The organism is Sphingomonas silueang (assembly GCF_040049155.1).
In the GTDB taxonomy this organism is placed as follows: domain Bacteria; phylum Pseudomonadota; class Alphaproteobacteria; order Sphingomonadales; family Sphingomonadaceae; genus Sphingomonas; species Sphingomonas silueang.
In genome coordinates this window covers 1-40,406 of sequence record NZ_JBDZDK010000033.1, presented here as the reverse complement: position 1 = coordinate 40,406, position 40,406 = coordinate 1, and the positions used below count along the sequence as shown (strand labels likewise).

Sequence of the window (40,406 nt, the reverse complement as noted above, 5' to 3'; positions counted from 1 at the left end):
CACGACCCGAAGATCAGCGAGGCAACCGAACGAAGAAGCAAAGAGCGTCTCCCCGTCCGGTGAAACGCCATATACGGACCACGCTCAGAGGCGTCAATAACTTTCTGCAGGTTTTTTCGTTCCAACCAGCTTTCCACCCCGCAACAAGCCATGACCACACGCCACGAACCTTGGCGGCGACGCCCGCGGCAGCGATCCGCGTGCGGCGGACCGGCATGGTCGCAGCGTTGCAACCCTTCGCAGATCGACCTATGTCCGAGGTGCGGGCCGGGCCCCTCTGGCGATCCTCCTTCGGACGATCGTGATGTCGGACCGCATCGGGTTGTCTCGATCTGGCCTGGCTTTCCGCGCTGCGCATCGCTGTCGACCCGATCTTCCGGTTGCAGACTTGGAGAGGGGCATTGCGCACCATCGTCTTCCGAATGACCCGCTTGCATCAGCGACTGGACGACCACATCCGCCGAGCGACGGATCGCGGCGTCCCGCGTCCGCTCGACCTGTTCCGGCTCCGGCGGTTGCGCCAGCGCGTCAAGGCGCGGCTGCGGGCGCTGACGCCGCCGATGGCCGGAGGGCCGGACCGCATCGCTTCCCGGCCGAACGCCGAATGATCCCGAACGCGCCCGGATCGTTGCGTCGTGACGATCCGGGGTGCCCGACCCCGCAATTCCTCTGGGAAACCCGATGATGGAAATGTTCACCTCGCTGTTCCTCGGCACGCCGGTCTGGATGTGGCTGGCGTTCCTCGGCGTCGTCGCGACGCTGCTCGTCCTCGACCTCGGCGTGCTGCATCGCGGGCAGCGCGAGATCGGCGTGCGCGAAAGCCTTGCCCTGTCGGCGGGCTATATCACCCTCGGCCTCGCCTTCGGGGCATGGATATGGTGGTATGTCGGCCCGACGGCGGGCCTGAACTATGTCACCGGCTTCGTGATCGAGAAGAGCCTGGCGATGGACAATGTCTTCGTCATCGCGATGATCTTCGGCTATTTCGCGATCCCGCGCGTGTACCAGCACCGGGTGCTGTTCTGGGGCATCCTCGGCGTGATCGTGCTGCGGGCGATCATGATCGGCTTCGGTGCGGCGCTGGTCGATCGGTTCGAGTGGGTGCTCTATGTCTTCGCCGCCTTCCTGATCTTCACCGGCATCAAGATGTGGCGCACCGCCGAGACCGAGCAGGACGTGGCCGATTCGCCGGTCCTGCGCTGGATCCGCAGGCGCATGGCCGTGACCGACAGGCTGCACGGCGAGAAATTCTGGGTCCGCGAGGCCGATCCGGCGACCGGCCGGATGCGCCGGATCGCGACGCCGCTGCTGCTGGCGCTGGTGATGATCGAGTGCGCCGACGTGATCTTCGCGGTGGATTCGGTGCCTGCGATCTTCGCGATCACGACCGATCCGTTCATCGTCTATACCTCGAACATCTTCGCGATCCTCGGCCTGCGCGCCCTGTATTTTGCGCTGGCGGCGATGGTCGACCGGTTCCATTACCTGAAGTATGCGCTGGCCGCGCTGCTGGTGTTCATCGGCTCCAAGGTCTTCGTCGCCGACCTGCTGGGTCTGGCCAAGTTCCCGCCCGCCGCGTCGCTCGGCATCACCTTCGCGATCCTCGGCACCGGCGTGGCGTGGTCGTTGTGGAAGACGCGGAAAAGGGTGCCGGCGGCTACCCGGACGGGCGGGTGACGGGTCGCTATCGCAGCCGGAAGCGGTCGCAGCGCACGCTGCGCCCGCCGTCGCCCATCCGCGCCTTCGCCGGGCTGTCGCAGATCACCGCCACGTCGCGTCCACCGTCGGCCCGGTCGAGCAGCAGCAGCCCTTCGGGATGATCGTCGCCGCGCCCGAACGGCAGGTCGATGATCCGTTCGGGCCGGTGCAGCCGGACGATTTCCGCGTCGCGCGGCGGATCGCCCGCCCAGCCCTGCCAGCGATAGATGTGGCACGGCCCGTCGAGCCCGGTGGTCGGTCCCGCCAGTATCAGCAGGTCGTCGCCGTCGCGCTTCAGGTCGCGTATGCCGAGGCCGTCGAGCGCCAGCAGCCGCTTGGAGAGCGGCGACACGATCACCAGCCGTCCCTTGGGCTTGGCGGCAAGGGTGCATTCCAGCAGCACGGCATGGGTGCGGATCACCGGCCCGCGCATGCCGATCGCGATCCGGTCCCCGGCGACCGCGATGCCTTCCAGATCGACGCCGCCTTCCTTGACGGCGACGCGGGTGAAGGGGCCGAGCAGCGGATCGAGCGCCATCAGCCGCGCCAGCCGGTTGCCGCGCTCGCCCAGCCGCAGCATCCCCGCCCGCCGGTCGCCGTCGCGCGGCACCGGCAGCATCGCGCCGGGCAGCGCCGGATCGGGGGCCAGCGGCACCCGCGCCAGCAGGCAGCGCGGGCGGGTGTCCTTCAGCTTGGCGAAGTCGGCGAGGTCGATCCGCTCGTCGTCGCGGGTCGCGATCCTGGGCCGGGTGCGGGCATGCGATCCCAGCACCCACAGCCAGCCGCTGTCCTCGGCCAGCCCCTCGATATCCGCCTCGCCCGCCGGATCGAAGGGCAACAGGCTGTCGAGCGGGATGCGGGCATGCCGGTCCCAGCCGCCTTCGGTGCGCAACAGCCGTTCGATGCACACCCCCTCGTCGCTGCCGAGGAACAGCGTGCTCCCGTGGCGCGCGGCGGCGGAGAGGTCGGCGATCGGATCGTCGTCGCCCGGGACGGCGTCGAGCAGCAGCCGCTCCTCGCCCACCGGCTTCGTCGGTTTGCGCCAGCCGTGCATCAGCGTGCGCCGACGCTGCCGTCGAGCATCGCCGGGGCGCTCGCCGGATAGGTGGGCGCGACGCGGGCACGGGCGGCGGCTTCATAGGCGTAACCGGCGCGCAACAGCGTGCCCTCGCTGTCGGCGGTGCCGATGAACGACAGCCCGACCGGCTGCCCACGCGCCAGCCCCATCGGGACGGTCAGGTGCGGATAGCCCGATACCGCGGGCAGCTGGCTGGCCGACGGGCCGGAGAACTGGTCGCCGTTCGCAGGATCGGACAGCCACGGCAGGCCATAGGTCGGGGATACGATCGCCGCCGCCTGCGCCTGTCGCAGCACGCCGTCGATCGCCGCCGCCGCCTGACGCTGGCTGTCAGCACGGGCGCGCTGGTAGGCGGGATCGTCCAGCCCCGGCATCGCCTGCGCCGCGACGAACAGTTCCTGGCCGAAGAACGGCATCTCGCGCGCCGCCTCGCGTTCGTTGAACGCGATCACCTCCGCCAGCGTGCGCGGCTGGCCGTTGGCGGGGACGCTCGCGAGATAGGCGTTCAGGTCGGCCTTCAACTCGGCCTTGAGCACCGTCAGTTCGTTCGCGCCCAGTCCGGGCAGGTCGGGCAGCTTCGCCTCGACCAGCACCGCCCCTGCCGCGCGCAGCCGGTCGAGCGCGGCGGCATAGCGTTCGGCCAGCGCAGGCGGCATCGTGGGACGCAGGACGGCGAGCCGCACGCCCTTCAGCGCATCGGCGGATAGCCCGGCGGCATAGTCGCGCCGCTTGCCGTCCGCCTCGGCGGTCACGGGATCGGCAGGATCGCTGCCGACCATCGCGGTCAGCAGCAGCGCGACGTCGCGCACGCTGCGCCCCATCGGGCCGGGCGTGTCCTGGCTGTGGCTGATCGGCACGACATGGGTGCGGCTGACGAGGCCGATGCCGGGTTTCAACCCGACCAGCCCGTTCATCGCCGAAGGGCAGACGACCGACCCGTCCGTCTCCGTCCCCACCCCGATCGCGGCGAGGCTGGCGGCGATCGCCGCGCCGGTGCCCGACGACGATCCGCACGACGTGCGATCGAGCGCATAGGGGTTGCGCACCAGCCCGCCGACCGCGCTCCACCCGCTCATCGAGGAATCGGAGCGGATATTGGCCCATTCGGACAGGTTGGTCTTGCCGAGGATCACCGCCCCCGCCGCGCGCAGCCGCGCCACCACCGGCGCGTCGCGCCCGGTGCGGTTGTCGGCGAGCGCGAGGCTGCCCGCCGTCGTCGCATTCTCGCGCGTCTCGATATTGTCCTTGATGAGCACCGGCAGCCCGTGGAGCGGCCCGCGCACCCGCCCGGCGCGCCGTTCGGCATCCAGCGCGCGCGCCTGCGCGACTGCATCAGGGTTGATCGCGATCACCGAACGCAGCGTCGGTCCGGTCCGGTCGATCTCGGCAATGCGGGCAAGATAGGCGCGGGTCAGCGCCTCGGCGGTGGTGCGCCCGCTCGCCAGCGCGTCGGCGAGCGTGGCGGCGCTGCGTTCCTCGACGGGTACGGATTGCGCCGCCGCCGGGGCCGCCGCCGCCAGCCCGATCGCCCATGCCAGTGTCCGCATTCCCGTGTCCCCGTTTCGCTGTCGGGAATAATCTTCCCGAAAGCGGGGACGCTGTCACGGGGAAAGCGGCGCGGGCGTCACACCTTGGCGGTGCCGCTGCCCTCCGTCGCGTACAGTTCGGCATAGCGGCGCGTCACCAGCGGCAGCGATTCGTCGATCCACTGCGCCATCGACAGCTCTTCCTCCAGCGACCGGGTGAGCAGCAGCGTGGCGTCGGTAAAGCCGCCGTCCTCGGCCAGCACCAGCAGCGACTTGTAGCTGGCGATCTCGAAATGCTCGAAGGCATAGTTGGCGAAGCTGTTCTTGACGATCTCGTCGCCCGCCACGCTGTGGCCGATCGCCGCCATGCCGCCCGACATGCTGAGCGCGGTGTCCTTCAGGAACGAACCCGACGTGTCGAACCCGGCAAGCAGTTCGTCGATGCGCGCGATCTGCGCATTCGTCTCGTCGACGTGCAGCCGCAGCCGGTCGGCGACTTCGGGATAGTTGGTGATGCGCTCGATCTGCGGCGTCATGATCGACAGTGCCTGCTTCTCCACCGCATGGGCGTTCTTCAGGCCGGTGACGAACAGGTCGCGCAGGGTGTCGTGGTCGGCGGGCATCGGCAGTTCCTCCGGTGGGTTCGGGACATTCGCCCAATCAACCCGATCCGGAGAACAGCGTTCCAAAAAAGATGTTTTTGTTGAATAACTTAAGTTATTGAGGCGGTAGCGGGCGCATCCTGATCCCCGGCGGCCAGCAGGCCTGACCGCCTGGCGACGATCCATGGCACCAGCGTCTGTCCCGCGACGTTCACCGCGGTGCGACCCATGTCGAGGATCGGATCGATCGCCAGCAGCAGCCCGACGCCCTCCAGCGGCAGCTTGAGCGTGGACAGGGTGAGCGTCAGCATCACCGTCGCCCCGGTCAGCCCGGCGGTCGCCGCCGATCCCAGCACCGACACCAGCACGATCAGCACATAGTCGCCGAAGTGCAGCGGCAGGCCATAGAATTGCGCGACGAAGATCGCCGAGATCGCCGGATAGATGGCGGCGCATCCGTCCATCTTGGTCGTCGCGCCGAGCGGCACGGCGAACGCGGCATAGGCGCGCGGCACGCCGAACGCGCGCTCGGTCACGTCCTGCGTCACCGGCAGCGTGCCGATCGACGAGCGCGACACGAAGCCGAGCTGGATCGCGGGCCACGCCCCGGCGAAGAACTTGCGCGGCGACAGGCCGTTGGCGAGCAGCAGCAGCGGATAGACCACGAACAGCACCAGCCCGAGCCCGGCATAGACCGCGCCGGTAAACGCCCCCAGCGCCGACAGCGTGTGCCAGCCATAGCGGAACACCGCGTCGCCGATCAGCCCGGCGGTGCCGATCGGGGTCAGCGCGATGACCCAGCGCAGCAGCTGGCGAAAAACCTTGAGTGCCGATTCGTTGAAGGCGAGGAACGCCGCCCCCGCCTCCCCCACGCGCACCGCCGCCGCGCCGACCGCGATGGCGACGACGATGATCTGGAGCACGTTGAACGCGATGCTGGTCTTGAGCACGCCGTCGGTCTCGGTCGTCGCTGCGCTGAGGCCGAGGAAATTGACCGGCACCAGCCCGGTCAGGAAATCGAGCCACGACCCGGTCGTCTGCGGCAGTTTGGCGGCGGTGGCGGAAACGCCCGCGCCGATCCCCGGCTGGACCGCGAGGCCCAGCGCGATGCCGATCGACACCGCGATCCCCGCCGTGATCGCGAACCACAGCAGCGTGCGCACCACCAGCCGGGTCGCGTCCTGCAACTCGCGCAGCGACGCGACCGAGGCGACGATCGCGGTGAACACCAGCGGCGGCACCAGCGCCTTGAGCAGCTGCACGAACACCTGCCCCACGGTGCGCAGCCCCTGCCCCAGCGCCGCGCCGCCGTCCGCCCCAAGCTGCTGCGCGAGGAAGCCCAGCGCCAGTCCGGCGATCATGCCGAACAGCACCTGGATGCCGAAGCCGGGTAGTCGTAGCCGCATGCCAGTGATCCCACGTCCGTCGATGGCGCACGCCGCCGGACGACCGGCCCGGCGGCGAGATTTATCCCACATACCGAGTAGGATAATGCTGCGATGCGGCAAACTCGATTCCGGTTTGTCGCAGCGTAGCTTTTCTTGGGGCCGCATCCCGGCCCGGCTAAAGATAAACATTATCCTACCAAAAGAATAGGAATGGTGCACCGCAGCCGCATCCGGCTAGGATGACCGCACCGCCAACGGGGGCGGCTCGCGACGCCGTCGGCGAACGCGACCGGCGATATTCGGGAGACGAATTTTGAAGACTGTACTTGCGGCATTCGGGCTGGTGCTGGCGGCGGGCGTCGCCGGTTGTTCGGGATCGAACGCGGTCGACAACGGCGCGACCGCCGAGGCGAACCTGAGCAACGTCGAGGAACTGCCCGCCAACGATACGCTGCTGGCCAACGATGCCACCTATGCGGACGAGGCGTTCGGCAATGACGCGGGCACGCTGAACGGCGCGGACCTGCCCGCGCCCGAACCGCTCGGCAACGCCATCGGCAATTCCGCCCTCTGACCTTCGCGGGCGGCACCCGCCGCCCGTGTCCTGCGACGCTCGGTGTAGCTCCCTAAGCGACCAGCGTAGCCTTGCGGCCGGGCGATCCGTCGTCCGGCCGCCTTTTTGTCTGGAAGGACCGCGCATGACCCTCGACCCCGAACGCGATCGTGCCGTGACGCACGCGACCCGCGCGCTGGCGGCGGCGCGGGCGGCATGGCGCCATGCCCAGCCCAGCCGCCCGGCACCCGAACGCTTCCCCGCGCGCGATCCGCTCGACCGCGCGGTGCGGCTGCTGGCCGAGGCACTGTTCCCGGCGCGGCTCGGGCGGTTCCGGGGCGATGCGGCGGCGGAGGACGGCTTCGTCGCCGATCGCATCGCCACCGCGCTGGACCTGATCGCGGGCGAGGTCGAGCAGGAACTCGCCTATTGGCACGATGTGCAGGGGCTGGTTGCCGAACCGGGCCGCGCGGGCGAGGTGGTGCGGCTGTTCGCGGGCACGCTGTCGCGCATCCGCTCGCTGCTCGACACCGATGTCGCGGCGATCTTTCGCGGCGATCCGGCGGCGCGCAGCGTGGACGAGATCCTGATCTGCTATCCCGGCGCGACCGCGATCCTGCATCACCGCATCGCGCATGAACTCGATTCGCTCGGCGCGCCGATCGTGGCGCGGATCGTGTCCGAACTGGCCAACGAACGCACCGGGATCGACATCCATCCGGGTGCCACCATCGGCCCCAGCTTCTTCATCGACCACGGCACCGGCGTGGTGATCGGCGAGACGGCGGTGATCGGCGCGCGGGTGCGGCTGTACCAGCATGTCACGCTCGGCGGGCGCGGGCGGCGACCGAACGGCCACGAACCCCCGCGCGGTCCGCTGGCCGAGCGCGAGGCGCGGCATCCGATCATCGGCGACGACGTGCTGATCTATGCCGGGGCGACGATCCTCGGCCGGGTGCGGATCGGCGACCGCACGGTGATCGGCGGCAACGTCTGGCTGCTGAGCGACGTGGCGCCGGGCAGTCTGGTGCTGCAACCCGAAGCGGTGGTGACCAAGCGATAGCGCGTCGTTCGACCACACCACCGTTCGTGTCGAGCGCAGTCGAGACACCCTGCGCAGCGCTTGCGGCACGTCCCCCGACTCCACTCCGGACAGGCGGTAGCGCTCAGGCGAGCGCAGGATAGCCCGCCGCTGCCGCCGCCGCATCCTGTCGGGCGACATGCGCGCGCAGGTCGGCGCGGCTCGGCACGATCCCGGTCAGGCCCAGTACCGCGCGCGCCTCGGCCAGCACGGGATCGGCGAGCACCCGGTCGAGGCCGGAGCGCAGACGGGCGACGACCTCGGGCGGCGTCGTGGCCGCCGTGACGAACGCCGGGGTCGCGGCAGGCGCGCTCCAGTCGAGCGTGCGCAGCGCGCCGGTCACGTCGGGCGCGAAGCGGGCGAGCGCGGCGAAGGTCACTTCGTCGATCGCGGCCACGTCCGCCCGCCCCCCGGCCACCACCTCCGCGCTGCGGGCATGCGCGCCGGTTTCGATCACCGGGGCGAAGAACGGCGCGCCGCCTGCCAGCGGTGCGATCCGGTCGCGCAGCAGCGCCATGCCGGTGTTCGATCCCGCGTCGTTGATCGCCACCCGCCGTCCCCGCAGGTCGGCAAGGGCGCGCGCGGGATCGTCGCGCCGCACCACGATCCGGCTGCGATGCGTGCCCGGCGTCGCCGTCCCGGCATAGACCGGATGGCCGAGCAGCCGCAGCCGGTCATGCGCCAAGGCCCATGGCCGGGTGCAGATCATGCCGAGCAGCAGGCCGGGATGCGACCACACCTCCCCGGTCCCCACGCCGCGCGTCAGCCGGGCGGGCACCCCCCGCACGCCGCGCAACCGCAGGTCTTCGGCGATCCCCGCCCAGAGCGCGTCATTCGCGGCATGCTGGCCGGGGTGGTCGTACATGCCGAGCCATGCGATCTCAGCCATGGTCGCCCGCCGCCAGCGCCGGATGCAGCACCCGGTCGTGCGGGCGCAGCGCGAAGCGGCGCACCACCTCGCGATACCCCCGATAGCGCGGCTCCGCCCGATCGGTCCGCATCCGCTCCAGCAACGGCAGGCGATACCACGGCGCGGCGGGAAAGGCATGGTGTGCGGCATGCAGGTTGTTGTTGAGGAACAGCAGCGCCAGCGGCCCGTGCGAGGTGACGGTGGCCGCGCGCGACGGCCCGGCGGCGTCGGCGCGATGCTCGGCGAACCCGCGCAGCAGCGACGCCGCCTGCCCCGGCAGCACGAAGCACAGCAGATAGGTCGCGATCGGCAGCGCCACCGCGTCCAGCCAGACGAGCACCAGCGCGACCCCGATCAGGTGCGGCCCCCATTCGCGCGCGAAGGCGGCGGGTTCGCGCCATGCGCGGCGCACCTCGCCGGACAGGAACAGCAGGATCGCCGCCGCAGGCCCCAGCAGCATCTGCCCGAGCAGCGTCGCGCGCATCCGGGCGAGGCGCGCGGTCAGTCCGTCACCCGCGACGTAGCGCGACTCCGGATCATGATGCGGATGGGTCGGTTCGGGCGAGCGGTGATGCGCGATATGCGTCCGGCGATACACGCCGTACGGCAACCACAGCGACAGCGGCACGCCGCCGATCGCATCGTTGATCCAGCGCACCCGCGTCGGGTGTCCATGGATCGTCTCATGCTGCAACGACCCGTGCCAGCCGAGGAACCAGCCGCCCAGCACCACCAGCAGCGGGACCGGCAGCACCGCCCACCACAGCGTCACCGCCGCCCAGCCGCCATAGACCGCCGTCGCCAGCAGCAGCGTGGGCCACTCGACCCGCCTGATCGCCTTGCTCATAATCCCACTATACTGATAGGATATGCGCAAAGGCAAGCGCGTCCGGCGCTACAGCCCCTCGCCGCCGACCCAATGGGCGTTGGAGAGCGCGCGGGCGAGCGTCGCGCACTGGACGCGGATGTCGGGCACCGCGACCACTTCCCACCACATGCCGCGCGTCATCGGGCCGATCGCGTGGAGCCGGGGGTGCGCCTGCCCGTCCGCCGCCACCACGCGGGTGGCGGCATCGACGTCGATCCCCAGCCGACAGGCATCGGGCCGGACGATGCCCGCCGCCGTCAGCTGGCGCAGCAGCGGCTCGGGACTGCGCAGCAGATTGCCCTGCGGACCGGTGCAGTTGACGATGCGGGCGAAGGCTTCGGTCCGCCGCGCGTCCGACCCGCGCGGTCGCCACGTCACGGTCGCGCACCGGCCGTCGGCGGCGACCGCCTGCACCTTCCCGCCGAGGAAGCGCAGCCGCCCGGCGGCGACCAGCGCGTCGATCGCCGCGCCGATCTCCGGCGCGAGGCGGTGGCGATGCACGTCCCAGAAGGGGCGGAGATGGCGCAGGAACCGCCGCCGCTGGCCCGCGTCCGCCCCGGCCCACAGCAGTTGCGTGACCGGTCGCAGCGCGTCGACCGCACCGCGCCAGCCGCTGCGCGCCGCCTCGCCGCGCACCTCGCGGACCAGCGCCGACAGGGTGCGCGCAGGCTTCTCGCGCGCCGGATCGACCGGCGGCTGTTCGGGATCATGGACCCGCGGGCGCAACCCCCGGCGCGACAGCGCGGTGACGGTTCCGCGGAACCCCCGCCGGTCGAGCAGCAGCGCGGCATCGACTGCGGTCAGCCCCGATCCGAGCAGCAGCACCGCATCGCCGGGGGCAAGGCCCTCGGCGATATCCCCCGCCCAGGGATCGTCGCGATAGACGCCGGGCGGCAGCGCCGACAGGTCGATCCCCTCGGGCGCATGCGGCGGGAGGTTGCCGAGCGCGAGGACCGCCCGATCGAACGTCGCGTGCGTTCCGTCGGCGAAACGCGCCGTCACCGTATCCGCACCGTCGTCCAGCGCGACGACCTCGCCCGTCACCAGCATCAGCCGGTCGGGTGCCTGCGCCCGCGCCCCGGCCAGCAGGTCGGCGAGATAGGCGCCGTAGACCGTGCGCCGCACGAAGCTGGTCGGACCGCCTAGCCCGCGCGCGCCCAGCCAGCGGACGAAATGGTCGCGATCGTCGGGAAAGGCGCTCATGTTGGCGGCGCGGACGTTGAGCAGATGGCTGTCGTCCGCCGCGCTATAGGCGACGCCGCGCGCGAGCTGCGCCGTCCGCCGCTCGACCAGCGTGACGCGCGGCCCCTCCTGCCGCAGCAGGTTGAGCGCGAGCAGCGTGCCCGACGCCCCGCCGCCGACGATCAATATATGCGGGTCGGGCAACGACATGCGGCTGGCCTTTCAAACCGGTTGTGCCGAGGGGGTATAGGAACGCCGCCCCCCGCGCGATAGGGATGCGGGGTTCGCACCACCACCACAGGACTATCGCGATGCCCCATGTCGCCCCCCGGGGCATCCACCGGCTGCTGCGCGGCGAGGCGACCGGCGGCATCCTGTTGCTGCTGTCGGCGGTGCTGGCGCTGGCGGTCGCCAATTCGCCGCTCGCACCGCTCTATGCCGCGATGCTGGAGCAGCATGTCGGGCCGCTGACCGCCCGCCACTGGATCGACGACGGGCTGATGGCGCTGTTCTTTCTGCTCATCGGGCTGGAAGTGAAGCGCGAACTGCTGCTCGGCCAGCTCGCCACCTGGTCGCAGCGCATCCTGCCGGGGGCGGCGGCGGTGGCGGGGATGGTGGTTCCCGCCTTGCTCTACACCGCGTTCAACGGCGGCATGCCGACCGCGCGCGGCTGGGCGATACCGGCGGCGACCGATATCGCCTTCGCGCTCGGCATCGTCGCGCTGCTGGGATCGCGCGTGCCGCTGTCGCTGAAGATCCTGCTGACCGCGATCGCGGTGATCGACGATCTGCTGGCGATCGTGGTGATCGCGATCTTCTATACCGGTTCGATCGCGCTGGTCCCGCTCGGGCTGGCGGTGGCCGGGCTGGCGCTGCTGGTGGCGCTCAACCGTGCAGGCGTGCGGTCGCTGTGGCCATGGGCGGTGATCGGGACCGGGATATGGGTCGCGGTGCTGCTGTCGGGGGTGCATGCGACGCTGGCCGGGGTCGCGGTGGCGCTGACCGTGCCGCTGCGGACGCCCGGCGCCGTGCCGCCGCTCGAACGGCTGGAGCACGGGCTTCAGCCATGGGTCACCTTCCTCGTGCTGCCGCTGTTCGGCTTCGCCAATGCCGGGGTGTCGTTCGCCGGACTGACGCCCGCGATCCTGATCGCGCCGGTGCCGATCGGGATCATCGCCGGGCTGTTCCTCGGCAAGCAGGCCGGGATATTCGCGACCGTGCAGCTGCTGACGCGGCTCGGCTTCGCTCCGCCGCCCGCGGGGGCGAACGTCCGCCAGCTCTGGGGCATGACGGTGCTGTGCGGGATCGGCTTCACGATGAGCCTGTTCATCGGCGGCCTGGCGTTCGGCGAGGGACCGGTGATGGATTCGGTGCGGATCGGGGTGCTCGGCGGGTCGCTGCTGTCGGGCGTGCTCGGCTGGGCGATCCTGCGGCGCAGTACGCGCGAACGCCATTTTACGATATAACGAAGTCTTTATATCCTGATTGACGATCCGGTCGCGATCGTGGATATCGCCGCTGTCGAAGGTTCTTCGCCGATCCGCACCGGACCGGCGGAGCTAAGACGGGAAGCCGGTGCGGCCCTTGCAGGGCCAAGGCCGGCGCTGCCCCCGCAACTGTAAGCGGCGAGCGGCGGTCATCATGCGTCACTGGCGGAGCGATCCGCCGGGAAGGCCCGACCGTGCGCGACGACCCGCGAGCCAGGAGACCTGCCCTCGACGCGATAACGTCCACCGGCGGGGATGTCGGATCGGTCGCCTGCATCCCCGCGGCCGGTCGTCACCGTCCGCGCGGTCGCGCGCGTGCCCGTCCTGCTCGCCCGCCCTTCACACGGGGTATGAAGCAATGACCGTCACCATCGCCACGCTGGGATTCCCCCGCATCGGCGCACGCCGCGAGCTTAAATTCGCGCTCGAAAGCCACTGGTCGGGCAAGACGACCGCCACCGAACTCGCCTATGCTGCCGCCGACCTGCGGCGCACCCATTGGACGCGGCAGCGCGACCTCGGCGTCGACTGGGTGCCGTCGGGCGATTTCTCGCTCTACGACCATGTGCTCGACACCAGCGTCATGCTCGGCGCGATCCCGGCGCGCTACCGCGACGCGGGCGACGGCCTCGCCACCTACTTCGCGATGGCGCGCGGCACCGGCAACGGCGGCACCTGCGCGCACGGCGACGTGACCGCGTGCGAGATGACCAAATGGTTCGACACCAACTATCACTATATGGTCCCCGAACTGACCGCGGACCAGCGCTTCGTGCTCGACCCCGCCAAGCCGCTCGGCGATTTCCGCGAGGCGCAAGGACAGGGGATCGCGACCCGTCCGGTGCTGCTCGGGCCGGTGACGTGGCTGGCGCTGGCCAAGGGGCGCGGGGTCGATCCGCTCGACCATCTCGACGCGGTGCTCGCCTGCTATGTCGACCTGCTGGCCGCACTGGCGCAGGCGGGCGCGGAGTGGGTGCAGATCGACGAGCCGCTGCTGGTGCTGGACCTGACCGAACGGCAACGCGCCGCCTTCACCCGCGCCTATGCCCGGCTGTCGCGCGCCGGGCCGAAGCTGATGCTGGCCACCTATTTCGGCGGGCTGGAGGATAATCTGTCGCTCGCCGCCGCGCTGCCGGTGGCGGGGCTGCACGTCGATCTGGTGCGCGCGCCCGAACAGCTCGACGCGGTGCTGGCCGCAGCACCGCGCGACCTGCTGCTGTCGCTCGGCGTCATCGACGGGCGCAACGTGTGGCGCGCCGATCTCGACGCGGTGCTGGAACGGATCGAGGCCGTAGCCGCCGCGCGCGACGTGATCCTCGCCCCCTCCTGCTCGCTGCTGCATGTCCCGGTGGACCTGACGGCGGAACCGAAGCTCGACGACGAACTGCGCCAGTGGCTGGCGTTCGCGGTGCAGAAGATCGAGGCGCTGGCGATCCTGAAGGAGGCGCTGAACGAAGGGCGCGAGAGCGTCGCCGACGCGCTGGCCGATGCCGCCCGCGCCGCCGCCGCCCGCCGCGTGTCGCCGCGCATCCATGACGCAGCGGTCGCCGCCCGTACCGCCGCCGTCACCCCGGCGATGTACGCCCGCGCATCCGACCACCCGGCGCGGATCGCGGCGCAGGCGGCGGTGCTCGACCTGCCCCCCTTCCCCACCACCACCATCGGATCCTTCCCGCAGACGGCGGCGGTGCGCCACGCCCGCGCCGAACATGGTCGCGGACGGATCGACGATGCCGCCTATGCAGCGTTCCTGCGCGAAGAAACCGAACGCGCCGTGCGCTGGCAGGAGGAGGTCGGGCTCGACATGCTCGTCCATGGCGAGTTCGAGCGCAACGACATGGTGCAATATTTCGGCGAGCGGCTGTCGGGCTTCGCCTTCACCGTCCATGGCTGGGTCCAGAGCTACGGCTCGCGCTGCGTCCGCCCGCCGATCCTGTACGGCGACGTCGCCCGGCCCGAACCGATGACCGTCGCCTGGTGGCGCTATGCGCAGGGGCTGACCGACCGGCCGATGAAGGGCATGCTGACCGGCCCCGTCACCATCCTCAACTGGTCGTTCGTGCGCGATGACCAGCCGCGCGCGGACAGCTGCCGCCAGATCGCGCTGGCGATCCGCGACGAGGTGCTCGACCTCGAGGCGGCGGGCGCGAAGGCGATCCAGATCGACGAGGCGGCGCTGCGCGAAGGGCTTCCCTTACGCCGCCGCGACCGGGGAACGTATCTCGGCTGGGCGGTCGACTGTTTCCGGCTGAGCGCGGCGGGTGTGGCGGATGCGACGCAGATCCACACCCATATGTGCTATGCGGAGTTCAACGACATCCTGCCCGCGATCGGCGCGATGGACGCCGACGTGCTGTCGATCGAGACGGCGCGATCGCAGATGGAACTGCTCGAAGGCTTCGCCGCCTATCGCTATCCCGGCGCGATCGGGCCGGGCGTCTATGACATCCACGCCCCGCGCGTGCCGGGCGAGGGCGAGATGGTCGAGTTGATCCGGCTGGCCCAGGCGCATCTGTCGGTCGAACAGCTGTGGGTGAACCCCGATTGCGGCCTCAAGACCCGCCGCTGGGAAGAGGTCAAGCCGGCGATCGAGGCGATGGTCGCGGCGGCGCGGACGCTGCGCGCCGATCTGCGCGTGCCTGCCTGAGCGCAGGAGGATCGGCCGGGGCGACCCGGCCGGTCCTCACCGCTGGCGGCGATGATAGGGATCGTCGATCTGCGCCAGCCACCCCGCGACCGTGGGCGACAGGGTGGCGATGGTACCCCGCGGGCGGCGCGCGGAGTCGATGTCGATCCGCCCCCCGTCGATCCGCACGCCCGCGAAGCGATCGTCGGTCCACATCACCTCGCCCCGCATCCGGTGGTGCAACCCCATCGACACCAGCACCCGTGCACCCGGCGCCAGGGCGGCGTCGTTGTCGATGCAGACGCCCGACGCCGACAGGTTGCGCACCCGACATTCGACCGCATCCGTACCGGTTTCGACCAGCGCACGGAGGATGACACTGCTGCGACGTTCGCGCGCCGGCACGGAATCGGGCATGGACTCGGTCATCGACGAAGAGGGTCGCACGCCGGATTTTAACGCGGCGTTAAACCGGGCGGGTAGGTGGTGCCCCTGGCCGGGCTCGAACCAGCACTCCTTGCGGAATCCGATTTCGAGCTTCGGAATCGGTGATACCACCGCTTACGCCAGGTCGCGCTGTAGTTGGAATAGTGCCTCTATAACAGGTACTTATCCGGCATTATGATGCTCCTGGCCGAAACCTGGTGCGCCCTGCGTCACTTTTCCGTGGCTCCGATGTGGCACCTCGAAAATGGGCAGTCCGGAGACTGCAATGCCCACCCTCAAGCTCACCAAAACTGCCATCGAAAGCGCCCGACCGGAGACGACCGACCAAGACCTTCGCAACAGCGTCGTTCCCGGCTTCCTATGCACGGTCACCCCGAGCGGGCGCAAGGTCTTCATGCTCTCCTACCGAACCGTCGGCGGCAACAGGCGAAAGCCAGCCATTGGTCGATTTGGAAAGCTCACCGTCGAGCAGGCCCGAGCCCTGGCTCAGGAATGGCAGGCCAGCGTTCGTGCCGGCGGAAATCCATCACTCGGCAAAATCCGAGCCCGGACTAACCCGACAATCCGGGAGTTCTGCGCCCAGTTCATCGAGCAGCATTCCATACCCCACAACAAGCCGGGTACCGGCTACCGGAACCGCCGGAATATCAAGAATCACATCATTCCCGCGCTCGGGAAGATCAAGGTCGCCGACCTCACGCGGCCAGACGTAGCCGCCTTGATGCTCCAGCTTGCTCACACCCCCGGAGCAGCCAACACGACCCTTGCGTGCCTCAAAAAGATGTTCAACTGCGCCGAGCTGTGGGGATATCGAACCGGCGGAACCAATCCGGGTCTACCTTTGATGCGACCAGAACTCCGATAGCAAGTTGAGCCGGACCGGTTTCAACGTTTCGCGCTACCCCACCATTGCCGTGTCATCGACCGCACGCTGGAAGTGAGCCATTCCAGAAACGCCGTCTCCTGCGCCGGATTTTCATCATCCAGCCAGTTGAGATACGCGTCGAGCAGAAAGGTCGACACCATGCGCGCCAGCATGGCGGGGTCTCCCGGCATCGCGCCCGGCTCGCCCAGCGCCTCGCGAATGCGCAGGGTGGTTCGCTCTGTCATCACGGCATGAAGATGCTGGAGATGCCGTCCGAAGCGGGGATCATGTGGCGTCTGCCGTAGCAGCACGCGCAGGGCCGCGCGCTTTTCCCGGGCCAGCGCCAGCGTGTGGGGAAGCCGCTCGCTCCAACGCGCCGCCGGCATCTCGTCCGCCCGAAGCAGCGCTTCGACCAGGTCCGCCAGCATGTCATCGATCAGACCGTCCTTTGACTTGAAGTAGCGATAGAGCACGACCTTGGCGACACCCGCCTGCGCGGCGATACCCTCAATGGTCGCGCTGCGCAGGCCATGCGCGTCGATTGCCCTCGCGGCTTCGCTGAGCAGCACCGCTCGCCTCGACACGCGGTGTTCCTCCAGCATGTCTGCATACGTGCCGGTCATCTCCTAAAGCTATTCATCACCCGGAAAGTAACAAGGCGTTACTGAACGGTAACATCATCGAACCAGCCTGCTGTCGGAACGGAGCCGCGCGTCATGAAAAGCCTTGCCATCCTCGTTTCCTGCGGCGTCGTCGTCGCCTCGCTGCCCACGGTCGTCGACGGGCGGCCCCGCCTGTTCGAGCGGCTGCGCGAGGCGCGTGCCGCGCGGTCTACGGGCGACACCGCCGGCGCCGTCGCGAGGACGCTCAAGCTCGGCGGGCTGGATCGAAGCTATCTGCTGCTCGACGCGCATCGCGGCAGCGAACCCGCGCCGCTGGTGATCGTGCTGCACGGCGGTGGCGGCAGCCCCGAAACGATGATCCCGCGCTGGGCCGCGAGGGCGCGGGCCGCCGGCCTCGTGGTTGCCGCGCCCAAGGGGATCGGCCGCAACGATCGCATGGGCACCTGGAACGCGGGAGGCTGTTGCGGCGAGGCGGTGTCGCGCAAGGTGGACGACGTGGGCTTCGTCGCCTCCGTCATCGATGACGTCGCGCGCCAGGTGCCGATCGACCGGAAGCGCGTCTATGTCGCCGGTTTCTCCAACGGCGGGATGCTCACCCATCGCGTCGCCATCGCGCTGAGCGACCGGATCGCAGCGGCGGCGGTCGTGTCAGGCGCGCTATTCGGCAACGAGGCCACGCCGCGCACGCCCGTGCCGATGCTCGTCATGCACGGCGAGCAGGACCCGGTGGTGGGCTTCACCGGCGGTATGAGCCGGACCGGGTTCGTCGCCAAGGCGCAGACGCAGCCGTTCGAGCCGGTCCGCTATTCGGTCGATTTCTGGCGTGCCGCCAATGGCTGCACCGCCGCGCCTGCAGTCCAGTCGCAAACGGGCGTGACAACGGAAAGCTCGACCGGCTGCCGGGGCAATGCGGACGTGCTGTTCTACGATCTGCCGCGAGGCGGCCATAGCTGGCCGGGATCGGGCAGCACGCGGCGCATGGGCGACGGCGACGGCCCCGCGCCGATCGACGCGACCGACGCAATCTGGAACTTCTTCCAGGCGCATGCGCGGTAAGGCTCGCGGTCGAACAACTCCCACTCGCTATCGTATTGCCTGCGCGGGGAATTGCCGATGACCAGATGTCTCCGCCGTTTCGCTTTCATCCTGCTCGCCAGCGCGTGGCTTTCGGCATGTGGCGGTAGCGATTCCGGGTCGGCGACGACACCCACGCCCATACCAACGACAGACTTCACCGCCGTTCAGGCTGCGATCGACGCCTCGCCGGTCTCGGAACTCTATGTCGTCATCGGCACGCGCAGCGGCGCGATCTACAGCTATCGCACGGGCGGCTTCTCGCCGACCGCGATCACGCCGATCGCCTCGGCGACCAAGATGCTGTCGGGCGTCACCATCCTGCGGCTCGTCGAGGCGGGACGGATGACCCCGTCCGACCATCCCCAAAAATATCTGAGCTACTGGCCGACATGACGGCTGGACCGCCGATCGCACCGCCAGCCTGCCGGTCCTCAACGCCCCGATGCCGTAACTGCTGCCGGCCCGTGGCACTATGCGCTGGCGTCGTGGCGCGAATGCGACGACGCGACCTTCACCAGCCGCTGCGCCTCGCCGCGCCTCGTCTCCAGTCCCGGTGCGTTCGGGTGGACGCCGTGGATCGACTATGACCGCGGCTATTTCCTTCCATTCCAACGAAAGGATCGCACCATCAAACCATGGGATCAAACAACTAAGCAGCGCCAGGTTCGCCGTCGTCCGCGCAATCGGCGCCCGACCGCGCCAGTCGTAACAGCCGCGGCGCGACACGCCGAGCATGCGGCACATGACGTTCACCGGCCGGGTGAACGCATGCTGCTCGATGAAAGCGAACTCCGCCGCGGCATCTCCGCAAAGATGCCGACGGCTTTTTTTAGGATGTTACGCTCCATCCGCGCCCGATCCAGCTCGCGACGCAACCGCGCGATTTCGGACGCCTGATCCGCTGGCGACGCCATCGTCAATACTGGCGGCTTCGCCGCCGGGCTTGTCGGCGGGGCACCGATCTCCTGCGCTTGCGCTGCCAGCGACGCAGCATCGCCGGCACTATCCCCAACTCGGTTGCCGCCTCGGTCTGCAGTCGGCCGCTGGTTTCCCACAGCGCCACCGCCTCGCGCTTGAACTTATCCGTGAACCGACGCTTCGTCCTACTCGCCATCATACACCTACCGGCTCCGCAGAGCCTATCATCGGTGTCCGTCGATCCGAGGGACGATCAAACAGGCGATGGCCCTTGAACATGCAGGAATGGGGACCTGCCCATTGAGCGGCCCTCGATCCGGCCGCCCGGTTGCGATTGCCGCCCTGCCAGCTCGTTATCGGTCAGGGCAATGGCTCCGACGGAGGTTCGAACGGGACGATGGCGCAGGCGGCGGGACAGGCGTTGGAGCATCACTGGGACGAACTCGCAGCGTACCTGACCCGGCGCACCGGCGATGCCGCCGTCGCCGCCGACCTGACGCAGGAAGCCTATCTGCGTGCGGCGGCACTGCCGGGCAATACGACGCTCATCAACCCGCGTGCCTGGTTGTTCGCCGCCGCGCGCAACCTGCTGGTCGATCATGCACGGCGACAGCGGGTGCGCCACGCGACCGGTGCGGGCGATACTTACGAACTGGCGCGCATTCCGGATCTGCAGCCTGCCGCCGAAGCGATCCTGCTGTCACGCGAGGAACTGCGGGTATTGGCCGCCGCGATCGAAGCGCTGCCGCCTAGGCCCCGCGAGGTGTTCCGGCTGCACAAGTTCGACGGATACAGTTATGGCGACATCGCGCAGCGACTGGGGATCGCGAAGAATACGGTGATGGTCCATATGGTGAAGGCGCTCGGCCAGTGTCGCGATGCGCTGCGACGCTATCGCGACGATGCGGAGACTAATGGTCCGGCGGTCGTGGTGCGTCTTCGCCAGCATGACGTGTGACGACCCTGGTTCCGAACCCGATCGGGCAAGCGAAGCCGCCACAGACTGGTTCGTTCGCCTGCGCGATCGTGCGACTACCGCGCGCGAACGGGAGGATTTCGCGCGCTGGCTTGCCGCCGATCCGAGTCATGCGCAGGCCTATGCCGAGATCGAAGGCCTATGGTCCGGCCTCGACGGCCTGTCCGCGCCCCTGCCCGTCATGGCCGGCGAGGAAAGTGGCCGCGCGGGACGCAACGGGCGGGGCCGCCGCGCGGCAGGCGCCGTTGCGATCGCCGTGGCGCTGGCGGTCGTCGCGCCGCAGGTCCGCCTCGCGCTCTCCGCCGATGCCCGTAGCGCGACCGGGGAGATCCGCCGGCTGACGCTGGCCGACGGCTCGCGCGTCGTGCTGGACGGCGACAGCGCGGTCGCCGCCGATATCGACGCCGACCATCGCCGCATCCGCCTGCTCAAGGGGCGGGCATGGTTCGCCGTCGCCCATGAAGCGCGGCCGTTCGTCGTCGCGGTCGGCAAGGCGCAGATCCGCGACATCGGCACGGCCTTCGCGGTCACGCTGCGCGGGGACGGCGGGGAACTGGCGGTCACGCAGGGGACGGTGGAGCTGACCGCGCCCCGCGGGCGCGCCATGCGTCTTACACGGGGCCAGGCCGCACGGTTCGACGGCAACGGGCACGGCCGCCTCGTCCAGCCCGCGTCCGACCCGCTGGCGTGGCAGCGCGACCGGCTGGAATTCGTCGCCGTGCCGATCGGCGACGTGCTCGACGACCTCGCCCGGCACGGCGGCGGTCGGCCGGTCATGCTCGACGGGGCGCTGGCGCGCCATCGCATCACCGGCGCCATCGACCTGTCGCGCCCCAGGGCCGCGGCCGACGCGATCCTCGCCCGCAGCGGTGCGCGTGCCTATCGGCTGGGGCCGTGGCTAGTCGTCGCGCGACGCTGACCGGGGCGAAGACGAAAACTTTCCACGTCCCCGCTAATGGTCGAGCGGCTCCGGTGCGTCTTCATCGGGCAGGCACGCGAACAGGCGGTCTGTTTCGAGGGAAATGGGGGGAACGCTCACGATGACCACACGCACGCGCCTATTGCTATCCGCCGTCGCCTTGTCCGCGCTGACCATCGCCTCGTCGGCGACCGCGCAGACCGCCGACGCCGACGCCGCCCGTCCGAAGACGTTCCACATTCCCGCCGGACGGCTGGCGCAGAGCGTGTTGTCGCTGTCGGAGCAGGCGGGCGTGCAGGTGGTGTTCGACAGCGATACGACCGGCGGCGTGCAGGCCAATGCGGTGGACGGCGCGCTGCCCCCGGCGCAGGCGCTGGACCGGCTGCTGGCGGGGACAGGCCTGCGCTGGCGCTGGCTGCGCACGGGCGTGGTCACGATCGAAGCCGCGGCGACCACCACGGCGGACGGCGAGCGCGTGACGGGCGCGGTGCGGGTCGAGGGCGCGCAGGGGTCGCCCCATTACGGCGGCGCCGGCGTCGCGGCGGAGGTCAACGGCGTCAACGGATCGCGCGACGTCACCGCGACCGAGGGGACGAAGAGCTTCACCAGCGGCGCGCTGACGATCGGCAGCAAGGTGCCGCAGTCGATCAAGGACGTACCGCAGTCGGTCAGCGTGCTGACCAGCGAGCGGATGCAGCAGCAGGTGGTGCAGGATTATACCCAGGCGATGCGGCAATTGCCGGGGGTGTCGCTGGTACAAGGGCTGAGCAGCCTCGAAACGATCTTCTACTCGCGCGGTTTCGAGGTCGGCAGCATCCAGATCGATGGTGGTGCCCCGCTCTCGACGAACATCAGTTTCGTTCCCCAGATCGATATGTCGGTCTACGATCATGTCGAGCTGCTGCGCGGCGCGGCCGGCCGGTTCAACGGTTACGGTACGCCCGGCGGCACGGTCAATCTGGTGCGCAAGAAGCCGCTCGACCACGCGCAATTCACGGTCGATGCGCAGGCGGGCAGCTGGAGCGACTACCGCGTCGTCACCGATGTGACATCGCCGCTGGCATGGGACGGCAAGCTGCGCGGCCGGCTGGTGATGACCTACCAGGACCGGCACTATTTCTACGACCGCGCCAGGGACGACAAGACCCTCGTCTACGGCATCGCCAAGCTGGACGCGACGCCGACCACGCTGCTGACCGCGGGGGTCAACTATACCCGGCAGAACAGTCTTCCCTGGCAGAGCGGCTTGCCGCGGTATCTGAACGGTGGCGAGCTTCGACTGCCGCGTTCGACCTGCCTCTGCTTTTCGTGGAACCGGTGGGATTTCCGGACCACGGAGATATTCGGCGGCGTCGAACAGAAGCTGGGCGGGGACTGGACCGCGAAGCTCAACCTGACCTGGAACCGCCAGGATAGCACCCAGAAGGTCGGCCTTTCCAACGGCGCGGTCAATCCGACGAATCAACGTGGACCGATGATGGACAGCCTTTTCGTCGACCACTTCAGCGATCAGCTGTCGCTCGAAGCGATGGTGAGCGGGAGCTTCTACCTGTTCGGCCAGCGGCAGGAGATCACCATCGGCGCCAACAAGGCAGTAAACGATGCCAGCGGACAGAGGAGCTACAACAGCCTGATGCTCGGCACCGCCGCCGCCCCGTACCAACCCTATGCCGGGGGGCCGAACTTTTATCCGGGGTCGCCCAACGGCACACGGCCGGCGATCGCCGTCTTCGCCTTCAACGCCGCCGACCCGCTGTACAGCGAACCGCGCAACTCGCTGCCGGCAAGCGTCTATCCGGTGAACAAGATCATCCAGTCGGTCGGCTATGCGACCGTCAGCCTGACGCCCATCGATCGCATCCATGTCGATGCCGGGATACGATGGAACCGGTCGGATACGCGCGCCACCAACAATCGGCTGTGCGTCAACACGTCGACCACGGCCTGTGCGACCCTCGGCATCGGAGCGGTCCATTCGCAGACCAGCCAGGCCTATGCGACCAGTCATGTCAGCTGGCCGCCCTCGGGCAGCCTGTCCGCCGACGTCACCGCAACGCTCAGGGCCTATATCGGCTACGCCGACATCTATCAGGACCAGTCGTCCCTTGTCACCGCCGATGGCGCGGCGCTCGCGCCGGTGACGGGCTCCAATGTCGAGAGCGGATTCAAATGGGCACCGAACGACGGCCGGCTCAATGTCACGCTTGCCGCCTATCTCATCCGGCAGAAAGGCTTCGGCGTGCTGGACGGTGCGCGCCAGGATCTCGGCGGCGGGCGCTATTGCTGCTACGTCGCGAACCCCGACAGAACCAACGTCAGCCGCGGCGTGGACGCCGAAATCACCGGCGCGATCGGGGGCGGCTGGCAGGTTTCGGCCAGCTACACCTATAATCGCAACCGGTACGAAGGCAGCGGGACCGGGACGAACCAGGGCCTGCCGCTCCTGACCATTGCGCCCCGGCACCTGTACAAGCTGTGGGCGAGCCATGATTTCGGCGCGGCGGGTCATGCCGGGGCACTGTCGCGCCTGAGCGTCTCGGGCGGTGCCAACGGCCAGTCGTCGGCCTATCGATCCGGCACTGTCTGCGTCAATCTGGTCGGCACCCCCAATCCGGTCACGGGTGCCCAGAGCTGCGCGTCGAGCGCGCCGCCCAATCGCGTGCCGTTCAGCTTCATGCTGCCGGCCTATGTCCTCGTGTCGGGTCGGATCGACTATCGCCTGTCCGATCGCTGGTCGGCCGCGGTCAACTTCGACAATATCCTCGACAAGACCTATTATGCGACGGTCGGCAGCGTCAACAACGGCAACTGGTACGGCGCGCCGCGCTCGGCGATGTTCAGCGTACGCGGCAAATGGTGACGCGCGCCTGACCGGGCAGGGCGACGGGCGGGCCCCTGCTGACTGCCCGTCTTGCGATCCGCCCGATTCCCACTCGTTCTGCCTGCATGGGTACGACCGTTCGCGATCCCGGTCGCCCCGCCGAGCGATGGATCGCCCAAGGAACCCCGACGTGATCGCCACCCGTGCCGTCTTCATCCTTGCCGCCACGCTGTCGCTTGCCGCCTGCGACAACCGGCCCAACCCCGGCTTCGAACAATCGGTCAAGGACCGGGAGGCCGCCGGCGCCGGCGATGCCTATGCCGCGCTCGACAGCAACTACATGATCCCGCGCCAGTTCATGTATGTCCGCCAGAAGGAAGAACAGCGACAGGATTATGCCGCCGGACAGGCCGGCACCTATCGCGCCAGCTACGATACGCTGCTCAAGCGGCTGGATGCGGACAGGAACGTCGACCGCAAGTCGACGCTGTTCGCCCGGTGTCGTCCGGCCTTCTCCGCCGCCAGCGCCTATCAGCGCGGTGCCGCCAAGGTGACGGCGGCGGCAAGCGCGCCGGCACGCGACGCCGCGCTTGCCGGCCTGAAACGCTGCCGCGCCGCGGCGCAGGCCGCGATCAAGGCCGGCGGCGACGCCGGCAAGCCCGCCGCGCTCATCACCCGCTTCGCATCTGCGGGGATGCTGCTGGTCGGGGTGACGGTGGTCGGCCAGGGCGACACCGACAACGGCCTGCGACTGTGGCGCCATGGCCATGAACTGGTGTCGGCGGACCGGCCCGGCTTCCAGCTCAACGCCAGGGCGCTGCGCGGATACTGACGCGACCGACCGGCGGCTTTGCGATCCGGCGGCGGCGCACTCGTTCCTTTCTGCGACGCCCCACCTCATCCTTCAGGTTGCCAGCCCATGACATCGACCACGCCGCCACCGGCCGCCGTTGCCAGATCCCGCGATGGTGACGACATCGCCGCGGTCCACATCGATCCGCGCGACTATCGGCTGGACGGGCGGCTGGCGCGGCGTATCTGGCGCCTGACCAAGCCCTATTGGAGCGACCGCGCGCACTGGAAATCCTGGCTCCTGCTGGCGTTCGGCATCCTCGTCGGCCCGGTCTGGGCCTATTACAACTACCGTGTCGCGCAGATGACCGCGGAGCAGGCCAACCTGCTGGTTGCGCGCGACGAAGCGCAGTGGCGATGGTTCTTCTGGCTGCTGTTCGCGCTGGCGCTGGGCAAATGGGGGTACGACCAGATCCTCGGCCTGCTCAACATGCTGATGAAGACGCAATGGTATCGCTGGATGACCGACTGGATGGTCGCGCGCTACCTGCAGAACAAGACCTATTACGACATCGCGATGAAGGACGACATCGATAATCCCGATGAGCGTATCCAGGACAATGTCGAACCCTTCGTCAAGGCCGTGCTGGAATTCCCGACGAAGGTCATGGCGACGATCCTGGTCATGCTGACCAACGGCCTGCTGCTGACGCAGGTGACCTCGGCGATGACGACGTTCGTCATCGTCTATTCGATCCTCAGCCTTGTCGTGCAGACGGCGATCTACTGGCCGCTGATCCGCAAGAATTTCGATCTGGTCGCCGCCAATGCCGATTTCCGCTTCGGCCTGTTGCGGGTGCGCGACAATGCGGAGACGATCGCCTTCTTCCGTGGCGAGGGGATGGAGGAACGCCAGGTCCAGAGCCGGATGCGCCGGGTCGTGCGCAAGCAGCTCGACATCTTCTGCTATCAGTTGAAGACGGCCGTCGTGACGCGGGCCTTCACCGATATCTGGACGATCGCGCCGCTGTTCCTGGTCTATCCGCTGTATTTCGGCGGCCGGATCGAGTTCGGGGTGATCGCGCTGGCGACCAACGCCGCGCTGCAGATGCGCATGTCGATCCTGTCGCTTCAGGATTATATCCCGTTCCTGGCGGGCGTCGCACCGCGCGTGGTGCGGCTGGCGCAGATCGTCGAGCGGTTCGACGACATGGACCGCGACGCCGCGCGGGCCGAAACCCATATCCGTATCGAACGCGACGCGCGGATCGAACTGCGCGACGTCAGCTTCCAGACCCCGGGCGGCGAACAACGGCTGGCCCGGAACGTCTCCCTGGCTGTCGAGCCGGGCGAAAGCCTGATCATCATCGGCCAGACCGGCGTGGGCAAGAGTTCGATCCTGCGGTCGATGGCGGGGCTGTGGACACGCGGCACCGGCACGATGATCCTGCCGCAAGCCGACGATATGATGTTCGTGCCGCAAAAGCCCTATATGATGCTCGGCGACCTGCGCGCGCAGCTGCTCTACCCGCATGGCCGGGAGGATATGAGCGAAGCCGAGCTGCAGTCGGTGCTGGACAGCGTCTGCCTGCCCGACCTGATCGAGAAGGCCGGCGGCCTCGACGCGCAGAAGGACTGGAGCAAGGTGTTCTCGCTGGGCGAGCAACAGCGCATTTCGTTCGCGCGCATCCTGATCTCGCGTCCCAGCTTCGTGTTTCTCGACGAATCGACCAGCGCGGTCGACATTCCGACCGAATCACGGCTGTACGAAGCGCTGATCCGCAGCGGCGTGACCTTCGTCAGCGTCGGCCACCGCGAAACGATCCTGCGCTTTCATGACCGTGCGCTGCGTCTGTTGCCGGGCGGCGGCTGGGAGATGGTGGATGCGGACGCGATCGAAATGGTGGCCCGCGAACCGCTCGGCGCGGCGCGTGCACCCCGCGCGGGCACCTTCGCCCTGCGGGACGCGACCGCGCTAGGCTGATCGGGCACCCGAAGATGAGATCGCATCCGCAGTCCGGCCGCGACACTCTGGGATCAGTTCGCCCCGCCCGTCCCGGCCAGCTCGCTGTAGAATTTCGGCCCCAGCCGCGAACCAGAAGCGGTGATCGCGAAGCTGAGGACCAGCATCGCCCCTTCCGACATCATCTTGAGATCGTTGCCGAACGTCGCGATCTCCACCGGCCCCGACAGACGCTGGCCCATGCCGCGACAGGCCTGGAGCCGCGCCCACAACCGGCGTTGCGCCGCGTCCCCGTCGGCGACCGGCACCCCGTCGATCGCTTCGGCGACACGGCTGAAGGCGGCTTTGCAGTCGAGATAGCCGCTCGTCCGCTTTGCCGGGCCGACCCCCGCGCCATAGGTGCCGTCGAACCTGACGAGCGCATCGCGATACTGCTGCGCGACACGCGGCGATATGCGGCGGAATTGCCCGACCGGGACCGCGCCCTGCCCGATGCCGCTCTTCGCGATCAGGCGGGCGAGTTGCCGCACTTCGGGAAAGGCGAAGGGTTCCCGCGACCTGTCCGGCGGCGCACTTGCGTCGGTGCACCCCAACGCAATCCCCGCCACGACCGACAGCGTCACGACGCCGACGACGATCGTCCCTCTCGTAGCTCGGATCACTCCCCGGATGGCCGGCGTCTGCGCGTGCAGCGTCGCACAGGTAGAACGATGCCGCCCGGTCCGGATCGCAATCGTGCCTTCGCGCATTCGGTCCGGTTCGGCGACGATGCCGAAACGGTCCGAGTTGACAGCTCGCGCTCACCGGCATCATCATATGCTGCAGCGCGAAACACAGCAGCGCGCCAGGCGGTGCCCATCCGGATCGGGGGATAGGTTGTGGCTCGGACAGACCGGAATAGCAGCGTGCAGGACGTCGGACGGTGACCGCGCTCGAGCGGATCACGCTGGAAAGCGTCTTCCTGGAGGTGCGCGGCGATCTCGAACGCGTGATCCGACGCCGGTTGCAGTCGACCGACATCGTTGCGGATCTGGTTCACGACATCTACCTGAAATGCCGCAGCGTCGGCCTGGACTTCCCGAACCGCCGCGAGGCGCGCGCCTATCTGTTGCGGATGGCGTCCAATCTGGCGATCGACCATGTCAGGGTCGAGGGGCGGCGCGCGGTCATCCTGAGCGACATGGCACCCTATTTCGAGGCGCTCGAAACATCGGTCGCGACGCCGGAATCGTACAGTTTCGCCGCGGACAAGGCGCGACAGATCGAATCGGCGCTGGTCGGCCTGCCCGGGCTGACCCGGCAGATGTTCATCCTGGTCCGCCTCCACGGCCTCACCCACAAGGAAGTCGCCGAGCGGATGGGCGTGTCGAAGAGCTTGGTCGACAAATATGTGCTGCAGGCGCTATTGCGGTGCCGCGACGTCCTGGGCGGTCTCGACGCGCTCGATTGATAGTTTCGACCCGTTCATTCGTATAGCTGGGCATGAGCCACTTTCCATCCGACAGCTTTCGGCTCGGCGCAGCCAATCGCGACCCCGAGGAGGAAGCGTTGGGCTGGGTCGTGCGCCTGACGTCGGGCGATGCCGGAGACCACGACCGGCGCGAGTTTGAAAGCTGGCGTTCCGAACCGGAGAATGCGCGTGCCTATGACCGCGCGCAGCGCCTGTGGAGCGGCATCGGCCCGATCCTGCGGGAACGCGAACAGGCCGGCTGGCCGGACGCGGCAGCCGAGCCGGACGATGGTCGACGCGCCGGACGGGCGCGGCGGCGGTTGGACCGGTCGGCCGCGCTGCGCTACGCCGCGATCGCCGCGGCCGTGGTGATGAGCGTCGGCGCCGCCGATCGTTATGCGACCCGCTGGCAATACGACCATGTGAGCGATGCGCGGGTTCAGGAAGACGTCCCCCTGGCCGACGGCAGCCGGGTGACGTTGGGCCCGGACACCGCGTTCACCACGGACTTCCGCAACGGCGTGCGCCACGTCGCGCTCGCACGGGGCGAAGCCTTTTTCGACGTGAGGCACGATCCCGCGCACCCGTTCGTCGTATCGTCCAGGGACGGCGTCGTCAGGGTGTTGGGCACCGCCTTCACCGTGCGCCGGCGCGACGACGACCTGACCGTCGTGACCGTGTCGCGCGGCCGTGTGGGCGTGACGTCGGGTGCGCGCGATGCCGTTCTGGTCCCGGACCGACAGATCGCGTTCGGCCCGCAGGGGCTGGGACGGATCCGCGCCGTCGACGCGTCGCTGGAAACGGCATGGACGCGCGGGCGGCTGATTATGGAAAACCGGCCGCTGTCGCAGATACTCGAGGAACTCGATCGCTACCGCGCCGGCCGCATCCTGCTGCTCAACGCCGAAGCGGGAGAGCGACGGATCAACGCGGTGATCGATCTCGACCGGACCGACAGCTGGCTCACCGCGCTCGCCTCGTCGCAGGGGCTGAAGCTGACCACGCTCGGTCCCGTCACCGTCATTCGCTGATCAGGCGGGGGCGATCCGCCGGGAGCGCGTCGACCTTTCAGGATCCTTGCGATTCCAGGGCGGGCCGCTCGTTTGGCACATTGATGACGACGATCCGCCCTTAGGCCCGACGAGCCGGAATCGAGGTTGATGTGCGCCCAATCCGAATGATGTTCCTGCTGCCGCTTTGCCTCGCTTCGCTGCCCGGCACCGCGCTCGCCGTTCCGACCGGAGCCGTCCAGCACGATCTCACCGCCTGGTCGATGTTCCTTCAGGCCGACTGGCTGGTCAGGAGCGTGATGCTGGTGCTCCTGTCGGCGTCGGTCACGACCTGGGGCATCGCCTTCGCCAAGTATCGCGAATTCGCCAGGGCGCGTCGTGCGATCGCCCACGACCGCCGGATCCTGGCCGCCGCCAGGACGCTGGCCGCCGTCCCCGACCTGCGCAGCGAGATCGGCAGCATGTTGGTCGCGACGGCGCGGGACGAGGTGGACGGCTGCGTCGACCTGGCCAACGCCAAGTCGGCCGATGCGATGACCGAACGCCTGTCGGTCCGGCTGGTCGATGCGGAGGGGGATGCCGTGCAGTCGATGCGCGCGGGCTTCAGCGTGCTGGCGTCGGTCGGGGCGACCGCCCCTTTCGTCGGCCTGTTCGGCACCGTGTGGGGCATCATGAACAGCTTCATCGGCATATCGCGGGCACAGACCACCAATCTGGCCGTGGTCGCACCGGGCATCGCGGAGGCGTTGCTGGCGACCGCGCTGGGCCTGGTCGCCGCCATTCCCGCCGTGCTGCTCTACAATATCTTCTCGCGTCAGATGGCGGGGTTCCGCCGCGACCTGCACCACATGTCGACGCGCGTCGCCTGCCTGGTCAGCCACGATGCGGAACGCGCGCAGGTTCCCCAGCTCAAGATCGCCATCTGACCTGTCCTTCGCGGAGTACATTCGATGTCGATCAAGCTTGGAAGCGACGGCGACGGGATGGAGGAGATCAACGAGATCAACATCACGCCGTTCATCGACGTGATGCTGGTACTGCTGATCGTCTTCATGATCGCGGCGCCGCTCGCGACTGCGACCGTGCCGCTCGACCTGCCGGTGTCGACCGCCCAGGCACAGCCGGACCCGCAGGAGCCGGTGTTCCTCAGCCTGCAGAGCGACCTGAAGGTGTCGATCGGCGACCGTGCCATCGACCGCGCCGTGCTGGCACCGGAACTGCAGCGCGCGACGAAAGGCGACAAGCAGGCCCGCATCCTGCTGCGCGCGGACAAGACCGTCCCTTATGGCGACCTGATGGGGCTGATGGATGAGATGCGCAAGGCAGGGTATCTCAAGGTCGGGCTGGTGACGCAGGACGGCGGCGCAGGTGGTGCGAAATGACGAGGGCGCTGTCCGCAGCGATGATGCCCGTCGCGACGCCCGTCGGCCGCCTCCCACGCCGCCCGGCGGACGAAACTGCGAAGACACGGAACACCATGGATCCCCACAACCGCCCGGCGTCCGCCAACCTGCGACACGATGCCGCGGACGGACGGCGTCCCGTCCGCAGGCGGCAATGGCCCTATGCGCTGATCTTCTCGATCGGTCTGCACGGCGCGGTCGTCGGGGCGATGCTGGTCGACTGGCGCTGGGCGCGGCACGCGGACGACAGCCCGCCCCCCGCGGCGATGGTCGTCGAACTGGCGGTCATGCCCGCATCGCCGCCGATTCCGGCAACGCAGGTCGCGCCCGGCCCCGAACAGGTGGAGGCGCAGCCGGCGCCCAAGCCGGTCGAACAGAAAAGCTTCGACCCGCCACCGCAGGTCGACGCCGCGCCGAAGCCTTCGTTTATCCTTCCCGTGAAACCGGAACAGAAGCCCATCGAGGCGCCCACCGTCGCCAGGGAGGCGCGCGAGACGACCGCGCCGCAGGCGGTCGAGGCCGCCGCCGTCGACAAGACCGCCGCGCCCGTCGAGGGCAACAATGCCGCGCCGCCATCGAACGCGGAACAGGCCTGGGAGGGGAAGATCCTCGCCAAGCTGGAACGTAACAAGCGCTACCCTTCCGCGGCGCAGGCCGGTGGGCAGCAGGATACTGTGCTGGTCCGGCTGGTGATCGACCGCGCCGGCCGCCTGATCGAGGCATCGCTCAAGAAAAGCGCCGGGTTCGCCCTGCTGGACAACGCGACGCTGGAACTCGCCCGCCGGGCGAGCCCCTTCCCCGCTCCGCCGCCCGGCGTGACGGGCGACCGGATCGTGCGCGTCGTGCCCGTCGAATTCTACATCAGGAAGCGTCGCTGAACCCGCCGCGCCACCGGAGACCATCATGACCACGACCGACCTCACCGAATTGCCGGCGGCGAGCGGACAGGACGACCAGCGCGCCTCGCCCACCATTCCGTTTCGCATGACCGTCCTGCAAAACGGGTTGACCCTGATCGTCCACGAGGATCACCGGCACCCGCTCGTCGCCACCCAGCTGCGCTTCCGGGTCGGGTCGAAGGACGAACCGGCGGGGCGGACCGGGTTCGCCCATCTGTTCGAGCACCTGATGTTCAAACAGAGTGCGAACCGGCGCGGCAACTGGCATGCCACCCTTCAGTCGCTCGGCGGCACAGGCGTCAACGGCACGACCGGGCTCGACCGGACCACTTATTTCCAGACCGTGCCGGTCGGGGCGCTGGACCATCTGCTGTGGATGGAATCCGATCGCATGGGCCATCTGATGGGCGGCATCGATACCGCGACGCTGTCCGCCGAAGTGGAGGTAGTGAAGAACGAGAAGCGCCAGCGCGAGGGCGAACCCTATGGCGGGATGCTCGAAGCGATCCTGACCACGCTCTATCCCGCCGGCCATCCCTATGCCCATACGGTGCTCGGCTCGTTCGAGGATCTCGACAACGCCACGCTGCAGACGGCGGCGGACTGGCACCGGCGCTGGTACGGCGGGTCGAACGCCATTCTGGTGCTGGCTGGCGACATCGCCTTCGACGACGCGCTCGCCTGGGTCGAGCACTGGTTCGGCGCAATACCGGCGGGGACGCCGGTCGGCGCGGTGACGCGCTGGTTGCCGGAGGTGACGCAGCCGCGACGGCTCGTGCTGCACGATCGGGTGCCGCATCGCCGCCTCCATGCCGTGTGGATAAGCCCGCCGGGCGCCGAGGTCGAATCGACGGCCCTCGCCATGCTGGGCAGGATCCTTTGCGACGGCAACCATAGCCGGCTGGTCCGCCGGCTGGTCGAACGCGATCGCCTGTGCCTGGAGATCAAGGCCGGGCAGGACGGGCGGGCGGTGTCGGGCGAATTCGCGATCGCCGCCACGCTCGCCCCCGGTGCGGCGATGACCGCGGTCGAGGCGGCGATCGGCGAGGAACTGCGCGACCTGCTCGATCGCGGTCCGACGCAGGAGGAACTCGATCGCGTCCGCCGCGCCAACCGCGCCGGTTTCCGCCGCGTCCTCGACGATCTCGGCCGGGTAGCGGAGATGCTCGCCGCCAACATGCAGACCTATGATGCGCCGGACGGCCACCTCGCGCCGGTCGCATTCTGCGACACCGCGTCGACCGACACGATCCGCGGCATCGCTCGCCGCTGGCTCGATCGTCCCGCCGCCCTGACGCTGGACGTGCGGCCGTTTACCGCCATCGACGCCACCGCCGACCCGGCGCGACGCGACACGCCGCCCGCGATCCTGCGGACGCCCGTCGGCCGGTTGCCGGACATGTCGCGCGCGACTCTGGACAACGGGCTGCGGGTGCAGATCGCGCACTGCCCCGGCGCGCATGGCGCAGACATCGCGCTGTTGTTCGACGACGGCACCGACGCCGATCCGACGGGACGCGAGGGGTTGTCCGCGCTGTCGCTGGACCTGCTCGCCGGCGGGAGCGCCCGTTACGACCGGCATGCGCTGTCCGCGACGCTGGCGGAGCGAGGCATCCACCTGGCGACGAAGATGCGGGCGGACTTCTCCACCCTGTCGATGGCGATGCTGAAGGACGAGGCCCCGGGGGCCCTTGACCTGATGGCGGACATGCTGCTGGGGCCGACGTTCGACGCGGACGAGGTACGCCGGCGGCTGGATCGCCGGATCGCCGCCGCCCGCACGCAGGGTCTGAACCCGAAAGCCGCCGCGCGGATGGCGGCGTCGCGGCTGATGCACGGTGCCGACAGCCTGCTGGGCCGCTCATCCGACGGCACCGTCGAAAGCCTCGCCACCCTGACCCGCGACGCGATCGTGGAGCGTCATCGCGACCGGCTGAACCCGGCGCGCGCGCACCTGCTGATCGCGGGCGGCTTCGCGCACGACGAGGCGATCGCCATGGCGGAGCGGGCGTTCGGTCGCTGGGTGCCGTCCGGTCGGGCGCCGTCCCGTCTCGACGCGTCGCGTCGCCCGGCGCCGGGACGCTATCGGATCGACCGCCCCGGCAGCGCGCAGTCGGCGCTGCACATCGGCCTGGCGTCGGATCGGTTGCGGATCGGCGACATGGCGGCGGCGATCTTCAACCAGATCTTCGGCGGCACGTTCAACTCGCGCCTGAATGTCAACCTGCGCGAGCGGCGCGGCTGGACCTATGGCATCGGCAGCGGCCTTTCGCATAGCCGGACGATCGGCGAGTTCCGGATTCAGACCGAGGTCCAGGGGGACCGGACGCTCGACGCGCTGGCCGAGATCGAAGGTGAATTGCGGGCGCTTACCGGCGAACGGCCGCTGCTGGACGATGAGATCGATGCAGCGCGCGACAGTATGCTGGTGGCGTTGCCATCGCGCTGGGTGAAAACCGCGGCCGTCGTCGACGCGATGGTGCAGTCGATCGTCTTCGACCTGCCGCCCGATCATTTCGACCGCGCCGAGGACCGCCTTCGCGCCGTCAGCGCGGACGCGATCGGCGAGGTGATCGGCCTGCTCGGCGATCCGTCGGGCCATTGCTGGGTCGCCGCGGGCGATCCCGCCCATCTGGGCGGCGCGGGCTATGCGACGGTCGACGCGTTCGCCAACCGCCTCTGACCATCCGGCCGGCTTGCGATCCCGTCGCTGCCGGATCGTTCTTCTCCTATCGATCAACAGGGAGGCGCGCTTGCCGGCGATATCCGATCCGTTCCCCGGATTCGCCCTGCCGTGACCGGCACGGCGGCCGATGGCGGTGCGGCGCTTCGCGCCGCGCCGACACGCACGACATGCTGGTGCGCTATCTGACGCGCCGGCTGTCGTGTCGGCACACCGCGGAGGATGTCGCGCAGGACGTCTTCCTGGCGATCCCGCGGATCAGGCCGCTCCGTCCGATCGTCAATCCGCGCGGGCTACTGTTCCGCATCGCGAGCAACATGGCGATCAACCTGCGCAACCAGGACGGCCGCCGCCGCGAACTGCGCGAACGCCACGCCGCGATCCTGTGGGCCGCCGTCGACGAGGTGACGCCCGAACGCCAGCTGCTGGGCGGCGAAGCTCTCGCCTGCGTCGCGCAGGCCATCGGCGGACTGCCCGAGCGCACCCGGCAGATATTGCATTGGCGGCGGATCGACGGCCTGACCAACCGCGAGATCGCAGGCCGGCTGGGCATTTCGACCACGGCGGTGGAGAAGCACATGCGCACGGCCATGGCGACGCTGATCCGCGCGGTCGACCCCGAATAGACCGCGCGGGTTAGGCAACGGCCCGCTCGCCTGTCATAGCGACGACATCACCCCGCGGAACAGTGCGTGCCACAGGCAGACCCCGGACCCATTCCGCCGCCCGACGAGGATGCGGCCGACACCGCCGCCCGCTGGATCGAGCGGCTGACGGCGAGCGACCCGCCCCCAGGCGACGTCGCCGAGCTGCGTGCCTGGCTGTCGGCCGATCCGGCGAACGCCCGCGCCTATCGTGCCGCCCGCGCGATCTGGGCCGAACTGCCCGATCCGCTGCGGCGTCACCGGCGCCTGTCGCTACGCGTCGTCGGCGGCACCGCGATCGCCGCCGCGCTGGCGGCGGTGGCGATCATGCCGCTGATCCGCCACGATCAGACGACCGCGCCGACCGAGGTCCGGCGCCTCGCGCTGCCCGACGGCAGCACCGCCTGGCTCGACGGCGACAGCGCGATCGATGTCGCCTTCGACGGCGCACACCGGCGCATCCCCCTCGCCCGCGGGCGGGTCGCGGTGGAGGCGGCACGCGATCCGGCCCGCCCCTTCGCGGTCGAGGCCGGGGATGCGACCGCCACCGATATCGGCACGACCTTCGCAGTCGATCGGGCACAGGGGCTGGAGGTGAGCGTCGCGCAAGGCATCGTCGATGTCGCGCGCGCCGGGCGGACGGTCCGCGTGCGCGCCGGCGCGGCGATCCGCTTCGACGGCCCCGCGCCGCGCCTGTACCGATCGACGCGCGACGCCTTTGCCTGGCGCACGGGCCGGATCGTCCTGAACGACGTTCCGCTCGCCCGGGCGCTGGCGGAACTCGATCGCTACCATGCCGGGCGGATCATACTGGTCGATGGCGAGTTGGCGAACCGCCGGGTCAGCGGCACCTTGTTCACCACGCGGGTCGGCGAAGGGGTCGATGCGATTGCCCGCAGCGAAGGGTTGCGCGTCACCCACCTGCCCTGCTGATCCCGGTACGACGCGGCGCGTGATGTCGTCCGGCGGCGTGCACGCCCAGACGGCAACGCAAGCGCAGGATTTCGCCATTCCCGCCGGCCCGCTCAGCCGGACGCTGCAGGCCTATTCCGCGGCGACGGGCGTGCAGCTCGTCTATTCGAGCGAGCTGGTCGCGGGCAAGCAATCCCCCGGCGTGTCGGGCCGCATGACGCGCGAGGCGGCGGCTGGCCCGGCTGCTGGCCGGGACGGGCCTGTCCGGCAGCTTGGCGGGCAATACCGCGACGATCGCCTGCGCCACGACCGCAGACGGCGAGCGGGTGACGGGCGCGGTGCGAGTCGAGGGCGCGCAGGGGTCGCCCTATTATGGCGGTGCGGGCGTCGCGGCGGGAGTCAACGGCATCAACGGATCGCGCGACGTCACCGCGACCGAGGGGACGAAGAGCTTCACCAGCGGCGCACTGACGATCGGCAGCAAGGTGCCGCAGTCGATCAAAGACGTGCCGCAATCGGTCAGCGTGCTGACCAGCGAGCGGATACAGCAGCAGGGGATACAGGATTATACCCAGGCGGTGCGACAATTGCCGGGGATCACGGTGGTACTGGGGCCGACCGCCCTGCAGCCGATCTTCTATTCGCGGGGCTTCGGCATCAACACCATCCAGTTCGATGGCGGTGCACCGCTGGCGCTGGACGGCAAGCTGCGTGGCCGACTGGTGATGACCTGTCAGGACCGGCGCTATTTCTACGATCGCGCCAAGGACGACAAGACCCTGGTCTATGGCATCGTGGAACTCGACGCGACGCCGATCACGCTGCTGACCGCAGGGGTCAACTACTCGCGTCAGAACAGTCTTCCTTGGCTCAGTGGCTTGCCGCGATATCTGAATGGAGGTGAGGTAGAACTGCCACGCTCGACCTGCCTGTGCATGCCATGGAGCCGCTGGACTTTCGACACGACCGAACTGTTCGGCAGCGTCGAACAGAAGCTCGGCGACGACTGGACGGCCAAGGCCAGCCTGCTCCGGCGGCGCCAACGGGCAGTCGTCGGTCTATCGCCAGGGCAATGTCTGCGTGAACCTCGCCGGCGCGCCCAACCCCGTCACCGGCACGCAAAGCTGCGCGTCGAACACCGCGCCCGATACCGTTCCGTACAGGTTCACCGTGCCGCCTTATGTGCTGCTGTCGGGCCGCCTCGATTATCGCTTGTCCGACCGTTGGTCGTTCGCGGTCAATTTCGACAACATCCTCGACAAGACCTGTTATCAGACCATCGGCTCGGCGACCGGCGGCAACTGGTACGGCGCGCCGCGCTCGGCGATGGTCAGCGTGCGCGGCAAATGGTGACGCACACCTGATCCGCCGCGGCGCGGAGGGGGGCGGTCGACGACGGCCGCCCCCGCCTTCGTTGCGATATCCGCGCCGCCCCCTCGTTTGTTCCTTCAGTAGGGTGAGCCGACCCGCAGGCCATCCGAAACCAGAAGAAGGACACCGCACCGATGAACATGCATGTTCTCGCGCCGATGGCGCGTGGCCAGGGGCTGCCGCCGGAACGGCTCACCCCGTCGCAGCGCCTCGCGTTCGACAGGGCGATGGAAGCGACCGCCGCCCACCCGATCGTGCTGGTCGAAAGCGAATCCGGCATGGGCAAGTCCACCATCCTGCGGGCGATGCATCGCGCGACCGGCGGCCGTTTCCTGAATGCCGAGGACATATTGCGCGCCCATGCCCGCGTCGACGCGACCGAATATGAACAGGTCGTCTACGACACGATCCGCGCGGCGATCGACGCGCATGACATCGTCTATTTCGACGACGTCGGCGAATATCAGCTTGCCGCCCACAGCTATATGTATCACCGGCCCAACGTGTTCGGCGCGGTGTTCAAGGCGCTGTACGATGCGGTCGATGTCGCCGGCAAGACGTTCGTCGTCAGCACGCTGCGCAGCCCGATGATCGCCCAGCCCTCGCAGATGGTACTGTACCGCCCCCTCACCGTCACGCTACCGTCGCTGCAGGCGGTCGACTACCGGCACATCGTCGCCGACCGGCTGGGCGAAACCGCCGTCGCCGCGATCGATTTCGAGCGGGTCCACGCCTTTTCGCGCACCCTGTCGGGACATTTCCTGACGATGATCGGCGACATGATCGACGCGCGCGGGATCCATGCCCCCACGACCGGCGACGTCACCGCCATCCTCGCCGGGCAGCTGCTGAAATCGAACGTCGACGCGCGCGAGGTAGAGGCCGTCGAACTGGGCGGCCTGGTCGGCGTGGAGGCGATCGTCGAGAAGCTGGAACGCACCATCCTGCTGCCGCTGAAGGAGCCGGATCTGGCACGGGAACTGGGCCTGGCGGCCAAGCACGGCGTGCTGCTGTACGGTCCGCCGGGCACCGGCAAGACGACGATCGGCCGCGCCCTCGCCCATATGATGAAGGGCAAGTTCTTCATGATCGACGGCGACTTCGACCACCAGAGCTGCTCCTTCTTCGACAAGGTGAGGCAGGTGTTCGAGGCAGCGCAGCGCAACGCGCCCTCGGTGATCTTCATCGACGATGCAGATGTGATCCTGACCGACCCGCGGCTGGCCTATTTCGGCCGCTATCTCCTGACGCAGCTCGACGGGCTGATGAACGAGGCATCGGGCCGCATCTGCGTGATGATGACCGCGATGGACCTGAAGGGGTTGCCGCTCGCGCTACTGCGGTCGGGCCGCATGGAAGTGTGGCTGGAGATGAAGCTGCCCGACGCGAAGGCGCGCAGCGGGATCATCGACCGCTATGTCGACCGCCTGCCGATCAGGCCGCCCGCGTTCGATTCGACCGCGCTGGGTGCGGCGACGGAAGGGTTCACCCCGGCCGACCTGCGCCGGCTGGTCGCCGATGCCACCGGACATCTGGCGCTCGACCGGCACCTGGGCGATCCCGAGCTGCCACTCGAAATCTATCTCGACGGTGCCGCCGCCGCGCTGCGCGACCAGAAGCAGCTCGCCGACCGGGCATTCCACAAGCGCGGCGGGCGACAGTTCCACTGATCCGTCCGTACCCCCTATCCCGATTTGCTGTCGCGGGCCCGCAGCCCAGCCGCCGCCCGCCGGAGATCTCCGATGCTCATGACTCTCGACCACACGCCCGCCACGGGCAGCAATTGCCTCTATCGCATGACCCCCAGCCAGCAACGCGCCCATGATCAGGCGCTGGCGACCATCCGCGCTGCCGCGGTCACCGTCATCAAGGGTGACGTCGGCATGGGCAAGTCGCTGGTCGTCGCCCATCTGCTCGCGAAACTGGGCGGCACCGTCCATTCGCTCGACCGGATCATGACCGACGTCGTCAGGCGCGGCTCGGGCAAGATCGAGGAGGCGCTGGTCGATTACATCGCCGGCGCGATCGCGGCGGGATCGCTGGTGTTCGTCGAGGACGTCACCATGCTCGACGGGCTGGGCAATATGGCTGCGGTCGACCGGCCGGGCTATCTCCACCATGTCATGGCGGCGCTCTATCAGCGGATCATGGCGGCCGGCGCCAGACTGGTCATCGCCTCCGCCGACAAGCCCAACGGCAACGTGAAGACCAAGGCCGCGATCGTCGAGATGGATAATCTGGCGGCGGAGGACTATCTCGTGATCATCCGCAACCGAGCCGCCGGTGTGCCCGCCGACTTCGACCGCGACAGGGTCGCCCGCACCTTCAAGCGTCTGACGGGGCATCAGATCGCCGCCGCGATGAACCTGCTCGCCGGGCGCGGCGACACGGCGCCGACCGCCGAGGCGTTCGTCGACGTGATGAGCGGCCTGCGTGGCCGATCGAACCTGGTCGTCGACGACGTCGAGGAGGTGACGCTCGACGGACTGGTCGGGATCGACGCGGTGGCGCGCGAACTGATGCGCACGATCGTCATCCCGATGACCCAGCCCGACCTCGCCCGCGAACTGGGGCTGAAACCCGCACGCGGCGTGTTGCTGCACGGCGAGCCGGGGACGGGCAAGACGACGATCGGGCGCGCCCTGGCGCGGCAGATGAAGGGCAAGTTCTTCATCATGGACGGATCGACCCGGCCCGAAGCCGCCGGCCCGCTGCTCGACGCGGCGGAAGCCTCCGCGCCGTCGGTGTTCTTCATCGACGATGCCGACGTCATCTTCAGGAACGGCGAGAATTCGGGCTTCGCGCGCAAGCTGTTGACCAAGCTCGACGGGCTGGAGAGTGAATCGATCGGCAACGTGTGCATCGTCATGACCGCGATGGACGTCGCCGACATGCCTCCGGCGATCGTGCGATCGGGCCGGGTCGAGGTGTGGCTGCACATGGAACTGCCCGATGCGAAGAAGCGCACCGACATCATCCGCCACTATGCGCACGGCCTTCCCGAGGAGATGCGCGGCTTCGACGAACAGACGCTGGTCGACGCCACGGCCGGCTTCGTGCCCGCCGACCTGCACGGGCTGGTCGGCGACGCGCGCGGCCACATCGCCTATGACCGCTACAAGGGCCGTGCGGTGAGATCGTTCGAAGACTATCTGCTGATCGCGGCACGGGACATCTGGGACCGCAAGTCGGTGCTGGCGACGCTGGGCGGCAAGTCACGACCCACGCCCGCCCTGCCCCGGCGGCTCGCGCCCCCGCCCTGCACCGAGGGCATCTGTAGCTGATCGGCCCGTCGGGATGGTGGATCCCGATGCCGATCGCATCGGGATCCACCGATGAAGGGACAGGCACATGACGGTCCCCCGGTTTCTCCTCCGGGCATGGTTCTCATACGCCCACCGGTCGAGTGCCTTCGAGATGAACTCGCTGCCGTAGCACATCGGGAAGCGCTGGAACGGGAGCCACTGTGGCCCTGATGAAGACAAGGCCGCGAAGCGGCTGCAGGCTTCATCAGGGCAAGCCATGGCCGGCCAGCAGGTATCTAAAGTGAAGTTATCGAGACAACACTTTGGAGGCCGACCGACCATGACCAAGCTCACCTCTACGCCTGCCGGCGCCGTGCTGGTAGCCATCG

36 protein-coding genes and 1 riboswitch are annotated in these 40,406 nt (G+C 68.8%); of the genes, 25 read left to right on the top strand and 11 right to left on the bottom strand.

Features of this window, described 5'->3' with window-relative positions; genetic code table 11:
- Positions 1–401 precede the first annotated feature (401 nt).
- Both ABLE43_RS20100 and ABLE43_RS20095 read left to right on the top strand, forming a co-directional pair.
- A complete protein-coding gene (locus ABLE43_RS20100; protein WP_348979927.1) occupies positions 402–608 on the top strand; it encodes a hypothetical protein in 207 nt (68 codons plus the stop codon).
- Between the two features lie 76 nt (positions 609–684).
- Positions 685–1,677 (top strand): TerC family protein, encoded by a 993-nt coding sequence (locus ABLE43_RS20095; protein ID WP_348979928.1) that lies wholly within the window; start codon positions 685–687, stop codon positions 1,675–1,677.
- A 7-nt stretch (positions 1,678–1,684) separates the two neighbouring features.
- On the opposite strand, the gene ABLE43_RS20090 is transcribed toward ABLE43_RS20095, so the two are convergent.
- From ABLE43_RS20090 to ABLE43_RS20075, 4 genes are all read right to left on the bottom strand, one after another.
- Positions 1,685–2,752, bottom strand: coding sequence for a DUF3616 domain-containing protein (locus tag ABLE43_RS20090; protein ID WP_348979926.1), 1,068 nt, complete (start codon positions 2,750–2,752; stop codon positions 1,685–1,687).
- The gene (locus ABLE43_RS20085) at positions 2,752–4,323 is read right to left on the bottom strand and encodes an amidase (protein WP_348979925.1); all 1,572 of its coding nucleotides are present in this window, start codon (positions 4,321–4,323) and stop codon (positions 2,752–2,754) included. Before ABLE43_RS20085 ends, ABLE43_RS20090 begins: the two co-directional genes overlap by 1 nt.
- 77 nt (positions 4,324–4,400) lie before the next feature.
- Positions 4,401–4,925, bottom strand: coding sequence for a ferritin-like domain-containing protein (locus ABLE43_RS20080; RefSeq protein WP_348979924.1), 525 nt, complete (start codon positions 4,923–4,925; stop codon positions 4,401–4,403).
- Between the two features lie 89 nt (positions 4,926–5,014).
- The gene (locus ABLE43_RS20075) at positions 5,015–6,310 is read right to left on the bottom strand and encodes a dicarboxylate/amino acid:cation symporter (protein ID WP_348979923.1); all 1,296 of its coding nucleotides are present in this window, start codon (positions 6,308–6,310) and stop codon (positions 5,015–5,017) included.
- Positions 6,311–6,605: 295 nt separating this feature from the next.
- On the opposite strand from ABLE43_RS20075, the gene ABLE43_RS20070 reads away from it, so the two are divergent.
- Both ABLE43_RS20070 and epsC read left to right on the top strand, forming a co-directional pair.
- Positions 6,606–6,866, top strand: a complete 261-nt coding sequence (locus ABLE43_RS20070; RefSeq protein WP_348979922.1) for a hypothetical protein — start codon at positions 6,606–6,608, stop codon at positions 6,864–6,866.
- A gap of 124 nt (positions 6,867–6,990) precedes the next feature.
- Positions 6,991–7,908: a serine O-acetyltransferase EpsC gene (epsC, locus tag ABLE43_RS20065; RefSeq protein WP_348979921.1), complete on the top strand. Its 918-nt coding sequence runs from the start codon at positions 6,991–6,993 to the stop codon at positions 7,906–7,908.
- 103 nt (positions 7,909–8,011) lie between these two features.
- Here the strand turns inward: epsC and ABLE43_RS20060 are convergent, their stop codons facing one another.
- From ABLE43_RS20060 to ABLE43_RS20050, 3 genes are read right to left on the bottom strand one after another with little or no spacing between them, the layout of a single operon-like run.
- Positions 8,012–8,815 (bottom strand): phosphate/phosphite/phosphonate ABC transporter substrate-binding protein, encoded by an 804-nt coding sequence (locus ABLE43_RS20060; protein WP_348979920.1) that lies wholly within the window; start codon positions 8,813–8,815, stop codon positions 8,012–8,014.
- A complete protein-coding gene (locus tag ABLE43_RS20055) occupies positions 8,808–9,683 on the bottom strand; it encodes a fatty acid desaturase (protein ID WP_348979919.1) in 876 nt (291 codons plus the stop codon). The genes ABLE43_RS20060 and ABLE43_RS20055 overlap by 8 nt, the downstream gene beginning before the upstream one ends.
- A 48-nt stretch (positions 9,684–9,731) precedes the next feature.
- Complete coding sequence (locus tag ABLE43_RS20050; protein WP_348979918.1) at positions 9,732–11,096, bottom strand: FAD/NAD(P)-binding protein; 1,365 nt, start codon at positions 11,094–11,096, stop codon at positions 9,732–9,734.
- A 101-nt stretch (positions 11,097–11,197) separates the two neighbouring features.
- Between ABLE43_RS20050 and nhaA the strand changes: the two genes are divergently transcribed.
- Positions 11,198–12,352: a Na+/H+ antiporter NhaA gene (gene nhaA / locus ABLE43_RS20045; RefSeq protein ID WP_348979917.1), complete on the top strand. Its 1,155-nt coding sequence runs from the start codon at positions 11,198–11,200 to the stop codon at positions 12,350–12,352.
- Positions 12,353–12,394: 42 nt separating this feature from the next.
- A riboswitch (cobalamin riboswitch) is annotated at positions 12,395–12,617 on the top strand.
- Between the two features lie 114 nt (positions 12,618–12,731).
- A complete protein-coding gene (gene metE, locus ABLE43_RS20040; protein ID WP_348979916.1) occupies positions 12,732–15,020 on the top strand; it encodes a 5-methyltetrahydropteroyltriglutamate--homocysteine S-methyltransferase in 2,289 nt (762 codons plus the stop codon).
- A 36-nt stretch (positions 15,021–15,056) separates the two neighbouring features.
- Here metE and ABLE43_RS20035 read toward each other — a convergent pair whose 3' ends face one another.
- The gene (locus ABLE43_RS20035) at positions 15,057–15,416 is read right to left on the bottom strand and encodes a PilZ domain-containing protein (protein WP_348979915.1); all 360 of its coding nucleotides are present in this window, start codon (positions 15,414–15,416) and stop codon (positions 15,057–15,059) included.
- Positions 15,417–15,711: 295 nt separating this feature from the next.
- Here ABLE43_RS20035 and ABLE43_RS20030 point away from each other — a divergent pair, with 295 nt between their 5' ends.
- Complete coding sequence (locus tag ABLE43_RS20030) at positions 15,712–16,311, top strand: integrase arm-type DNA-binding domain-containing protein (protein ID WP_348979914.1); 600 nt, start codon at positions 15,712–15,714, stop codon at positions 16,309–16,311.
- A 20-nt stretch (positions 16,312–16,331) separates the two neighbouring features.
- Here ABLE43_RS20030 and ABLE43_RS20025 read toward each other — a convergent pair whose 3' ends face one another.
- Complete coding sequence (locus ABLE43_RS20025) at positions 16,332–16,934, bottom strand: TetR/AcrR family transcriptional regulator (RefSeq protein ID WP_348979913.1); 603 nt, start codon at positions 16,932–16,934, stop codon at positions 16,332–16,334.
- A gap of 93 nt (positions 16,935–17,027) precedes the next feature.
- Here ABLE43_RS20025 and ABLE43_RS20020 point away from each other — a divergent pair, with 93 nt between their 5' ends.
- Both ABLE43_RS20020 and ABLE43_RS20015 read left to right on the top strand, forming a co-directional pair.
- A complete protein-coding gene (locus ABLE43_RS20020; protein ID WP_348979912.1) occupies positions 17,028–17,990 on the top strand; it encodes an extracellular catalytic domain type 1 short-chain-length polyhydroxyalkanoate depolymerase in 963 nt (320 codons plus the stop codon).
- A gap of 57 nt (positions 17,991–18,047) precedes the next feature.
- Complete coding sequence (locus ABLE43_RS20015) at positions 18,048–18,404, top strand: serine hydrolase (protein ID WP_348979911.1); 357 nt, start codon at positions 18,048–18,050, stop codon at positions 18,402–18,404.
- A 523-nt stretch (positions 18,405–18,927) separates the two neighbouring features.
- Here the strand turns inward: ABLE43_RS20015 and ABLE43_RS23205 are convergent.
- The gene (locus tag ABLE43_RS23205; protein ID WP_425475294.1) at positions 18,928–19,125 is read right to left on the bottom strand and encodes a transposase; all 198 of its coding nucleotides are present in this window, start codon (positions 19,123–19,125) and stop codon (positions 18,928–18,930) included.
- 201 nt (positions 19,126–19,326) lie between these two features.
- Between ABLE43_RS23205 and ABLE43_RS20005 the strand changes: the two genes are divergently transcribed.
- The 5 genes from ABLE43_RS20005 (at position 19,327) to ABLE43_RS19985 (ending at position 26,421) form a co-directional block, all read left to right on the top strand.
- Positions 19,327–19,887, top strand: coding sequence for an RNA polymerase sigma factor (locus ABLE43_RS20005; protein WP_348979910.1), 561 nt, complete (start codon positions 19,327–19,329; stop codon positions 19,885–19,887).
- Positions 19,877–20,824, top strand: coding sequence for a FecR family protein (locus ABLE43_RS20000; RefSeq protein WP_348979909.1), 948 nt, complete (start codon positions 19,877–19,879; stop codon positions 20,822–20,824). Before ABLE43_RS20005 ends, ABLE43_RS20000 begins: the two co-directional genes overlap by 11 nt.
- Positions 20,825–20,945: 121 nt before the next feature.
- Positions 20,946–23,684, top strand: coding sequence for a TonB-dependent siderophore receptor (locus ABLE43_RS19995; RefSeq protein WP_348979908.1), 2,739 nt, complete (start codon positions 20,946–20,948; stop codon positions 23,682–23,684).
- A gap of 151 nt (positions 23,685–23,835) precedes the next feature.
- Positions 23,836–24,477: a hypothetical protein gene (locus tag ABLE43_RS19990; protein ID WP_348979907.1), complete on the top strand. Its 642-nt coding sequence runs from the start codon at positions 23,836–23,838 to the stop codon at positions 24,475–24,477.
- Between the two features lie 87 nt (positions 24,478–24,564).
- A complete protein-coding gene (locus ABLE43_RS19985) occupies positions 24,565–26,421 on the top strand; it encodes an ABC transporter ATP-binding protein/permease (protein WP_348979906.1) in 1,857 nt (618 codons plus the stop codon).
- Positions 26,422–26,474: 53 nt separating this feature from the next.
- Here the strand turns inward: ABLE43_RS19985 and ABLE43_RS19980 are convergent, their stop codons facing one another.
- Positions 26,475–27,062: a hypothetical protein gene (locus tag ABLE43_RS19980; RefSeq protein ID WP_348979905.1), complete on the bottom strand. Its 588-nt coding sequence runs from the start codon at positions 27,060–27,062 to the stop codon at positions 26,475–26,477.
- A gap of 260 nt (positions 27,063–27,322) precedes the next feature.
- On the opposite strand from ABLE43_RS19980, the gene ABLE43_RS19975 reads away from it, so the two are divergent.
- From ABLE43_RS19975 to ABLE43_RS19925, 11 genes are all read left to right on the top strand, one after another.
- The gene (locus ABLE43_RS19975; protein WP_348979904.1) at positions 27,323–27,850 is read left to right on the top strand and encodes an RNA polymerase sigma factor; all 528 of its coding nucleotides are present in this window, start codon (positions 27,323–27,325) and stop codon (positions 27,848–27,850) included.
- Between the two features lie 32 nt (positions 27,851–27,882).
- Positions 27,883–28,881, top strand: coding sequence for a FecR family protein (locus ABLE43_RS19970; protein WP_348979903.1), 999 nt, complete (start codon positions 27,883–27,885; stop codon positions 28,879–28,881).
- 131 nt (positions 28,882–29,012) lie between these two features.
- Positions 29,013–29,786 (top strand): tonB-system energizer ExbB, encoded by a 774-nt coding sequence (gene exbB, locus ABLE43_RS19965; RefSeq protein ID WP_348979902.1) that lies wholly within the window; start codon positions 29,013–29,015, stop codon positions 29,784–29,786.
- 24 nt (positions 29,787–29,810) lie between these two features.
- The gene (gene exbD / locus ABLE43_RS19960; RefSeq protein ID WP_348979901.1) at positions 29,811–30,242 is read left to right on the top strand and encodes a TonB system transport protein ExbD; all 432 of its coding nucleotides are present in this window, start codon (positions 29,811–29,813) and stop codon (positions 30,240–30,242) included.
- 95 nt (positions 30,243–30,337) lie between these two features.
- A complete protein-coding gene (locus ABLE43_RS19955; protein WP_348979900.1) occupies positions 30,338–31,141 on the top strand; it encodes an energy transducer TonB in 804 nt (267 codons plus the stop codon).
- 25 nt (positions 31,142–31,166) lie between these two features.
- Positions 31,167–33,845: a M16 family metallopeptidase gene (locus ABLE43_RS19950; protein WP_348979899.1), complete on the top strand. Its 2,679-nt coding sequence runs from the start codon at positions 31,167–31,169 to the stop codon at positions 33,843–33,845.
- A gap of 176 nt (positions 33,846–34,021) precedes the next feature.
- Positions 34,022–34,471 (top strand): RNA polymerase sigma factor, encoded by a 450-nt coding sequence (locus ABLE43_RS19945; RefSeq protein WP_348979898.1) that lies wholly within the window; start codon positions 34,022–34,024, stop codon positions 34,469–34,471.
- A gap of 66 nt (positions 34,472–34,537) precedes the next feature.
- Entirely contained in the window at positions 34,538–35,422 is an 885-nt protein-coding gene (locus tag ABLE43_RS19940) for a FecR family protein (protein WP_348979897.1), read from the top strand.
- A gap of 251 nt (positions 35,423–35,673) precedes the next feature.
- Positions 35,674–36,765, top strand: coding sequence for a TonB-dependent receptor plug domain-containing protein (locus tag ABLE43_RS19935; RefSeq protein WP_348979896.1), 1,092 nt, complete (start codon positions 35,674–35,676; stop codon positions 36,763–36,765).
- A gap of 141 nt (positions 36,766–36,906) precedes the next feature.
- On the top strand, positions 36,907–38,442 hold the full coding sequence (locus ABLE43_RS19930; protein WP_348979895.1) for an AAA family ATPase: 1,536 nt from the start codon (positions 36,907–36,909) through the stop codon (positions 38,440–38,442).
- A 72-nt stretch (positions 38,443–38,514) separates the two neighbouring features.
- Positions 38,515–40,056 carry an AAA family ATPase gene (locus ABLE43_RS19925; protein ID WP_348979894.1) on the top strand — a complete coding sequence of 514 codons (1,542 nt, stop codon included), beginning with the start codon at positions 38,515–38,517 and terminating at the stop codon, positions 40,054–40,056.
- Positions 40,057–40,406 lie beyond the last annotated feature (350 nt).

Excerpts from the sequence above, each read along its gene's own strand:
- ABLE43_RS20095 (WP_348979928.1), top strand. The coding sequence starts at position 685 with ATGGAAATGTTCACCTCGCTGTTCCTCGGCACGCCGGTCTGGATGTGG.
- nhaA (WP_348979917.1), top strand. The coding sequence starts at position 11,198 with ATGCCCCATGTCGCCCCCCGGGGCATCCACCGGCTGCTGCGCGGCGAG.
- ABLE43_RS20085 (WP_348979925.1), bottom strand. The coding sequence starts at position 4,323 with ATGCGGACACTGGCATGGGCGATCGGGCTGGCGGCGGCGGCCCCGGCG.
- ABLE43_RS20055 (WP_348979919.1), bottom strand. The coding sequence starts at position 9,683 with ATGAGCAAGGCGATCAGGCGGGTCGAGTGGCCCACGCTGCTGCTGGCG.
- ABLE43_RS20035 (WP_348979915.1), bottom strand. The coding sequence starts at position 15,416 with ATGCCCGATTCCGTGCCGGCGCGCGAACGTCGCAGCAGTGTCATCCTC.
- ABLE43_RS19985 (WP_348979906.1), top strand. The coding sequence starts at position 24,565 with ATGACATCGACCACGCCGCCACCGGCCGCCGTTGCCAGATCCCGCGAT.
- ABLE43_RS20020 (WP_348979912.1), top strand. The coding sequence starts at position 17,028 with ATGAAAAGCCTTGCCATCCTCGTTTCCTGCGGCGTCGTCGTCGCCTCG.
- epsC (WP_348979921.1), top strand. The coding sequence starts at position 6,991 with ATGACCCTCGACCCCGAACGCGATCGTGCCGTGACGCACGCGACCCGC.
- ABLE43_RS20015 (WP_348979911.1), top strand. The coding sequence starts at position 18,048 with ATGACCAGATGTCTCCGCCGTTTCGCTTTCATCCTGCTCGCCAGCGCG.
- ABLE43_RS23205 (WP_425475294.1), bottom strand. The coding sequence starts at position 19,125 with ATGGCGAGTAGGACGAAGCGTCGGTTCACGGATAAGTTCAAGCGCGAG.
- ABLE43_RS19995 (WP_348979908.1), top strand. The coding sequence starts at position 20,946 with ATGACCACACGCACGCGCCTATTGCTATCCGCCGTCGCCTTGTCCGCG.
- ABLE43_RS20075 (WP_348979923.1), bottom strand. The coding sequence starts at position 6,310 with ATGCGGCTACGACTACCCGGCTTCGGCATCCAGGTGCTGTTCGGCATG.
- ABLE43_RS19955 (WP_348979900.1), top strand. The coding sequence starts at position 30,338 with ATGGATCCCCACAACCGCCCGGCGTCCGCCAACCTGCGACACGATGCC.
- ABLE43_RS20030 (WP_348979914.1), top strand. The coding sequence starts at position 15,712 with ATGCCCACCCTCAAGCTCACCAAAACTGCCATCGAAAGCGCCCGACCG.
- ABLE43_RS20060 (WP_348979920.1), bottom strand. The coding sequence starts at position 8,815 with ATGGCTGAGATCGCATGGCTCGGCATGTACGACCACCCCGGCCAGCAT.
- metE (WP_348979916.1), top strand. The coding sequence starts at position 12,732 with ATGACCGTCACCATCGCCACGCTGGGATTCCCCCGCATCGGCGCACGC.
- ABLE43_RS20090 (WP_348979926.1), bottom strand. The coding sequence starts at position 2,752 with ATGCACGGCTGGCGCAAACCGACGAAGCCGGTGGGCGAGGAGCGGCTG.
- ABLE43_RS20080 (WP_348979924.1), bottom strand. The coding sequence starts at position 4,925 with ATGCCCGCCGACCACGACACCCTGCGCGACCTGTTCGTCACCGGCCTG.
- ABLE43_RS19930 (WP_348979895.1), top strand. The coding sequence starts at position 36,907 with ATGAACATGCATGTTCTCGCGCCGATGGCGCGTGGCCAGGGGCTGCCG.
- ABLE43_RS20025 (WP_348979913.1), bottom strand. The coding sequence starts at position 16,934 with ATGACCGGCACGTATGCAGACATGCTGGAGGAACACCGCGTGTCGAGG.
- ABLE43_RS20050 (WP_348979918.1), bottom strand. The coding sequence starts at position 11,096 with ATGTCGTTGCCCGACCCGCATATATTGATCGTCGGCGGCGGGGCGTCG.
- ABLE43_RS20005 (WP_348979910.1), top strand. The coding sequence starts at position 19,327 with ATGGCGCAGGCGGCGGGACAGGCGTTGGAGCATCACTGGGACGAACTC.
- ABLE43_RS19950 (WP_348979899.1), top strand. The coding sequence starts at position 31,167 with ATGACCACGACCGACCTCACCGAATTGCCGGCGGCGAGCGGACAGGAC.
- ABLE43_RS20000 (WP_348979909.1), top strand. The coding sequence starts at position 19,877 with ATGACGTGTGACGACCCTGGTTCCGAACCCGATCGGGCAAGCGAAGCC.
- ABLE43_RS19925 (WP_348979894.1), top strand. The coding sequence starts at position 38,515 with ATGCTCATGACTCTCGACCACACGCCCGCCACGGGCAGCAATTGCCTC.
- exbD (WP_348979901.1), top strand. The coding sequence starts at position 29,811 with ATGTCGATCAAGCTTGGAAGCGACGGCGACGGGATGGAGGAGATCAAC.
- ABLE43_RS19970 (WP_348979903.1), top strand. The coding sequence starts at position 27,883 with ATGAGCCACTTTCCATCCGACAGCTTTCGGCTCGGCGCAGCCAATCGC.